This window comes from Pseudomonas viridiflava (genome assembly GCF_001642795.1).
Taxonomy (GTDB): Bacteria; Pseudomonadota; Gammaproteobacteria; order Pseudomonadales; family Pseudomonadaceae; genus Aquipseudomonas; species Aquipseudomonas viridiflava.
Genome location: NZ_LKEH01000045.1, coordinates 1 through 57,671 on the forward strand (window position 1 = coordinate 1; position 57,671 = coordinate 57,671).

Genomic DNA, 57,671 nt, shown 5'->3' on the forward strand with positions numbered 1-57,671 from the left:
AAACGATGCATCGCCGATGGTAGTGTGGGGTTTCCCCATGTGAGAGTAGGTCATCGTCAAGATTAAATTCCGAAACCCCTCATCGCTCACGCGGTGAGGGGTTTTGTCTTTGTGGCGTCTGCAAAAGACGCATTACCATCGTCAGTTATCTATAGCGCTCAGCCTGCTTCCAGCGATTCAATTGCAGGCGTCAGCAGCAGCTCACAACCCCCATACGGCCGCTCACACCACGCGCCGTGCAGACCATCAAGGTCATGCCCCCGAACGCCGCCCATAAAAAAGGCCGCATTCACATGCGGCCTTTCCGTTACAGCTTGTCCCAGACTTACGAAGCCAGCTCGGGAGCCTCTTTCTTCACTTCGTCACGACGTTGAATGTACTTCCAGTCAGCCTCATCAATGTAGATGCCGTTAGGCCCGCTGCCGCCTTCCAGGTCGATAGCGACATGGGCAGATACCTGAGGCTTCACACTCGCAAGGATCGGCACAAAGCCTAGCTGCAGGCTCGTCTCCAACAATGCCGCCTGGTTCTTCTCGTCGATGTCTGCAGCTTCGTCCAGGTAGTAAGGCAGGCGCACACGGCCGGCCTGATCACGATCCATCAAGTGCAGCAACAGGTACATGTTGGTCAGCGCCTTGATGGTCATGGTCGTGCCGTTGGACGCGGCACCGTCGATGTCGGTATGGATAACCGGCTGGCCATTGACCTTGGTGATTTCGAAAGCCAGTTCGAACAGATCCCTTAGGCCCAGCTGGTTATGGTTAGCCGCCACCAGACGTGCCAGGTATTCCTTCGCTTCTTCGTTCTTGTTGTCCTGCTCAGCACTCTGGCTCAGATCGAAGACCGACAGCGTCTCGCCCTCTTCGTACTGACCGGCGCTGTGGATAATCTGATCGATATGCTTGAGCGCTTCCTTGTTGGGGGCAAGCACAATACGGAAGCTGGCCAGGTTGGACACCTGACGCTTGTTGATCTCGCGGTTGAACAGGGCAAGCTGGTGCTCAAGGCTGTCATAGTCGCTACGGATGTTGCGCAGCGTGCGGGCAATGTCAGTCACGGCAGCACGACGCGCCTTGCCCAGCGTCAGCGCTTCATCGGTGCGGTGCGCATAGGCATTGATCAGCAACTGAAGACGGCGCTCCATGTCATCTTCGCTGTCGAACTTGGCAACGCCCTTGAGGCGGACCTGCGCATACAGCGCCTCGATCTGACCATCACTGCGCAGCAGACCCTGCCAGCTGTCCTGATAGTCATTGAGCAGCGGCAGCAGGTTGTCCATCGAATCGTCGATCGGGTCCATGAATGGCGTGCCGAACGGCAAGTCAGTCGGCAGCAACTGGCGACGGCGCAGTGCGTCGTCCAGCGTACGTTGCTTGGATTCCAGATCGCCAATCTGCCGTGCAACCAGTTGCAGCTTGGCCGACAGTTGCTGGACCCGCTCGGTAAACGCATCGCTTGAGCGTTTCAGTTCGTCCTGCGCCGCTTCCATCTGCGCCAGGTCTTCAAGCTTGGAAGGCTCTTCTGCGCTCAGCGTCTGGCAGCGACGGAAGTCTTCAAGCGCTTTCTGTGCGTCCAGCACCTGCTGATACAGCGCCTCGGTCTGCGTCTTGCTCGCCGAACGATCTGCTGCCACAGCCTGTTGGGTTTTCAGCTGCTTCAGTTCTTTTTCCAGACGCTCTTTCTGATCGCGCAACGCGGCGCGATCGGCCAGCGCCTGAAGCGCAGGAGGCTCAATGCTCGACAGGTTGATCGTCAAACCCGGTACGGTGAACTGATCACCCTTGAAGCCATCCAGAATCGTTTCCAGCGATTTGACCCACGCGTCGCCATCGTCCAGCGCAATACCCTGTTCGCCAAGCGGCAGACTGAACAGCGAGCTGTTGAACAGGCGCATCAGACGCTCGACATCGGGTTGCGAGAACTCTTCGCGCAAGCGGGCATAGCTGTTGTTGTCTGCGTGATCGAGTTGCTGCTTGAGTGACTTGAGGCGTTTTTCCAGATCGCGTAGTCGCTCGTCCAGATCCTCGGCGCTGAACTGCCGGGACTGGGCCAGTGCACCAGCCAGTTCGTCATGCGCGTCCTTGGCCGCCAGCAATTGCTGTTCCAGCAACTTCACATCGTCGACCAGAGCAAAGCGGTTCTTCAGGACCGACAGCTCGCCGACCCAGCGCTGGATGCCGCTGATCTCACGTTCCAGGCGCATAAGTTCCTGAGTGCTGGAGCGTTGTTCGTTCTGCATTTCATCCTGCTGGGCACGGTAGTGCTCGGCCTGGATGACCAGCTCTTCCTTGCGTGCACCCGAGTAGTCCGACCAGGTGCCCAGCAGGGAATCGAGGATCGGCGAAAGACGATGCAGCTTGCCGCGCAACAGGTCGCGCTGCTTGACGCCCGCGGCCAGTGCTTCGACCAGCGGACCGGCCAGCACCAGCGAGTTGTAATCCTGTTCCATGCGACGCACGTCACGGAAGGCCTCTTCACACGCCGCAATGTAGTCGACGCTGCCGGAGCGCAGGCTGTGCTCGAAGGCATCGAGGAACAGTTGCTTGAGCTTGGCGGCAGTGATCTCGCGCATGTGCAGCAGGTTGATGAACAGTGCCCGGAAGGTCTTCAGGCTCTGCTCACTGGTCGAGCGCAGCGGAATCAGAGTCAGGTCCAGCGGGATCGATGTGTGGCCGCCCACCAGCAGGCGGCGCAGTTCGTCCGGCTTGAGCTCATAGGCCTTCAGGCCCTTGCTTTCCAGATTGCTGAAAAGCTCTTTCTGACGCAGGCAGGTGTCGTTCTTCTGGTAATGGCCCAGATCCAGCTCGCCGGCATAGGCGAAGAACTGGTGCCCGAAGCCGCCGCCCGGGCCGCGACCGACCACACCGATGACGTGCGGGCCATGCGGCAGGGAGACTTCCACCAGAATGTAACTGGTGTCCGAAGCGAAGTAAAAGCGTCTGGATTGTTCCAGGCTGTACTTGCCGAAGCTCATGTCCGACATGCGCGCCAGAATCGGGAACTGCAGCGCGTTGATCGACGCACTCTTGCCAAGGTTGTTCGCGCCGTACACCGACAGAGGATTCTCCAGCGGGAACAGACCCAGGCTGTAACCTGCGGTATTCAACAGGGCAAAACGGCGAATGCCAAAGCGTTCCTGGCTCATGCGTCCAACTCCTGTTCATCGGCAATGGCACGGGCCAACGCCTCTTCTTCGGTTTCTTCGCTGAATTCGGCGAGGTCCAGTGGATCATCGGTTTCCAGCAGCTTTTCATCACTGTCGTCATCGATGAGCACCGGAGTCGGCAAGGGCAGGGCGCTGTGCAGGCTGGCTGCCAGGTCACGGTCCTGCTGCACGGAGAGGCATACGTCGAGAAAGCGGTGCATGGGCGGCAGGAATCGATAGATGCCGACCTCTTCACTGGCGAAGCCGAGCTGAGTCATGCGGCGCATGATTTTCTCTTCCAGTTCTTCCTGGGTCTGCACCTCGGCCTGCAAAAACAGATCGCGATACTTTTCCAGCATTGACGGCAATTCGTCGCGGCCCAGACTGCCGCCGTCCAGCACGGCCATCGGGTCGCGGCCCTGATCGGCCAGATGCTCGACGAGGATGAAAGTGAACAGCGCCAGACGCTGCGCGGTCTTGTTCACCTGCGCTGCGGCAAGGTCCGGCACGAAGTAGTAGAAACCACGGGTATCGCACACCAGTTCGAACCCTAGCGCCTTGAACAGCGCACGGTACTGATCCTGGAAATTGGATAGTTGGGCGTACAGCTCCGGATCACGGCGGCTGACGTGGTAGCCCTTGAACAGCTCGCGAAAGATCGGGGCGAGCTGGGACATTTCGGATAGATCAAGATGCATGAACAGTGCTCTCGGAGTTCTCTGGCTGCGTGTCCGCGGGGGCAAGCAGGGCAAAGGAGCGCAGGCTGACGCGGTGCTCCCGTGTGTAATATTCGCGGCGCTCCAGGCGTTCGCGCTCAAAGCGCTTGTCGCGCGACAGGCGTGAAAACCAATACAGCAATTCTTCTGTTTCGCCGTTCGGCTCCTGTTCCAGCAACCAGTTCATCAGGTCCGGCATCGGCAAAGCGTCTTCGCAGCGCTCGAGCATTTCCTTGACCGTACGCGGCGCGCGGGCAGGTTCGCCCTTGCGGGTGCCACTGGCCTTGGGGAATCGCGCGGGTTTGGGCTCGAAGCGCGCCAGGGCGTAAACGTAGGCTTCAACCTGGCTCGCGCTGCCCAGAAAGGTGCTCTGCGGACGGGTGAACATTGGCATTGCAGCCTGTGGCACGGCGTCCAGCCCTTTGCGGCGAATGGCTGACAGCGCCAACGCTGCGCCACGGGTGACGGCGTTGTGGCGACGTGCTTCTTCGCGCAACGGCAGCAGCAGCTCACGCGCATGGCGCAGGGTGAGCTGGGCGCTGGTCTGCATTTCCAGAATGCGCGCATGGGTGCGCAGCAGCATGTCGTCGTCGACCAGATGGCCCAGCCGTTGCTGTTCGGTCAGCAGACGCAGCAGGACATTCTCGACCTTGCGCACGCCTTGCTCGAAAGCCCCGTCGGCATTCACCAGTTGAATCATCGGCTCGACGTATTCATCCCAGGTCGCCAGCACTTCCGCATAGCGTTGACGCAACGGAATCTGCCGGTCGCTGGTCTTGGCCCGATCAGCGACCGCTACCAGTGCCTGCTCGTCATTGGCGAGCTTTTTCAGCACGTCACGCACGCGCATGTCCAGCAATCGAAGCTGTCTGGCCAGATCATTGGCGTCGCGAATCTCGAAGGCGTCCTGAATGTAACCGGCCAGACGTTCGAGGTGACGCAGATAGGCTTCGATCTCCAGGCACAGCCCCAGGCGGTGCTCACGGCGCAGATAGGACAGAAAGTCATGGATCTGCGCATTGAGCTCGAAACGGTTCGGGCTTTTGGCGACAGGCACCAGAATGTCCAGACGAATCCACACGTCCAGCAGATTGGTGATGTCTTGCGGGGTGCTGTCCTGTTGCTGAGCGGCAAGCTGCAGGCGCAGCTCGCTCAGGCTCAGGGTGCCCTGGTCGAAGTGTTCACATAAGGGCTCGAGTAGCGCCCAATGCTCGGCAAGGGCGCGCAGGACGCGCTTGGGTTCGATCATGGATAGGCCGACTGTTGGCGAATGAAAGGCGGCGATTGTACTGCATCATTCACTCAAGATTTCACCCGGGCGCGATATGCTTCAGCACGAAAAGACGAACAACGCTAGAATTGCGCGCCTAACTATCCACAGGTGGCTGACCCTTGCTCAATGAGTCCCGTCGCCGCGCTTATTTGACCGCCATGCAGGTGGTCAACTGGCTGCCGCGCACTGAACTGCCGTTTGCGGCACCTTCCCGTCCGGAACTGCTCGCGCCGTTGCCGCCGGTCGAGGTGCAGAACGAGTTGCCAGCGGTTTCCTCACCTGCCCCTTTGGTTGCAGACAATGTGGTGCCCATCGATCGGCCATCCGAGCGAGCCTACGAACGCCCGAAAATCGAAGTGCCGCGACCTTCGCTGGCCAGCACGCGCACCGTCGCTGCGGTCGTTGAAGACGCCGAACCCGCACCGCCCAAGGCTGTGGTCGTGCCGCCGCCGCGTTTCTCCCTGCAATTGTTGCGCGCCGGGCGTTGCATGCTGCTCGTGGAGCTGTCCACCGGCCAGCCGTTCCAGAGTCGCGACCCTTCCTATCTGTTGCTCAAGGACATGCTGCGCGCCGCCGGTCTGCCGGACAGTCCGCAGATCATTGGTGAGCCTGTGCGCTGGCCGCTGCTGGTTCGTGGCCAGATGGATCAAGGGCCGGAGGCCGCGCGTGACTTCGTGCAGGGTTTCGTCGGTGCAAGACTCGAAGATGAACCGTGCACCTGCCTGTGGCTGGTGGGCTTGCCCGCCATGAAATTCGCAGGCGAAGCCGACGCCGAATCCTACTATCAGGATTTGCAGGTAGACGGCCTGGGCACTGTGTGGGCGCTGCCGGGGCTGGAATTATTGATGGACGAGCCTGAACGCAAGGCTGATGTCTGGAAAGCCATGCGTCGGCTGATGACGCGCTGGAAACCAACTGATGAGTGATGCAATAAGCTTTCGGCCCATGACCGAGGCCGATCTGGATGCGGTGCTGAAGATCGAGTATGCAGCCTTCAGCCATCCCTGGACCCGTGGCATCTTTCTGGACGGGCTCAAGTCATACGAGATATGGCTGATGTTCGAAGGCGCCCAGCAGGTCGGGCACGGCGTGGTCCAGGTCATCATTGACGAAGCCCATCTGCTCAACATCACCGTGAAGCCGGAAAGTCAGGGGCGTGGCCTTGGGCTGCTGTTGCTGGATCACCTGATGAAGCGCGCTTACCAGCTCAATGCGCGCGAGTGCTTCCTTGAGCTGCGTGACAGCAACCGACCAGCCTATCGTCTGTATGAAAACTACGGTTTCAACGAGATAGGCCGGCGGCGTGATTACTACCCCGCAGTCGGCGGTCGTGAAGATGCCGTGGTCATGGCCTGCACGCTTCTGGAATAACCCGGCTTCAGCGTCCGGCCTTGCCATCCAGCGGGTCGACGATGGCCATCTCTTCTTCATCCAGACCGTCGCCACCGCCGATGTCATCTTCATCGACCACAGTCAGGTCAAGATCGGCAGGATTGTCCTCACCGCGCTCACTGGCCGAGCGGGCGCCATCTTCATGAATCAGCGTTTCAGGCGAGAGATCATCGTCGGTTGGCTGGTGGTCATCGGTGGACGCACCGGTCATGCCGGCTTCGCGCACGCGCTCATCCGGTATTTCATGTTGCAGTTCGTCTTCAGGCATAAGATCACCGATACGGGCGGTCTCATCATCCCTGAAGTTCAGTTCTTCCATGGAGCCCATGCGGTCTTCGTTATCGTCGATGGGTTCCGGTTGGGTGGCATCGAATGGACGGCGTGAATCGTTCATGACGAATCCTCATTGCAGGTGGTCTTGTTAGGTGGACCGGTCGCAACTTTGAAGATTCCTTTTTTTATCAGTACGGTTTATCAGCGCGGTTTGTCATCAAGGGTGATATCAGGTAGTGGCACAAGGACGTGACTTCCGGTGTCAAAGGCCAGTCCAAGGCTGAGCATCATAAACGAGGCATCAAAGCATGAACGAGCTACAAGACCTGATTGATAACAATGCACGTTGGGCCGAGGCGATCAAACAGGAGGACCCTGACTTCTTCGCCAAGCTGGCTCGCCAGCAGACCCCGGAATTTCTTTGGATCGGTTGCTCGGATGCGCGCGTTCCCGCCAACGAGATTGTCGGCATGTTGCCCGGCGATCTGTTCGTACACCGCAACGTGGCCAACGTTGTGCTGCACACGGACCTGAACTGCCTGTCGGTGATTCAGTACGCCGTGGATGTCTTGAAGGTCAAACACATTCTGGTGACCGGTCACTATGGTTGCGGCGGCGTTCGCGCTTCCATGCAGGACCGTCAGTTCGGCCTGATCGACGGCTGGCTGCGCACGATTCGTGATCTGTATTACGAGAATCGCAACGTGCTCGCTCAGTTGCCGACCGAAGAAGAACGCGTCGACCGTATGTGCGAGCTGAACGTGATTCAGCAGGTTGCCAACGTCGCTCACACCAGCATCGTGCAGAACGCCTGGCATCGCGGCCAGAGCCTGTCGGTGCACGGCTGCATCTATGGCATCAAGGATGGTCGCTGGAAGAGTCTGGACACCACCATCAGCGGCTTCGAGCAGTTGCCGCCTCAGTACCGCCTGCGTCCGCAGGACTGATCGGGCCTGAAGATCGATCGGACGCTGTGTTGCCGCGAAGGCACGCAGCGCCCGATGCTCAGAGCACGAATCGTTGCACCATCAGATTCAGATCCGTCGCCAGCATCGACAACGCGTTGCTGGCGACTGTGGTCTGCTGCGCGCCGGACGCGGTCTGCGATGACAGGTCGCGAATGCTGCTCAGGTTGCGATCCACTTCACCGGCGACCTGCGCCTGCTGTTCTGCCGCACTGGAAATCAGCAGATTGCGGTCGTTGATGGTGCCCGTCGAGCTGATGATCACGTTCAGTGCTTCACCCGTCGCAGCGGCCTGCTCCAGGGTCAGGCTGGCCTGTGATGCCGTATGACGCAGCGAGCTGGCTGTCTGTTGAGTGCTTTGCTGGACTCCGTTGATCAGGCCTTCGATTTCTGCCGTCGAGGCACTGGTGCGCTGCGCCAATGAGCGAACTTCATCGGCGACCACGGCAAACCCGCGTCCGGCTTCACCGGCACGTGCGGCTTCGATGGCCGCGTTGAGTGCCAGCAGATTGGTCTGGTTGGCGATGGCGCGAATCACATCCAGAATGCTGCTGATGCTCTGCGTACGTTCGGCGAGCCCTTCGGCCTGATGGGATGAATCCAATACGTTCTCGGTCAGCTCCTTGATCGAGCTGATGGTCGCCGACAGTTTGACCTGACCTTGCGCTGCCGCCTGAGTAGAGGCTTCGGACTCACTCACCGTGTTGCTGGCATTGCCCGCCACTTCGACGGCAGCCTGACTCATCTGGTTGACCGCCACTGCCGCCTGTTCGATTTCATTGTTCTGCAATTGCAGGTTGAGGGCGCTGGCTTCGGCAATGGTGCCCATTTCCTGAACCGATTGGGACAGCTGAGTGGCGGCGGCATAAATCTGGTCGATGGTGCTGTGCAGGTTGTTACGCATGCGGCCCAGTGTGGTCAGCAGTTGTGCGGTTTCATCCTTGCCGTCTGGAATCTCGTGACGGGTCAGGTTGCCATCGGCGATGGTGCTTGCGATGTGCAGCGCGTGGCGAACCGGACGGATGATGCTGACGCTCAGACGCCAGGCCAGCAGCAGGGTGAGCGCAAGGGCGATGGCGATGGCACTCAGCGCAATGATGCGCGTCTGCTCGTAACGGGCGCTCGCTTCGTCCACGGCAGCAGCGGCACTTTGCTTGTTCAGTTCGCGCAGTAACTGCACCTGCATGTCCATAAGGTCGCCCTGCATCGCCAGCATGGTATTGGCCAGCGTGCGTGCTTCGTCCAGCTTGTTCTGCTCGATCAGCACCATCTGGTCCTGCAGCCCTGGCATGAACGCCTTGTAGGCGTCCTGCAGGGCCATTATCGAATCATGCTCGGTGCCTGCCGGAACACGTGCCAGATAATCCGCGAAGCCTTTCTCGACTTCATTCTTGAGCTGTTCAACGTTGATCTTGCTGTTGATCACCGCGCCCGGATCGTCGGCGTTGGCAATCAGCCGAGTGGTTTCGCTGCGCAGTTTCACCAGACCGATGGCGATGGCGTCGGCCATGGCGATGCTCGGCAAGGCGCCGCTTTCGACGGCCTCGCCCTGACGGCGAATGTCCTGCATTTGCAACAGGCAGAAGGCGCCAAGAGAAACCATGAGCAGGGCCGTGATGCCGAAGCAGATGACCAGACGTGGCGCAATCCTGAAACGGCGCAGCACCGTTACCCCGGACTTTTGACGCAAGAAACGAGGCAGGAGATTTTTCACAGCAGATGACCTCTTTGAACGGACCCTTTCGGAGAGCCGTTTATAAGGCACATGTGTGATGTCTTTATGACATGTCTGCGGCGTTTCGCGTTAATGTCGCATTGATGTCATCTACGGCCGATATGCGCAGGCTTCAGTCGTGTGGCGCGCCGACTTCTTCCATCAGTTCATCCAGACAGCGCTTCAATCGCTCGTGCCTGACCTTCGCCAGCGAAGCCCCCGTACGGGTTTGAAAACCATCGGCCAGGTGCAGCAGCTTGGTGTGAAAGTGATCGACAGCAAAGTTCTTGTCGTCATAGGGCCGCTGCGTGGCGTGCGGATCGAGAGGGTCGTAGAGATAACGTCCCATGCGTCCTGACACATAAAACACGCGCGCCACTCCGACCATGCCCAGCGCGTCGAGACGGTCGGCGTCCTGCAGGATTCTGGCTTCCAGGGTCCTGGGCGTTATTTGTGCCGAGAAGCTGTGCGCTTCGATGGCGTGGGCGACCGAAGCGATGCTTTCTTCATCCCAGCCCATCTCGGTCAGCAGCTCGCTGGCTCGGGCTGCTGCGAGTCGTGATGCTCGGGAGCGAAAGGGCGAGTTCTTTTCGACCGCCACGCAGTCATGCAGCAGTGTGGCAGCCACCAGCACGCGGGCGTCACCACCTTCATCGTCACGAATGGCGCAGACGTTTCTCCAGACTCTCAGCAAATGCGAGACGTCATGCGAACCGTCGATCTTCTCGGCGTGGGTATGCGGAATCAGCATCCGAGCGAGATCCTCGAACGGGGCGAAACGGTTTTCGAGCATTGGACTCTCCTGATGCGACTGCTATTTGAGCATTGTAGAAAATCACGTCCCTGCAAGGCAGTGACAAAAGGACATGGACGTGCGATTTCGTGTGATCCACCTGAAAACCGAAAAGCCCTTTATAATCCATGGTTTTTACCCCGATGCGAGATCCCCTGTGAGCTTACCGTCCTGCCCGAAATGCAATTCCGAATACACCTACGAAGACGGCTCCTTGCTGATCTGCCCGGAATGCGCCCACGAATGGTCCGCTGACGGCGGCGGCAGCGAAGCGTCCGACGACGTCAAAATCATCAAGGATTCCACCGGAAACGTGTTGCAGGACGGCGATACCATCACTGTGATCAAGGACCTGAAAGTCAAAGGTTCCTCGCTGGTGGTCAAGGTCGGCACCAAGGTCAAGAACATCCGTCTGGTGGATGGCGACCATGACATCGACTGCAAGATCGATGGCATCGGCGCGATGAAGCTGAAATCCGAGTTCGTCAGGAAGGTTTGATTCCTCGCGCTTCGCGTTTTAGCCTGAACGCCTCGCCGGTCTCGTGACCGGCGGGGCGTTTTCTTTTCTACAGCAGGGTCTGATCATGCCGAAAACTCCCGCTCCCTACCTCAAGCCCGATGAATGCGTCGTGCTGTTCGACGGCGTCTGCAAGTTGTGCAACGGCGTGGTGAAGTTTCTGATTCGTCATGACCCTGAACGGCGTTTGCGCCTGGCTGCGGTGCAGTCCGATGAAGGTCAGGCATTGCTGAAGTGGGCAGGGCTGCCGCTGGACGAGTTTCACACCATCGCCGTGATCCAGAATGGCCACGTGTATGTGCGTTCGGATGGCTTTCTGCACATCATGCGTCTGCTGCCAGCACCATGGCCGCTATTGAGTGTCCTGCGGGTGTTCCCACGTTTCCTGCGGGACTGGGCCTACAACCGAATCGCGCTTAATCGCTATCGATTGTTTGGTCGTTATGATCAGTGCCTGCTGCCATCGCCGGATCACGAAAAACGCTTTCTCGGTGACGCCTCGTCCAGATAAGCGCTTGTGCTTACCGACCGGCGGTCACTTGTCCGGGATGTGTTTCATGGATGTGTTGTGATCAGGCGTCCCGGTCCGTAGAATTCTACGTATTCGGCTGCATCCCCCCATATCGACAATAATCCACTTCGCACACTGCGCTCGGTCCTGATCATTGAGCGGGGCGTTTTCGCGTTGTTTTTTCATTGGGGATGTCTCTGAGGCAGCGCTGTATTGCGGTGAACTCAGATTGTGGGAGGCGGCTTGCCGGCGATGGCGTCATTTCAGTCACTGAAGGATTGTCTGATCCATCGCATCGCTGGCAAGTCGCCTCCCACACCCCTTGTGTTTTTTCAGCCGGTCGCGTTGGTCCGGCAGGCGGCAGTCTTCGGTTTTTACAGGTGTCATACATAAAGCCTATGTGTGGCGACAGACCCCCGGGTCGCAACCCACTTCGAGCGTTGTATATTTTTGATGACTACACCACCGAATGCACATGCCGGTAGCTGGCTTGGCGTACTCGCTCTGGCCCTGGCGGCCTTCATTTTCAATACCACAGAGTTCGTGCCGATCGGCTTGCTGAGCAACATTGGCAAGAGCTTCGACATGACCACGGCGCAGGTCGGCCTGATGCTGACCATTTACGCCTGGGTCGTGTCGCTGATGTCGCTGCCGATGATGCTGATGACGCGCAATATCGAGCGGCGCAAGCTGCTGATTTTTGTGTTTGCGGTGTTCGTGGGCAGCCACATCGTCTCGGCCATGGCCACCAGCTTTACGGTGCTGTTGATCAGCCGGGTCGGCATTGCGTTTGCGCATGCGGTGTTCTGGTCGGTCACTGCGTCTCTGGCGGTACGTATCGCGCCGCCCGGCAAGCAGGTGCAGGCCCTCGGCTTGCTGGCGACTGGCACGTCGCTGGCCATGGTATTGGGTATTCCATTGGGACGGGTCCTGGGCGAGGCATTGGGCTGGCGCACTACGTTCATGGGCATCGCAGGCGTAGCAGCGTTGGTCGTGGTGCTGCTGACCCGCTCGCTGCCGTTGCTGCCAAGCCAGAACTCCGGCTCGCTGAGAAGCCTGCCGATGCTGTTCAAGCGCCCGAAACTGATGGCGGTGTATTTGCTGACCGTGCTGGTGGTCACCGCCCACTTCACGGCCTACAGCTACATCGAACCCTTCACCGAGACCGTGGCGCATCTCAGTGGTGAGGTCACGACGATTCTGTTGCTGGTCTTCGGTGGCGCTGGCGTCATGGGCTCGATCGTGTTCAGCCTGTTCAGTGATCGCTTTCCAAACGGCCTGCTGATCACCGCGATTGGCACCATTGCGGTGTGTCTGCTGATGCTGCTGCCGCTGTCCGGCGATGCTGTGACGTTGGGAACACTGACGGTGGTGTGGGGCATGGCGATCATGAGCTTTGGCCTGTTGCTGCAGGCCCGCGTGCTGTCGCTCGCGCCGGATGCAACGGACGTGGCCATGGCGCTGTTTTCGGGCATCTTCAATATTGGGATCGGCGGCGGGGCGCTGCTCGGCAGTGTCGTGAGCAGTCAGTTGGGCGTATCGAGCGTCGGGATTGTCGGCGGCCTGCTGGCCTTGGGCGGGTTGGGACTGTGCAGCTTTACCACGTATCACTTCGGCAAGTCGGCCAATGCAGCCGAGGCTCAAACCGAAAGCAGAGTCTGATCAGGTCACTCGCTCGCTGACCGGCGTGTCCGGGCAGCGAGCGAATCAGCTCAGGCCTTGAGACGGCCCAGCCATTCCAGCGACGTTCTCCAGATACAAATCCCCAGAAAATACGCCGACATCGCCAGCCACAGTCCCATGACCACGGGGCCATTGTGCGGATGGTTGATGATCAGCAGTGCGCTGGACAGCAACCAGACCGCTGTAACCGCAATGTTGATCGGCATGAAGCGACGTACCCGGAACGGGTGCAGGAACTTCATGCGGGTCAGGGTCAGCAGCGCCAGCGCAATGATGGTGATGAAAGTCATCCAGGGGCTTGGCGAGAGGATGTAAAGGCACAGCACGACAACGTTCCAGGCAGCGGGGAAGCCCTGAAAGTAATTGTCCTTGCTCTTCATGTCGACGTTGCAGAAGCAGAACAGCGACGAAACCAGAATCACCGACACACTCAACAGCAGCGTGTAATCCGGGACCGGGATGTAGCGGTAGAGGAACAGCGCGGGAATGAATACGTAGGTCAGGTAGTCAATAACCAGGTCCAGCACCGAGCCATCGAAGTGCGGCAGGACCGAAGTAGTATTGACCTTGCGTGCCAGCGAACCGTCCACCCCATCCACGATCAGGGCGGCACCGAGCCAGAGCAGACAGGCTTTCGGTTCATTGTTGAACAAGGCAATGGTCGCCAGGAACGCAAGGACCACGCCGGTGGCGGTGAAGCCATGCGCGCCCCAGGCGTTGAGTCTGGCTATGCGTTGATTGGTTATCACGGGGGCGCTCTCCAGGAAATAATGCTTGTCAGGGTTTGCCGTAAACCTGACCGGTAGCAACTATCGACCCGGCAATCGGCGATAAGGTTCAGCGGTGACTATCGCTCGTTTCCCTGTCGTTTTCCAGAAAACGGCGATCCGTACCTGACCGCTCGTCTCTGTATTCTGCCGGTTCGACGAAGCAGGTAGGCGGTGCGCCGTTGGCGTTGAGCTGGTTGATCAGCGTTGGCTGGCCCTGGTCGTTGAACAATACCTGGCCCACACCCGCCGAATTCCACAGCCGTTCACCCGCCTTGCTCTGTTCTGGCGTACGCGGGATGACTTTCATCAGGCGACGTTTGGTGAACCAGTTCAGCGGTGAACGCGGTGAGTATAACCACCGATTCAACCGATCAAAAGTATCCAGTAAGCCTCGGGGGAATTCATTTTTGATACCGCTGCTGGTGACTTGCCAGATGCGCGGGCCGCCACTGCGGTGCCGGATCAGGATTTCGTAGACGAACGAGTAATGAACATCCCCCGACAGGATCACGTAATTGCCCGGCGTTCGTGAGTGACGAAAGATGTTCAGGATCACTTGGGCCGCGCCACGATGGGCCATCCAGTTTTCCGCATCCACCAGCAGCGGGTAGCCGCACCAGCTGAAAACCCGCTGGATTGCCTCAATCAGCTTGACCCCGAAAATCGGGGCCGGTGAAACGATGATGGCTGATTTGTGATCGATCAGCTCCTGCTGCAATTCGCAAAGCGCTTCCCAGTCCATCAGGCCGGAAGGGTGGTTGAAGTTCGACTGACTGCGCCAGCGACGCGTGCGGGTATCCAGCACCACCAGCGCTGGCGTCGTGGGCAGCACGTAATGCCATTGCTGGAATTTCAACAGTTGATCGATCAGCGCGTCCTGGGTCTTGCTCTCCAGCTGGTTGTCACGGCTGACGGTTTCATCGCTCAAGGCTCGTGCCTGCCCGACAAGCTCGTTCAGCGCATCAGGGTTGTTACCCCAGCCCTGGCACAGCAGGTAAGCAATCAAAGCGTTGCCAATGATGCGTTTCGAAAACGGATGACCGTAGGCGGTTTCTTCCCAGTTCGCCGACAGGTTCCAGTCGTCCGTGATGTCGTGGTCATCGAACATCATCATGCAGGGCAGGTGCGCCATGGCTCTGGCGACGTTGCCCAGGCCGGCTCTGAAATCATCGATCACCACTTGTTCCCGGGCATAGCGCTCGGACTCTTGCGCGTCGAGCTGCGGCATGTCCGGTGTGACGAGGGACCAGGGCACCGGCGACCAGGCGAGCAAGTACATCGCCATGACTTCCGCCAAGGTCACCAGATGGTTGTCTGCAGTGGCGCTGGTGAAGACGGGCTTGCTGGTGCCGCCGAAGAAGCGATCACGCAAGGTGTCGTTACTTTTCAGGGCGGGCAACAGGTCGGCGCGCTGGTAATAGCTGGCCGGGTGGTCGTACAGACTCTGGCTGTCGTCGACCACGGCGCCTTCCAGCCTCTCGTCGAACAGGCCCAGACGGTCGATCAGCGAATGGACCCCACGCAGCATGGGGCCTGCAACGTCGTCGGCGTAGACCTGATCACCGCTCATCATCAGCAAGGCGGGACGCTGCAGTGGATCAAGTGTGTCCGCCAGCAACTGATCGACACATAACAGTCCATCGGCAGAACCATGATGCGGCTTGCGGCATGAGCCGTGGAGGATGTGGTCGATCTTGCTGCGCACCACGAAGTTGGGATGGCTGGCGCCGCTGTAGAGCAAATGGGGCGCCCAGTCGGCAATTACGGTTTGTTCGTCTTCTATATAAAGGTCGTAATCAATCAGTCGGTCCTTCGGCAAATCGCCGTCCAGGCGCACGTCGATCAGATGGATGAACGCCCGTTGGCCCATCGCGATGATCTGGCATTGCTGCTCATCGAGCGGATAGTCCGTGAATGTCGCGTCCGCCTGTTCATCAGTCCGCAGACGCAACGTCAGCGGCAACGGCCGCGAGCCCACCAGCCACAACACGAGGCGATTGGCTTCCTGTCGGCGCAGCAGCGGACCGGCAAGAACGGCGGGGAAAGAANGGCGGGTAACGAATCATGCGGTGACACGGGCGAGGGGAACATCCTGGGGTCGGGCTCTGACTGAACAATGGCTGGAAATAGTAACGCAGCGCAGGTGGAAAGTTCCTGTTACACAAATCCGCATTGCTGTCAGCATGTTTCAGGGAGCTGTATGCACGGGGTATTAGTTCAGAAAAATCCGACGTCTTTACGAAAACTATCGTTCGTACACTCCAGTGGTTTCGCACATTGCCGATAGAACTTTCTACAAGGAGATTCAGATCGACGCATGCACGCGTCTGTAATGGAGCCTCCCCCAGCTTTCTCGACCAAGGATCTTGTCATGAACTGGTTCTACAACGCCAAACTGTCCACCAAGCTGTTCATCTCGTTTGCACTCTGTGCGCTCATCACGCTCGTGGTAGGCATCATCGGCAGTCAGGGCATCGGCGACCTTTCGAACAGCCTCAAACTCACGTTTTCCAATAACCTGGTGTCGGTTGGCAAGACCAGTGAAACCAAGGCCAATGCCATCGCGCAGAACCGTGACCTCTATCGCCTGCTGTCGACAGTGGCCGCCAACGCGCCTCAAAGCGTCAAGGATCAGGTCGTCACGAACTTGCGTGAAAACCGTGCTCAGGCGGAAAAAGCGTATGCAGCCTATCGAACCACGCCACTGGAAGATGATGAGCGCGCCGCTGGTGATCTGATGGACAAGGACTGGCCTGCCTATCAGGCGGCGATTGATCGAGCCGTCAGCGTGGCACTGGCTGGCGATGTTGGTGCGGCAAGAACGCTGGTGGACGGAGAGGTTCGCGACATCTACCTCAAGATCATGAACGAACTGAACATCATGGTGGACTCCAATTCCCGGCAAACGGGCGAGGGCGCAGTCGCTGCCGGCAAGACCGAGTCTGCTGCCAAGCTCAATCTGTACATCGGCATTGGCATGGCGTTCCTGGCCGCCTTCCTGCTCGGCCTGTTCATCAGCCGCGTGATCAGCCGGCCGATTGCGTCCGCTCTGGTCAATGCCCAGCGTATTGCCGGTGGCGACCTGACCCAGCCGATTGTCAGTCTGCATCGTGATGAAGCCGGACTGATGCTGTCCGCGCTCGGCGACATGCAAAACAGCCTCAAGAACACCATCGGGCAAATTTCCAGTGCTGCCGATCAGCTTGCCTCGGCCGCCGAGGAACTGAACGCAGTCACAGAAGAAAGCAGCCGAGGCCTGACACGTCAGAATGACGAGATTCAACTGGCGGCTACCGCTGTCACGGAAATGACCGCAGCGGTCGAGGAAGTGGCGCGCAATGCCATCTCCACCTCCGATGCGTCGAAGTTGACCAGCACCGAGGCGGCGACCGGTCGCGATCAGGCACGCGAAGCGGTGAACGCGATCAACACGGTGAGCACCGAGATCAGCAGTTCAACTGCAATGGTCGAAGAGCTGGCTGGGCGTGTGCGCGAAATCGGTCAGGTGCTGGACGTGATTCGCGGCATCGCCGAGCAGACCAACCTGCTGGCCCTCAACGCGGCCATCGAAGCCGCCCGTGCCGGCGAACAGGGTCGTGGTTTTGCCGTGGTGGCTGATGAAGTGCGTGCCCTTGCGGCCCGTACTCAGGCATCCACCGGCGAGATCGAAGCGATGATTGGCAGCGTACAGAGCAGCGCCGATCAGGCCGTTCGTGCGATGGGCAACAGTCGTACGCTGGCCAGCAACACTCAGTCACTGGCCCAGGCCACAGGCCAATCGCTGGAGCGCATCGCTCAGAGCATCGCTGAAATCAACGACCGCAACATGTTGATCGCTACCGCGTCGGAAGAACAATCCCACGTTGCGCGCGAAGTGGATCGCAACCTTATCAACATTCAGGACCTGTCCACCCAGACCGCTGCGGGCGCCAACCAGACCAGTGCATCGAGCCAGGAACTGTCGCGACTGGCGATTTCGTTCAACAACCTGGTGGGCAAGTTCAAGGTCTGATCCTCGAACGCGGGGGCAGCGTTTCACGACGCTGCCCCGTCCTTCAAACGGCTTGAACGTCCAGGCGCTTCTGAAAGAAGAAGCGCTTGTGGCCGGGCGGGTAGTCTTCTATCTGCCCGAACTCGCTGAAGCCGTGACTGCGATAAAAGTCCGGTGCCTGGAAGTCGAAGGTGTCCAGCCACATCCCGACGCAGCCTTTCTCCATGGCCAGCTCTTCGGCCATCTGCATCAGGCGCGAGCCTGTTCCCTGACCTCGGGTCTGTTCGGGAACGACCAGCAGTTCAATGAATAGCCAGCGATAAAAGAGGCGGGCATGCAAACCGCCGATGATGTCGCCTTTTTCATCTCGCACGAGTAACGCGATCTTTTCCGATTGCCCGTCACCGGCCTGTTCAGCGTTGTAGCGCCTCAAAGGCTCGAGAATGGCCAGGCGATCTTCTTCCGTAGGATCGTTTTTGACTTCGATATGCACGCCCATGCGCTGACTCCCGTCCGTTGATCTCAAACCGGCAGAGTAGAGCGGCGGTCAGCCGGGGTAAAGCACAGAAGGCGCGTACGCCTGCGCTTGAGGGTCAGGCTGAGCGGATACAGTTACGACCGGCATGTTTGGCTGCGTACAGCGCAACGTCGGCGGCATTGATCAGTTGGTCGGCCGTGGCCAGAGGCGCTACGGCCGCGGCGACACCGAGGCTGATGGTGACCAGTGCGCCTTCGCCCTGAGCCGGGTGCGGCAACTTGAGCGTCGCCAGTGCAGCTTTCATGATTTCGGCGAGTGCCTTGGCCTGGCTGACGTCGGTGTTGACCATCAGGATCAGAATCTCTTCGCCGCCATACCGAAACGCCACGGCGCCATGTTGCTGGGCATTCTGCTGGATGACCTGGCTCATCAACTTCAGACAACTGTCGCCTTGAGGGTGGCCATAGTTGTCGTTGTAGGATTTGAAGTGATCGATATCCATCAGGATGAAGGCGACGTTTGTGGGCGTCTCTCGGGAGCGTTCCCAGATGGAGCTCACCAGCTCGTCCAGATACCGACGATTGAACAGCCGTGTCAGCGCATCGGTACGCGCAACTTCCATCAACTGGATATGCAGCAGCCGTCCGCGCAGCGCGAACAGGTAGCTCAGCCGTGCGCCTCGCTCCAGAAAGTACGAAGACATCAGCAGCAGTGCAACGGTGGACACGAATAGCAGGGCATTGGCCTGCCAGGTCAGGAAATCCGCAAAATCAGCCAGATAGGTCGTCACCAATTGAATGCCCAGCATGCTTAGCGTTGCCAAGGTGGCGTAGCGAAACGGCAATTGCTGAATCATGGTGCAGTAGACCATCACCAGCAGCATCCCCAACTGGTAATGGAGCTGGTGCGGACTCTCGCTGTAGGTCATGACTACCATCGGCAGCAGTGAGGACAGCACAGTGCCGACCGCTGCGGTTGTTTCCAGCGCACGACGAGACGTCATGCGCTGGATCAGCAACAGCAGGCCGATGAACATTGGAGTGATCACGCACAATCGGCCGATCGCGACGTAGAAAAACATGTCGCGCAACATCAGCCAGTCGCTGAGCAGGTACAGGTTGTAGATCAGACCGCCGCCGATGCCGACCGCCGTGATGAACCGACGCCGTTGGTGCAGGGTGTCTGCTTCGTAGCGTCGTTCGAGTTCACGGCTGAACCGCAGCGCGCCCACTCCGCAGGCAATGGTTCGCTCAACTTCGGCAAGGGTCTGCGAGTCTTCCTGGGTCGGGCGATCAAGGGCGGGAGTGAGCATGTGGCACCGGGTTCATCACATCGAATCCATTAGGACAGCGCTCGAGATGTCTTAGTGCCACCATTCGTGGCGTGGGGTGCAGATATATAAATAAATGCTCGTACCAGTGAGTCCTTGGGCTGGCGACGTTCTGACGTCAGCCCAGGCTCATGTGTTACGTCACAGCATAAACCATCAGGCTCCGCCCACTTTGAAAATGGCAACCTTTTGTGCAAGTCGATCTGCGAGCTGTTCCAGCTCCCTGCTGGCCGACGCGACCTGCAGGGATCCGCTGGCGGACTTGACGGTCGAGTCGTGAATACGGGTGATGTTGACCGCGACGTCTTCGGCTACGGCGCTCTGCTGGACCGCCGCGCTGGCGATCTGAGCGTTCATGCTATTGATGGCACCCACTTCCTGACTGATCCTCGTCAGGGCGCTCTGGGCATCGCGAGTCTGCGAAACCGTCTGGGTCACCCGCTCACAGCAGTCACGCATGGTGAGTGCGGCGGCTTGGGTTCCGCTCTGTAAGCGACCGATCATCTCGCGAATTTCCTGAGTCGATTCCTGAGTGCGAGTCGCCAGCGAGCGCACCTCATCGGCCACGACCGCAAAGCCTCGTCCATGCTCTCCGGCGCGGGCGGCTTCAATGGCGGCGTTCAAGGCCAGCAGGTTGGTCTGCGAAGCGATGGAGTTGATCACCTCGATGACCGTCTCGATCTGCTCGCTGTCCTTGGAGACCTGCTCGACCGTTGTGGTGGTCTGCCCCAGCGTCACGGCCAGCTCTTCGATTGCCTGAGTGGTGCCCGCAACCAGACGATTGCCGCTCTCGACCTCGTTGTCGGCTTCACGAGTGGCGTTTGCGGCTCTGGAGGCATAGCTGGACACCTCACTCACCGACGTCGCCATTTGCTTGATCGCCGTCGCAACCTGTTCGGCCTCACGGGTCTGCAGGCTGATGTGATCGTTATTGCGTGTGGAGGTTGCCGAGAGCTGGCTGGAGGAATGATTCACCTCCTGTGCCGCCTTGCGTACCTGGGTAATGGTGTCAGCCAGTCGATCGAGCGCGGTTTTCAAGACACCCATGACGCTGTCGGGGTAATCAGTGACAATGGTCTGCTGCAGGTCGCCCGCAGCCAGCCGCCGGATCGCCTCGGCGACCTCGACAGGTTCTGCGCCCAGCGTGGATTTCACGAAACGAATAATCACGGTCGCCATAATGATGCTCAGCAGCAAGGCCGCACCGGTCGCCAGCAGCATCAGACCGGAAAACCGGCTGGCGGTGGTCTGCACCTCATTGAGCTGAGCCTTGATGGTGGCTTCTTCGTAATCGATCAACGCATTGATGCGTTTCAACCATTCGCTGTAGTCGCCGGAAGCGCGACTCAGCAACAACGCCTGAGCGCCCGCAATGTCGCCAGTCCGGCGCAAGTCGACCACCGCTTTGCTGGACGCGAGGGTCTTCACTTCGATTTCCTTGATGGCGCGCAGCAGCTCCTTCTCTTCACGCGTCACCCCGGCATGACCGATCAACTGGTCCATGGGCTGCGCAGAGTCGGTATAGGCCTGCTCCAGACTCGCCACCTCGGCCAGATGAAACCCCAGATCCCGGTCGTTATTTACCAGCACCGCATCGCGCACGGCAATCGCCCGGTTATGGACACTGCCCCGGAAATTGATGGCGTAACGCTGAACCTTTGCCGCGTTGTCACTGACATCCTGCAGCGTGGAATCGATGACGCCCACACGCTGCATGCCGACGGCTGTGATCAGGACGAGCAGCGACACGATAGCGGCAAAGCCGAGACCGATACGGGTAGCAAGGCGGACGGGTGTTTTCATGATCAGGGCTCGGATTTTCGGGAGGTTCAAGTGGTGATGGCGATGGGGCATCACTTGAGAGTTGCGACCATACGTGAGGGGAGGGGGTGGGACTATTAAGAATATGTAACCTGATCGTTAGCTTTTAGCTATTGAACGTTTTCTGTCGATAGTCGAGCGAGCGATGTTTATCAGAATTCAGATCGTGATCGGGCAGGCATAAGGAGAGAATAAGCGGGGGACGAGCAGCGGGCTTCAAGGACACCCAGAAACAAGAAAGCCCGCACGAGGCGGGCTTCTTGTTGAACTTGGTGGTACACAGTCATTTGAACTCGAATATTATGTTGTTGTTTTTAATGCATATTTTTCTATGCTTTGAGATTTGGCATACACACTGGCATACACGAAGCTGGTCCCTGAGCGGGCCAACGTAAGGCAGCGAGCGTCACAAAGACATGACTTTTTCCCAGGTCCTCTGTTTACCGATGGCTTGGAGTCATCCGCAATCATCGTTAAGACCATGTGGTCGCGTAAGGCGTAGTTCTGCCACAGCACGGCGAAGCCCGTCGACCCGTCACGCAGTCGTACGTTCCTATGAAAAATCAGGCGCCGCTGGTCCTGTCTCCTGAATCCATTTCTGCCATCGTCCACGCTATTGAACATCGGGCCATTCCTCGACAGCCCAACTTGCAAACGCTTTGGCCCTTTTTAAGATCTGCGATTTATCCCAGGACTTCACGGCTGCTGCAGTCTGAGTGATTTTCCAGTTAGATCCTTTAATAAAACTCTTTTTGCTGATCCAATCCTGATCTTTCACGCGGCCATTTTGCCCTTTCGTGAGCGGTACGAGGTTGCCAATGGTATGCAGAAGAGCCTTGTGTTCCTCCTTCGTAAATGTGAGTGCCCATTCTTTAGTGAGGTTTTGTGGAAGAACGTGCTCGACAGTGAAATCATCAGTCGCGTTGTCATAGCCGTTTTCGAGGTTGAAATGAATTTCTCTTTGAGTAAGCAAGTATTTAGTTATTTTTCTTGAGTACATATCTCCAGTGCTAAGCGTTTCTGTGATGGTTTGGTTGTTAGGGCACCGGATGGTGCCTGTAACAATCTTCTCCTTCAGTTTGACAGGGTCAGCCCCTGCTTTGACCCATAAGCCTTTAAAGACGGCGTGTAGCCCAGTTGGTTCCAAGCCGACAATAGCTCGACGCACAAGGAAGGACTCTACTATTTGTAGGCACTTTAACGTATCAGCTTTACCGGCAAGTCCGTTTCTAAATGCATTCAAGAGCTCGATTATGTAGGGCCAAGTGACCGTCGTCTTCGGCATCAGACTGAATCTGCGCACTCGCTCCCCGACATCAATATGTATATTTTTTAACGGATTATATTTGACTAATGCGCAATATAGATCTGCATATATATCCATATCGGAAACGATTATATTTGGTTTGGTTCCAATCCATGCCTTTTGTAATTCTGGAAATGCACGAGATTTAGACACGTGTCCTTTGAATTTTATAAATGAGTAGATGGTTATGAACTGGTCGAAAGAGTTGGTCGGAAATGCTTTCTCGAATGGCTTCCATGTTGTCTCGTAAAATCTGTCGAGCGCATCTTTGCAATTATCAGGCACCCTGGATATCACTTCGTTTCGCACTAGGTCAGAAAGAGAGAGCTTTACGCCCTCGTAGTTTAGCTTTGAGAAAACAGTATTGGCGTCGTCAGTAGCCTCTAGCGTGACCTGGATAAAAACTATCTTGTTCAGCAAGCTCTCTTGAAATGGTTCAATTTTTTTTGTTAACAGTCTTCCCTTGTCGCTGAAAAAGACTTCGGCAAAATGGTTCTTTATATTTTCCCACTGCTGGCTTATTCCATTGCGGCTTGAGTGCTCATCAATGCTTTCTCCTTTAAGGCTCCATTCAATGCAGGGTATATCTTCCTGAAGTATGTCGAACAGCTGTCTACGGTCTTGCACTGTTGGAAGTAGTTTAGGCATTCCTGCATACTTCCCTGCAGAAAATGAAAGATATGTCTGGGCAAGGGTTAGGGCTTCTTCATCTTTTCCACCTTGCAAATAAGACCATGCCAAACCGCAAATCAGCATGTAGATAGTCGTCAGGCGCTGCTGTCCGTCAATCATTAGGTATTCGTTAGGGGACTGATTACCACCCTTCTTGCCAAAGTCTTGTACCACAGTTGCACCGATAAACTGTTCGAGATTGCCATCCCCGGCTGTCTCTATGTCTTCTAGTAATGCCTGCAGTGGTTCATTTCCCCAAACGTAATATCTTTGATACACCGGCGCTGAGTATCGTACTGATCCATCAAATGTATCGTGAACATTAATCTTTTCTGGTGTTTTCATTTTATTTTACTCTAGGACTTTAGCGCAGCTAAAGCACTTAGGCTCATTAGGAAGACTACATTAGGGGAGTGCACAGCGCAGCGGCAATCCGGGGAGGTTGGGCTTTTCCTAGCCATTGCAACAGTCCTTTATGCACGAGGGGGATCGAGAGTACCGCGGCTAGCAAATGAAAGCCAACCGCATTGGTATCCGCTTAAAGCTTCTGGATCATGAGCCCGAACGCCATCAGACTTTCAGTGGCAGCTGTGTATCTGCAATTAGGCGAGTATCGGACGGGAACGCCCTTAGGATAGTTCGTGGGTGTTCCGAGAGCCCGTCGCGGAAGCTTTCTAAATGGATCGCCGCATTGGCACAGATGTCATCGTGGCAAAAATCGTTACCGTTTCTGCAATGGTGGTCTGAAACAGTCAGTATTTTGAGGTAGTACACTCATGAGTCGACGGTTAACCTGGTTCACCGGTTCACTAAGCCTCACGCTTTCCGGCTAACAAAGACACGCGGGTTTCCTACCCCGTATGCAGCGGAAGTCCTCAGGGTCCCCCGGCTTATGCCGGATTCCATTCGCTGATGGGGCTCACTTCATAGGGGGGCGGGGGCAAGGCCACTCAAATGCGGTGTAACTGGTGTTTCAGGTGTGGCGGAAAAGCTTAACTACATGAAAAATAAGAATAAAATAGCCGTAACACTTCGCCGTGAGTTTCTATGTATGTGATGTAACAATACGGAACTGTGTAACGCTGTCGCTGCCTCTGTGCCCTACGGGCAATGGGCCGCTATCGATCAGAAGCAGGCGTCAAAGAGGCAGTCTGCGCAGATCCCGTGGCGTAGCCAGCTTCAGTAAATCTCGACTTGGAACGTGCGGATCACGGCTGTCTTGGCAAACCGCCCGACCGGCGTGAGGCTTGCCTTGGTACGCAATGCCTCACGGCGCGAGCGTACCGGGAGCCAGCGACTACCAACGCCTGCGATGCGGATGGCCAACGTCCACGCCTCGCTATGACGGCTGACCAGCGCGTCGCTTACAGAGCCGCCCTAGGGCGTGACGCGCAGAGCTTTTTCAGAATACCACGCGGCATGATCAAGCCAGCGCCCGCAAGCGGGTGGTGAACTCACTCACCTGGTCAGACGACAGACACCAGCTCACCGAAGGTTTCCAGGTGCTGAATCATGGCTTCGTGACTGCCGGGCTGACGAACCAGGATGCGGCGGCAGGTGGTCTCAATGATCAGCCGGGCCATGTGCGGATTCTCGACGGCCGAGGCGTCAAAGGCCAGCGCGATCAAGGACGCCAGTTCGGGCAGTTCGGGGGGCCGTGTCCTGCAGTGCCCTCAAGGCGTTCACTTGCCGGGCAGTGATGGGTAACGACACGAGTACCTCCTGGAGTTCGTTGGGTTAAAACCACATGCGAGGGCAATGGTAGACCACACACGCCGACGCCATCGGTTGCAAAAAAGCCCACCGAGGTGGGCTTTGCTGTGGGGGCCGATTGAACGTAGGGCGCGATATGAGTAATTAAGAATGCTGCCGGGCTCAAGGCGGATTCCTCCGACTAAGGAAAGGCAACATTTGAAATGAAACGGCCGGCGGTGAACACGAAATCGGTACACAATGACCATTCATTTGTATGTCACTAACGACGATTTCTTGATACCTTGCGGCGATTGATGGGGATTTTACACCCTGAAATAAAAAGGACGAAAAGTGATGGAAGAAAAAAAACAAATTAGAAGCTTACTTAAGACTCACAGGGATCTTGACGAAGAAGAGTTCGACAACATGTGGGAGCGTGCTGTTTTCATTTTCGATGCAAACGTTTTACTTGACTTATACAGACTGCCTCAATCTGCAAAAAACGAGTTACTGAGTGTGCTTCAAAACCCAGAAATAAAAAACAGAATATGGATTAGCTTTCAGGGTTTGCTCGAGTTTCTAAATAATCGACATGACATAATCGGCGACCAAAAAAACAAATTTGAAATGGTGCGAAGCAAACTTCAGGAAGCAATAAATGGTTATAATGGAGTATTCAATACGCTGACAACCGAGCTAGCAAAGCTAAAACTTCGCCAGAGACACTCCCTCATAGATCCAGAACAATTCATATCGGCAGAAAACATAAAGTCCGGTATTAATTTTGTAAATGAATTTTTGGAAAATCTAAATGAACTAGAGGAAAAGCAAAGCGACGTCCATCATAAAGATGATACAAAGGAGCATGTTTTAGACCTATTCGACGGGAAGGTAGGACATGGTTTCAGCAGAGAAGAAATTAGAAAAATTTATGATGAAGGTGAGGAGCGATACAAGAACGATATCCCACCTGGTTACAAGGATAAGAAAAAGACTGATTTTTATACTGTTCTTGACATCGAGTACAAATGCAAATTCGGAGACTTATTATTCTGGTATGAAGTGATCCGAAAAGCTCAAGCAGAAAAGCTTGAGTGCATTATTTTAGTCACCGGCGACCTGAAAGAAGATTGGTGGCTAGAGAAGAGAGGTAAAAAGCTGGGGCCGCGTAAAGAGCTACTTAATGAAATTTATACAAAGGCACCAGATTTAAGATCCTTCCACATGTATGACACCTCAAACTTTCTAAGACGGGTAGGTGAACGTTTCACATTTAACGTCAGTGAATCCACAATTTCCGAGACGGAAAACCTTCTAGCGACAGAACGTAACGAGTTTGATAGCACCGAGTGGACAAATATCGCCGATGTCTTCGACATAATAACCTCTGATCAAAAAGAACTCGCAATCACCCGAGACACTAGCTTCCCAAATCTCCCTACTGTGAACGTTTCATTTTTTACTATATTTAATGTGATATTTGAAATAATAGACAATGTGAAAAAGCACGCTAGCACAAAGATACTATCTGTAAGCTCCCGCTTTTACAAAGGCTATCTAACGATTCGTTTCTCCAACCCTTACTCAGGAAAAAGCGTCTCCTCAATGGAGTATTACCGAGCTGCCGCAGTCAATGCTCGACATGAAGGAGGTACAGGATTGGTCATGATCACCTCACAGCTTTCTGATGAAGGCATAGATGTCCAGACCTCATGTGAAGATGATGTATTTTCGGTGGAGTTTTTTATACCGCTATCAAAACTTTCATAACTCACAAATTGATTTCGCAGTAGTGACTTTGATATGTGCTCTTATTAATACTGCCGAGTTGACAGTCGCTGATTTCTATTTCGCGCACTGACTGCAACTGGACGTAGGCGGCACCGATCGGGATCGACCCAGGTCGGCTGCCGTCCCAGACCACGTAATAACTGCCACACACCTCACGCAGGGTGGCGCCTTAAGACATATTGTACGTAATAAGAAAAATCTGTAACTGACTGATCTATAGGTTAAAAGCATCTTCCTTGTAATCAGATGCTCTCGAGTTAGATTTTTGATGCAGAACGGATCTATATCACGTAGTAATCCCGAAAAGGTGAGCCTCTCCTCGGACCGATTGGGTTGATGCACTGGACAGCAAACGGCCAATCTTCCTGCCGCGAGCGGCCGCTTTCGGTCGGGTCCGGTTTATCAACCTGCTTCGATTCACCAAAGCGGCCCTTTGCGAAAGGCGTCAATAGGCCGTCAGCAGACGTCGGCGCAAGGCTGCTAACGGCAAGGGAGTATCTAGTCAACGCTATGCTCGGTAGTATCAGAGTGACATGAAGACCTTCAGTGCTTAGCCTCACCTAAAAAAGGGATTTTTCGATGCAGATTCGCCAACTTAGTATTCGTCATTTTCGGGGCGTGGCTGCACTCGATTGGTCGCCGAAAAAATCCTTTTGTTGCCTGATTGGCTCCGGCGACTCTGGTAAATCAACCATCCTCGATGCCATTGAGGCTACCTTGTCTTCACGATGGTTCACTTTCAGCGAGCCAGATTTCCATCGCTGTGATACGGCTACGACCATTGTTATTGAGGTAACCGTCGGAGAGCTTTCACGCCAATTGAAGTCAGACGAGCGGTTTGGGCTTTATGCGAGGGGGTGGAGTACAGATGGTCAACTACATGACGAACCTGAAGATGATGACGAGGCTGTGCTAACGGTTCGGTTGACCGTCGATTCAACATTAGAACCGGTCTGGGAGCTGGTATGCGAGCGATTAGAGCAGCCCAGGACGCTATCCAATAGAGATCGAATGCTATTCGGTTTGGTCCGCCTGTCTGGTGAGGACTCACGTCATCTGGCTTGGGGCCAAGGGTCGGTCCTGTCTCGGCTTACAGGTGACACGTCGGGAGCGGCATCTCGCTTAGCTCAGGCATATAAAGCAGCGAGAGACAGCGCCAATCTTGATCAGATTGAATCTCTGACGCACGCTGCCAGCCAGGCGGAAGCATTTGCTAGAAGTCTAGGCGCTTACATCAACGACACCTATGAGCCAGGTCTAGAACTTGGACGATCTGGCATGTCGGCTGGCTCAATTGCGCTCCACGATAACGGAATTCCTTTGCGGCTCGCTGGCTTAGGAACGCGTAGGCTTGCAACGCTGGCCATCCAAAAATCAGCCGTTCCAGAAGGGGCCATTATCCTTATTGATGAAATCGAGCACGGCCTTGAACCTCACCGCATTATTGGTGCGATTGCACAGCTGAAAGCTGACCAGCGAACTGCCGCAGAGGCGGGTCGCTCCCTTGGCCAGATACTGATGACAACTCACTCGGATGTTGCGCTAGGAGAGGCATCCGCTACTAGCCTACATGTATGCCAGCTCAGCGCTCGGGACCGCGTACTAATGGTAGTCCCTCCTGTTTCCCCTGATGCTATTCAGGCCCTCATGAGGCACACACCTCGCGCACTATTTGCTAGGAAGATTCTTGTTACTGAAGGGATGACAGAAGTTGGGCTGCTGCTCGGAATTCGAGAGTTCTGGCCTGATAGACATGATCTAAAGCCAATTGAGCAGCTTGGCTCTGCCATTGCAAATGGCAATGGCGCAGAAGCCGTTTCGTTAACTGTTGCTCTGGTAGGGCTAGGCTACAGAGTCGCGTTGTTCCGTGACTCAGATGTGCCTCTCACAGCTGAAGAAATGGCTCGCCTCAATGCTGTAGAGGTGCAGGTATTTGAGTACGGAAACTTGCTAAATACAGAACAAGCCATTTTCTATGATGCCTCTGCGCTGCAGGTTCAGCGGCTGCTTGATCATGCCCGAGGAGAACGGGGCGTCGACCCGATCAATGACAGCATTTTTCCTGCAATTGGCGATATGGATCGATTAACAGTCGCGGAGGATTTTGCAACTTGGGAATTGGTGCATACAGCTCTCAATGACCAGCAGCTTCGGGCGCGCCTAGCAGAAGTGGCTAGTCGTAAGAAGTGGTTTAAAGACGCTCGTATCAGCAGAGATATCGCTCCAATTGTTTGGTCTATTGCTGACGGTAATCGAGCCTCACCGCTTGCGATTGCACTTGCGCAGGTAGAGGGGTGGTTGTATGCCTGATCCTTACGAACTTTTAGCGCTTGGTAACGCAGCAGTTGTTGCGCCTGCTGGCCATGGCAAAACCGAGATCATCACCAGCATTGCAGCGCTTGGGCGGCGCGCTCTTATTTTGACTCATACTCATGCAGGGGTTCACGCCATACGCGCTCGGCTGAAGCGTCACGGAGTGTCTCTTCGCTCGGTAGCTGTCGATACCATAGCGGGGTGGTGTATGCGCTATGCTCACTCATTTCCTAGCGTCGCCCGTCCGCCTGATGGAACACCAAGAAATGGTGCAGAGTGGGATCAACTGTATCGAGGATTGATCCAGGCACTAGATGTGACGGCAATCCACGACGTTATAGCCGCATCCTATGACCGCATTCTCATTGATGAATACCAAGATTGCGGGCAACTCCAACATCAACTGTCCGTGGCTTTGTCTAGATGCGTTCCCACGACGATTTTTGGGGACCCGATGCAAGGGATTTTCGAGTTCGCAGGCGCAAATCTGCAGTGGGCAGGTGAGGTCCATCAGGACTTCCCCCTTGCAGGGACGCTGGAAATTCCTTACCGCTGGGCGGGAAGGAATCCGGCTCTAGGCGAGTGGATTGCTGAAGTGCGTGAGCAACTAATACGCGGCCATCAGATTGATCTTGCGGACCCCCGTATAAGGTATCGCGAGTCAGGTGATGCTTTTGATATGGGAACTCTCTTCGATGGAATTGATGGTCGAGAAGGTAGCTTTGCAGCAATTCACTGTAATAAAACGATTTGCTATCGTTTAGCCAGCGCAGCCAATGGGGGCTATCAGGCAATCGAAGAGGTTGCAGCAAACCGACTTGGACAACTCGCCGGAGAGTGGGACCGCGCAGCCGATGGGGAGCAGCGAAAGCAGTCCCTTCAAAGCTTGTTGAATGACTGCTTTCATAAGCGTCGGCTTGCGGATGGCGAGATAGATGGCCCTGAGGCTCTTGCAACAATGACCGCAATTCGAGAGCTGGTCCCTTCCCTTGGAGAAGGGAGCGGCGCTGAGCAAGCGTTACAAATACTTAATCTTTGCAGGCGGCACCTCCGATGGAAACTTTATCGTTCAGAGCTCTGGAGGGATGCGGAGCGAGCGTTTGGAGAACTGGCGTCATTACGTGTCGAATCGATGGCTGAGGCTGTTGACAATACTAGACAGCGCGCTAGTCTTGTTGGGCGACGTATGCCAACGAGAACGGTTTCGACCCCTCTGCTGCTAAAGGGCTTAGAATTTGATCATGTGGTAGTTCCTGATGCCTCTCACTTTCTTCGTGAAAGGAATGCTCAGGCGAAGCTATTTTACGTTGCTATTTCCCGTGCAACCCATTCTCTAACTATATCCTCCCCAGATCGGTTCATCAGATTCCCAGTGCCCGTCATATGAGTTGTATGTGGTGTTGCGGGGGCAACTGAGGGCACCTACTAATGCTCGGTTCATAGTTCTGTCGATTTTCGAATATCTGGCACCTTTTGCTCGGTGTTTAGACGAGCCACAACCGGGTACTGACTAAAGCAGTGATACCGATGACGGACAGCTATTGACCGAAAGCGGCCTTCCAGTTTTGCTGTAAAAATTCACGACTGTGCAGGTCGTTTGTAACTGCGGCTTGGAGTTTTCTAGTGAGTTGGTGGGCTTTAGGCCCGCAGTAAAAAGGGCCCTACTGGGCCCTATTTCAGGTGACGCTAGTTTTACTTCTTCAGCCATCCTTCAACAACGTCTGTACCGTATTCTGCTTTCCAAGCTTTCAGTGCCTTGTGATTCCCGCCTTTGGTCTCGATCACTTCACCTGTGTGCGGGTTCTTGTACACCTTAAGGTCGCGTGGTTTGCGTGTGCCTGTCGGTTTTTCGGAGCCCGAGCGGCGTACCGGACTCGGTGGGTCCAGCAGTTTGATGATGTGCTTCAGGCTGAAACCGTACTGTTCAAGAAGCTTGCGCAGCTTCGTTTCGAACTCGATTTCTTTCTTGAGCCTCTCATCGCCCTTCATGGTTTCCAGCGCCTGGAGCTGCTCAGCGAGGTGCTTTTCCAGTTGGCGGTACTCAGCAAGTTTGGACATTATCTTTCCCTGTTTTTTATTGCGTGTGGTTGTTCAGATTGAATGCATCGTTCGCAAGTTCAGCCTATTTCCGACGTGTCAGCTGGCTCTCAAGGTGAGCCAGTTCCGCTTTGATTGCCTTGATGGTCAGTGCTTGGATCTGAATGGTTCTGGCCGGGGCCGCGTTGATGGTTTTCAACAGGGTCTCCAAATGAGCTTTCCGGGCTTTGATCGTGTCAGACCAACTCGCGGCGTTCTGAGGTCGCTTGGTCATTGTCATTACTCTGTCGTTAGGCCAGGTGGCTCGTCTGTTCAGCCTGTTGACGTGCTGGGGTGTCGTCGAGCTGAAGCAGATCCTGCGCGCCGTAGTTGCGCGCTCGGTCGGATAATTCATGCCACGTCCAGTTCCCGACGGTTTCGCCTTCCTGCGGAACCGCCAGTTTCAACAGGCTCACCTGATCAAGTCCGAGCAGGTTGTAATTCGCCCAGAGCCTTCCCCCCACTTCAAACAATGCCCTAGCGGCCTCGTTCCATTTCTCTTCAAGCACCGTCTGAGAGAGCCACAGGGCGTCGCGTTCGATGCCCTTGTGCTTTTCCTGTGCTTCGACGATGTATTGATCTACGGTCGCCAGCTCCTGCTTGAGGGCAGATATGATCAGGCCCTGCCGACGATCATGCTCGGCGGCGGTTGCCAGGTTTTTTGCGGCTTTTTGTGCATCGGCATTTGCGGTCTTTTCGGCTTCGGTGTCGCCCCATGCCACAGCCTGTGCATACGCAGTAGCTGCGTCCGTTTCAGCCTGCCGGGCTTTGGCCATGTCCTCAACCGCCTGCTGTTGAATCTGTTCCAAGCGACTGCTGAGGCTCTGACGTTTGGCATTCAGCTCCTGCTCATCCGTCTTCCAGTTATTCATTGCCTCGATGTAACCCGCCATCAGGGAATCGCTATTGGCGAGGGTCTCGCGGCGATTGATCTTCCGATCCAACAGGTCAGCTTCATGCCTGCGCGCATCGAAACGCGTTTTCAGCTCGTTGTACTTATCGCGCAGTTCGCGCTCCTGGGCAGGCTCGATGGACTGCTCATTTTCCAGCGCGGCTTCAAAAGGCAGCATCTGGGTATGCAACTGTTCAGCCTCTTTCAGCAGTTGATCGCGGCGGTCTTTCAGTTCTTGGATCTCGTTCATGTGTCTGGTCTCTGTTCAATTCGATTGGGAGTTGGTTGAGTGGCTGGCGAGGCCGGGAATCAGCCGGCGCTACCTCGATCAGCAGGGATGCACTCAGGCAGCCCGAGCCTCGCTTTCAGCCAATCCCGGAATCGTCTTCACGATGTAGCAGCGTTGCGTGCCAAGTCCGGGCAAGCGCACCAGACTCGATGCCTTTCCATCGTTCCCCGGCTCAATGACGCCGCGCTGCAGCAGCTCCTTGTTCACCGCATTGATGTTCATGCCCCGGAATATCTCCGAGCGCCATGATTCGGGGAGCACGTAATACGTGTTGGTGGTGTGCAGGGAATCGCCCAGACCGTGTTCCATCGTCTTGCGAAAGCCCAGCCGGTCGATGGTGCGCGGACCGTGTTCGTCGATCTTTGCCGCTGCCGATTCCCAGCGGGTAAATCGGCTCTCGCCGAAGCGCTCAATGACCTGGCGCAGTCGCGCCACGATTGCGTCACCCTCGAAGTTACCGACGCCGCCACGCTCGTTCATCCATGCGTTGAGGCACACCCGAGCTGCGGTGGTAGCGGTGCCATCGGGCCAGCCTGTTATCCCCATCGCGGTGGCCAACTCACCCGCTGCAGCGGCGAGGCCAAAGCGAGCCGCGGCGCGGTGAGCTTGTCCGCTTGCCGATGCGGGTAACGATTGAGCGATAAAGCCTTCCAGCGTGCGGCGCAGGATGGCGGACCAAGCGTGGCGTTTGTCGGGCTCACACAGCGCTGTGAGAAAGGCGGTGAGCGGTGTGCCGTAATATTTCGCAACTCGTGCTTTGAGTGCGTCGGACAGTGCTGCCGCATCATCGAAACCGTTCAATGAGTCGAACATGCCCAAGCCTTTGCTGGCATCGGCTGGAACGGCGAGCATGCGTACTTCCATGCCCGCTTTCAGTTCCTTGTTCGCTTCGGCCATGTGCTGGGCCAACGTCTTCTCGCCGGTGGAGAGGAACAGCAAACGCCACTCCTGCACCTGTCGGCCTGCCTGGCCTCGATCATTGGCCCGTGCCTTGCCGGTGCCGTTGCCCAGCATGTACACCGTCTCGCCGATGATGCGTGGATCGCACATGCCAATCTCGTCCAGCACCAGCAGGCCGTCGGAATGCGCGGCGGCGATGGATTCCAGTGCGTTGTCGGTCGAGCGCCACGAACGCACCAGGCGCGGTCCACCGTAGATCGAGGCGGCGACCTGCAGGTGCGTGGTCTTGCCGCCTGAGCTATCGCCATACAGGTGAAAGCCGCCCGACTCATGACCCAGCATGTGCAGCAATGGACCCGCGAAAGCCACGCCGACCACAAACGCCAGGCGATGGTTTCCCACGCACAACGCGCCGATCTGCTCTTGCCATTGCTCAAGCGTGCCCGCTTCGCTGATCGGCGGCAGTTGAGATCCTGCTTCGTAGAAATGCAGGTGCTCGCTGTGGATGCCGACCTGTTGTTCCGGTAGGAGAAAGGCGCTGTCGTGCCAGCCCAGGCGAGTGACCAGTCGTGCCCGCTGTGCGCTGTCGAAACCGCCGAGGTAGCTCTGCAGGTCGTTGCGTGCATTGCGCCCTGATCGACTGCCAGCCAGACGCAGGCCCATGTCCACCAATGGGCCGAGTACGTCCTTGCCAAAGTCGCCGGTCATGGTGCGCGCCGGAATGTTCCAGCGCTTCTTGGCCCCGTCGGGGTCGTCGAACTCCACGAGCAGGCCCCAGTTGTGGCCTTTGTCATCGCGGGTGCGGGCGAGGATCTCCAGAGGCGAACACACCGGGCGCGCTTCGCCGTCGTCGCCCGCGTAAAACACACCTTCGGGTGTCAGACGAAAGCCACCAGGCATCAGGTCGTTTTTCGGTTTCGCAGGGCGCTTGGCCGTTGGCTTCGTCTTCGCTTTCGGAGCGGGTTCAGGCTCTTCCGATTTGGAAGGTTCTTCTACCGAACCGAACAGCTCGCCACTGCGCTCCAGCTCGGCGAAATGGGCAGCTGTCCAGCCTTTGGCAGGAGCGTCGGCGGCATCATCGCCGTTGTCCCATTGGCCACCTTTGGCGAACTCGGCGCGGTCGTTTTTCATTGTGGGTTTGCGCTTAAACACCTCCAGCGCGATGAACCTCACTGAGCCTGCGCCGATCTCGCGCAGCTTGTGGGCGACGGCGTCCATGCAGGCTGCGCCGCTGTCGTCGTTGTCTGGCCACAACAGCACGTCGCGGCCTTTGAGCGGTGTCAGGTCTGCTTTATGCCAAGAGTTCGAACCGTTCGGCCAGCAGGTGGCCACGTGGCTCGGCATCAAATCAGCCGCTGCGTCAGCTGCCTTTTCGCCCTCGCACAAGACCACCGGCGCATCGGCACGAAGCGCCAATTCATCCAGGCGCAGAAGCGGTCGGGGCTCGGGCAGTCCTTGCCAGCGCCATTGGGTCGTTTCGCCGTCGCTGCGTTTGCACCAGGTCAGCGGCGCAAAGACCTTCTTCGGTTTGCCGTCCTCATCGGGGCCGAGGTCGAAACGGTACAACGCCATGAGCGGCTGGCCCTTGTCATCGCGATAAATCCAGACCTTGGACGGTGCGCCGTGCTGCCGGTGTTTAACCGGGCACTTGTTCATCGCCTCGGCCGGGATCGGCGCAATGGCGATCCACTCGGGCGCTTTGCTTTTGGCCGGTGCGGGCTTGGCGGGCGCTGAGTCCGCAGTTACGCCGAGCAGGTCCGCCAGTTTGTTACAGGCCTCGACGTCGGTGCCGCCGTCGATGTAGCGCACCAGGTCGATCAAATCGCCGCCCTTGTCGCCGGTCGCGAAGTCAGACCAGGTGCCTTTGCTGATACTGATTTTCAGAGAGCCCGCACGCTTGTCCGTTCGGGTGGGGTTAGGTGCGGTGTACTCTTTGCCGCCGTCCACTCGCTTCCCGTTCGGGAGCCAGTGAGCAAGGACTTTGTCGATGTTGCGAAGCGCAGCAGATTTCACCTGTGCGAACGAAGGGCGCTTTTTCGTGCTGGAGGCGCTCATGGGCGATCCTCCGTTGGAAACTGCAGGCTGGTGGTCACGTCATCAATGATGGCCTTGACCATATCGCCCAGGTAATGGGCAGCCCATGCCGCGCTGCTGTCGTCGTTCATGCCCGCTTGGAGCGTCAGTTTGTTGATGCAATCAGTCAGCACGGAGGCGTGTTCTAACGCCTCTTCACAGGAAACGCCTGCATTGACGCTAAACAGCGGTTGGTTTCGGGCGTTGTATTTGGCAAAGGCGGTGTGCCCGGTGGTGTTGCCTTGGAAAGACGTACTCACAGGCCACCCCCTTGCGCAGGACCGCGGACCAGGTCGTCTGCGTGAAGCGCCAGGGTTCGTATCAAACCTAGCGTACCGCGCACGTCCCAGAGGGCGGCGGCGATGATGTGATTTGCCAGGCTGGGCCCATCGTTTTCGAACTGGTCTTCAAGCAGCAACAGCACCGAGCTGGCGCGGTCGACGGCGCAGGTGATGGCGTCGATGGGAATACCGGCATCGGCTGTCGGATTAACACAGAGCAGGTCTTCGGGCAGGCAAAAACTCAGGGCGTTGTTCATTGGGCACCCCCTGCGGTTTCGAGGGCGCGTGCTTTGGTCATGTGAGCGTTGTAGCGGGCAAGGCGTGTAGCGAGGCTGGAATGGGCGTGTAAAGCGGCGAGAGCCATTGCGCGATGGGCAGCGGCGCGATTTTTGAACGGATTGAGACTGGGCATCTGGCAAAACTCCTATTGTTGAGGAGCTGCCACGGTTCGCCGTCAAACGAATTAGGGTGGCAGCTGTGTGTAGGTTGACGGACCGGGACAATAGGAACCCGGCAGACCCGAAGGTCTCCCACACACAGCCGCCATAAAACAGGAAAGCTGGCACAAAAAAAGCGCCTGCAATCGTAATGGGGGCGCCTGTGCGCCTATTGTTCATCGGGCCGTCAAACCCGGTCGCTGATTTTGCAGCGACGGCCAGAGAATAACGTCCGGTTTTGGGATGTGCAACTGTTTGAGCGACTTGCACTCGCGCTCGATGCGAAATACATTTGACGTGCATGTAGATTTACCTCAACGCCTCCGGTTGCCCCCGGAGGCGTTTTCGTTTGTGCGTGCGCCGAATCTGTGACGTGATAGCCCGGCGTTCTGGTTCCAGATCGGGGCCAGCAGATCGGGACGGGGAGGGCTCAAGCCGCCTTCGTTTCGGTGTCAAATAGCGGGGCGGGGACTTCGCCTTTCAGCCAGGCGAGAATTTTTCGATCTTCGTTACATCGGCGGCGGTGCATGACCGTCAGGTAGTCACGACGCTCGGCAATGCTCTGCTCGATGTAAGTCGCCCGGTCGTCTTGCAGACGCATTTCACTGTGTAGCTTTTCGCTGTTGCCCTGTTCGGTGGCGAGATCGGTGGCCACGTAGTCCTGCCAAAACTTCGACTCATTGGCGAAGCCGCCAGACTGGTCGACCAGCCAGTAAGTCACCCAGTCATTGAGGCCGACCGTTCGCAATGCCTTACGGCGACCTTCCTTCATCGCGAAATGGCCAGTCCCATGCACGCTGGCGAACTCGCGGCGGATCGCATGCTTGCGAATCCACTCAGGCACGTTCCAAGGGTTGGGTCTGAGAGGAAGAGCCAGGCCGTCTGCATTGAAAAAGATCGCTTCCTGTTCCAGGCCATTCCAACTGACGCCCGCAATGGTGCGACTCTTCCAGTTGAGCTCGTCCGGTCTGTAGAGCTGAAACCCAATGCTGTAGGAATCGATGAAAGGTCCGTCACCTTTTGAGATGCGATTGTTCATGCGGCCACCTGATCGCGAGCAGCGATGCGGCTGCGTGCCCAGGCTTGAACTTCGGAAAGCACCCAGGCGACAGGCGCGCCCCTTGCTGTGCTGTTGCTGAGCTTGACGGGCTGTGGAAAGCAGGAGGCGGGCTGCTGCATGAGCTTGTAAATGGTTGAACGCTTCATGCCCACGATTCCCTCAACTTCGCGCATGCGAATCAAAGTTGAGGCAGCGTCGAACAACAGGGGAGCGTTGGCAGGTGTTTCGCGAGGGAACTCGGTTACAGAGGTACGCATAGAGACAGCTCTCGATAGATTTGGACTGACGAGAGCAATGATCTAGGCGAGGGGGTTTAGCGGGCAGTTCACTTCCATTTGAAATTCTGGCTACAGCAGGTTGTGTTGCTTGAGAATCTCTTCAATCCTCTTACGTGTCAGCGGTTTCGACATTTCGAGAGTGGCCCATTCAGGACGCTCACTTTCCGGCTTGGTAACTTCTCTCTCAAACCAGCGATGCACAGTTGTCGTGACATAGCGACGCGACATGCCATTTTTCAGCAATCCCAGCGCATAGTTGACGATAGCTCTGTCACGCTCACGCATTTCGATTTTCCGATCTTTCCCGCTGAGTATTCCGCCTTTTCGTCGAACCGCCGCCTTGATGGCCGCAGCTACCAAAGGAGTCAATTCGTCGTTGCGTAAGCTCGCCAGGTTCGTGATCGGCTCAAGGAATAGCGTATACAGATCAAGGGCGTTGATCCGGTCATCTGTGCTCGCTTGCGATGACACGTACTCGCAGTAGAAATCCCAAGGCCAGTCCGGCACCTTGAATGCCGGAGGGAAGGCATCTTGCTCGGCTGAGCGCATCCATTCACTTAGAGCCTCAAGTGCCTTCGCAGCGCAGGCCATTACATAGGCTGCGTGAGCTTGGTTATCTGTGGCGGAATCGCACCCAGTGAAATGACGAACCCAGTGGGCTACACGGGAGGACGCATCAGTCGAAGCGTACTGGAAAATTTGTTCTTCATGCTTGGTTGTGCGGATACACAAGGTGTCCAGGTCGCTATCGAAATCACCTGTTTGGATTCGTAAGCAGCATTTATCGATCAAGTTGCAGGCATCGATAATTTGCTCATCGCAGAGACTGTACAGTGGCTGAGCGGATAGATAGCTGATCAGACTCGCCGTTGGTTTTGGCAGGGCATCGAGTTTTTGAACATGGTCTAACACCATGAGACCTGAAACTACGTCCATATCCCACGCCCTTTATTTGCGCAGATTAGCCAGCGAGCAACGCGCTCTGTACGGCTCAGGAGGCGGCAGGCCACCAGCGGCAACGGGTCCCCGGTCGTGTTACACGATTCAGCCACGTTACACACCGGGCGTAACTCTGATGCGATAAGTGTAACTCGAAATAAATACAATGAATTCAAATGGTTATGATCTATCGTTACACCTGAAACACGAGTTACACCGGTTTTGAGGGGGGTGTGGGATTGGTGAGTCATACGGCTTTTCCAAAATGTCCTTGCACCACGTTGCCTGTTGCGAGTCCATCAAGATGGTCGGCGTACCACTGCATCATTACAGCCCGTTGCTCTAGGTATTGAGCTTTGTTGTAAACGCCTCGTACGCCAGGCGCTTTGTGGCTCAGTTGAGACTCCACATGATCTGCGGGAAATCCGTGCTCATTGAGGATCGTGCTTGCGATATGTCGGAAGCCGTGTCCTGTCTGTCGGCCTTCGTATCCGAGACGTCTTAAGGCCATCAGGAAGACAGTATCGCTTCGGGGTTTGGTACGGTCGCTTCGGCCTGGAAATAGAAGAGTGTATAACCCGGTGATTACGTAAAGTTGCTTGAGCACGTCGATTGCCTGACGACTCAGCGGGACCAGATGCTCACGTCCCTTTTTGCGACCTTTTCGCTCAATGGGAACTGTCCATATTTTTTTGGCTAAGTCGAACTCGGACCACGTAGCCTCTCGAAGCTCGCTAGGCCGCACGGCAAGCAATGTCAGAAGCTGTAGGCCAAGCTGAACGTCCTTTGCATGAGGATATGAGCTTATTGCCCTGAGCAAGGCGGGAAGCTCATCAGGTGGAACGTGTGCATAATTTTCAGCTTTGCCAGAAGAGAGGAATTTGTGAACCCCTTCCAGTGGATTGTTCACGGCCCTGCCTGTTACGCGAGCCAGGTCATAGACGTCTTTGCAATAAGCCCTTACCCGGCTCATCTGCTCAAGAATTCCCTGCTTCTCAAGCCCTCTCAGCAGGTCCATCCATTCCATCGACATGATCGAGATAAAAGGTCGCTTACCGAAAGATGGAAAAACGTGGCGCTCCAATGCGCCCATGACTCTTTTCGCTGTTCCTGCATCCCAGCTACTCATTCTGGATGCGTGCCACTCTCGTGCCATAGCCTCGAAGGTGTCGTTCGCAGCTTCAACATCAGCAGCCTTGCGGGCTTTTTTTGAGACGATGGGGTTCTTCCCTTCGGATGCATCTGCTCGGAGCTCGCTCGCCTTCTGGCGTGCGAGGGCACCGCTGACTTCGGGGTATCCCCCTAGTCCAAGCCACGACCATTTGCCGTCAGGTTTTTTGTAGCGCAGCTCCCATGATTTTTGGCCATTTGGCTTGACCCTAAAGTAGAGACCAGAGCTATCGAGCTCTCTATACGCTCCAGCCTCGGGCTCTAGGCCTGCAAGGGTGGTGTCTGCGAGAGGGCGGCGTTTAATGTCTGCGCGTTTCATCCATGTATGCCTCAGTTCAATTAATATTGAAGCATACACGTGGGCATACACGGCAGGGAAGGATAGGCGTAGACAGGGGTGGACAGCCAGACACAAGAAAGCCCGCACTGGGCGGGCTTCTTGGGGTGATTCATAGACTGCTGTGGACATCTATGGATCGGTACTTGGTGGCTACACAGGGACTTGAACCCCGGACCCCAGCATTATGAATGCTATGCTCTAACCAACTGAGCTATGTAGCCAAGTGGCGCGCATTATTCGCGCAGAACGGATATGTGTCAAGCGTCTGTGTGAAAAATAATTGCGTACGATCAACCGGTTAGGTGGCGGCTTTCTACTGGAGCCCTTTTTTCGGGGGTCTCAGCGGTACAGATCCCGGAATGGATCGGGCTCGTTCAAGTCCATGAATTCGTCAAAGTCGTCGTAGTCCAACGCCAGGTCCCGTTGGAGCTTCAGCCAGGCCTTCAGGCTTTTCGGCTCGGTGAGCAGGGTCAGCTCATCACGCAGATGCCCGACGTGATCACGGACGACGTCAACACGCTTTGTGCACTTGGCAATCACGGTCTTGGGTCGGATGTCCGTATCGGGTTCCATCAGGAATCGTTCTCTGATCATCATCTTGCGGTCGTGAATCTCATCCTCGAGTTCGGTCAACTGGTCGCGCAGTATCAGGTTGAATTGCTTGAGGCGCTTCTCGGAGATGTTGTCGATGTGTTCCTGATCGATCTGCTCGATTTCCATTTGCATCTGAAGCAGCGCGAGCAGATCGTTACGGGCGTAGGCGTCGTTGACTCTTTGCATGAGTGCCGTCTTGCGGTCTCGCTCGGTGGCATCCTGTTCGCGATCCGGATGCAGCGCGCTGGCCAGCTTGCGATAGATTTCGCGCACCGACTGGCTGCTCTCCGCCTGTTCCTGTTCGCGACGGATGTCGCTGGCGGACGGCTTTCTGGGTTCCTGATTGACTTGTGCGGCTTCGTCCTGAGCTTTGAAGTGTTCACCGAAAAGGTGGATGACGTCTTCTGGCGAATTCAGATCAACATCGTCCCCCAGATCCACTCCCAGTTTTTCCTCCAGTGACGCGCGCAACATCTCGGCGGCCTCGCGTTCATCATCGTCGTAATCGTTACCGGTGTACTTGAAGTACAGCTGTTTCAATTCCTCCTCACGCCCTTGAGCCATGAGTCCTGTGATGAGTTCGAAGATGATCTCTTGCAGTGTGGCGCGGTCTTTCTTGCTCAAACGGAACTGATCATGCGCCTGGTCAAGCAGGCGCAGTCGATCCAAGTCATTTTCTTCCTGCTGGATGAACAGCGGAAGCAGCTCGGCGTTCCAGATCTGCTCGGAAGTGGTCCAGACTTCAAGCCACTGCTGAAGCAACGTACGCTTGGTTTCGAGCTTCTCCATCAGCGCATTGAATTTCTTCTGCTCTTTGCTCAACTGGGGCCTGGACGGCTGCGCGACGACGCGTGGCGAAGAGAAAGGAGCGGTCATGGTGAGGCCTCCCTGGATAGGCGATTGGGTGGGCCGAGCCTTCGGCTGTTTGGGGCGAAGTTTACTTTTTCAGGCGCTTTTTCAGAATGAATAATTTGTGGATATAGGCACCCTTGGGCGCCGTGGACTCGGTCCGGTTCTTGCTTGAAGGAGGGATGAAACGCCAATTACGCGGCTTTTCGCCACAAAAAAGAATAGGCATCCGCGCTTTTCGTACCAATGTGAAGCGATGTGTATCGCCATTGAATCAATAGCATGGCATTTTGCTGCTATCGTTTTTTCGAAAAAGACACCGCTCTGCTTTTTTTGAAAGCGTGAGGTGTTCACGGGGAGTCGCTGGACATGAACAGTATTCTGTCGCCGGGTATGCGCCTGATGGGGCATTTCGGGTTTGCTCGCAAGTTTCAGCTCTTGTTTTTGCTGTTCATGTTGCCGCTGGTAGGCAGTGGGTGGGTGATCGCGACCGATTACCGGAACAAGCTCGCAGTCATTTCGGGGGAGCAGTCGGGCGTTCGGCAGTTGCTGGCCCTCGATGACCTGAACGTCGAGCTGGCAGCCCAGCGTGACCACGCTGCGCGCTGGAAAGCGGCGGATATCCTCAAGGAACCGACCCCGGAAGCCAAGGCTGCCATGGCCAACGTCGATGCCGGCAATCCGCGCATCGCCAAGGCGCTCGAAAATCTCGGCGCGGCCCTGAACGCTGAAAGTGCGCCCGCCGACACGATGAACCGCTACAAGACGCTTCAGGCCTCCGTGGCAGGCATGGACACCGCTTCGTTGCGGACCGTCGGCTGGTGGCCGGATGGCTATGATCGCTTTACCACTGCCCTCAGCAACGTCCAGGCGCTACGCGAGCAGATCGCCATGGACAGCGGGCTGATTCTCGACCCATGGCTCGAGACCTATATGCTGATGCAGCTGTCCACGCAGCAGGTGCCCGACCTCATCGAGCGCATCGGGCGCATGTCCAGCATAGGCCAGACCTCGGTCGCCTCGGGCCAGTTCAGCCTGCAGAGCCGTTTGCAGATGCGCGACTTGCGCAGCCGCATCGACGACGCGAAGGACCAGATGCACAAGGCGGGCGCCTTGCTGATGTCCAAGCTGCCCGCGCAGATGCAGCCTTGGGCTGATCAGTATTCGCAGGTCACGCAGGTATTGAACACCGAGCTGAAAATACTGGATGAAGGCGTGTTTGGCGGGACCATCAAACTCAAGCCGCAGGAGTTCGAGCGCAGCATCGATACGCTGACGAAAAGCGTGGGTGACTTCCGTAATCATTCGCTCAAGGCGCTCTATGATCGACTCGACTACTACCACGACGTGTCCAACATGGAGTTCATCCCGCTGGTGGTGGTGTTCGGCGTTCTGATGTTGCTGGCGATGTACCTGTTCGCCTGCCTGCAGGCTTCGATTCGAAGCAGTGCCAGCGGTATCACCACCCTGGCCGAGTCGCTGCGGGACGGCAATCTCTGCGTGGAGGTTCCGGTTCAGGGACGCGACGAGCTTGCAGCCATCAGCCGCGCGCTGAACGTCGCAGTCGTTCAGTTGCGCACCAGCCTGCTGGGCGTCAATCAGGAAACCGTGCGCGTCGGTGATGCGGTGCTGACGCTCAATGCCCAGTCCAGCGGAACGCTCACCGAGGTTGAAGACCAGCAACAGCAGATCAGTCAGATCGCTGCCGCTGCAACCGAACTGGCAGCCACTTCCCAAGGCGTGGCCAGAAGCTGCGAACAGGCCTCTGCCAGCGCGCGACACACTCGCCAGATAGCCGAACAAAGCAGCCAGGACAGCCAGCGTACAACCGACAGCATTCAACAGCTCAACCAGCGCCTGACCGACACAGCCGCCGCGCTTGGTCGCGTCAGCGAGCAGGGCCAGCAGATTCAGTCCGTGGTAGACGCCATCCGAGGCATCGCCGAGCAAACCAACCTGCTGGCGCTCAACGCAGCGATCGAGGCAGCACGTGCGGGCGAGCAGGGCCGTGGCTTCGCAGTCGTCGCTGACGAAGTGCGCAGCCTGTCGCAACGCACTCAGGCCTCAACCGCACAGATTGCCGGGACGGTAGACAGCCTGCGTGCGACCGTGACCCAAGCGGTCAACCTGATGGAGGCCGCTTGCGGGCAGGCAGTCAATGACGCGCGTTCGGTCACAGGCCTCGGCGAGCGACTGGGCGAGATCGCCACGGCAGTGCAGGGCGTGACTGACACGCTGGTGCAGATATCCACAGCGGTCGAGGAGCAGGCGTCCACGGCAGACGAAGTCAGCAGCAATATCCAACAGGTCGATCAGGCCGCGGGCCGCTTGCTTGAAGGCGCTCGAGCGGTAAACAGGGCGGCGGATACGCTGAGCCAGGGGAGCCAGGCGTTGAGTGGGAATACGGCGCGGTTTCGGTTGGGGTGAGGGCGACTTTAGTGCTTCACTCAAAAGATGGCCTTTTTTGGGCCGTTTTCCTTGGTTTTATTGCCTGGAATCATAAAAGTTGGGTGGGTGGGCGCTCATCCATTCATTTGGTGACTGACGGAAGTCGATACAGCGCGTAAAATACGTAGCTTTTGCAGGTGACGGTTTCTTGAGAACGCAGCTCATCCAAAAGCACGGGGCGCACGCCACTGGCCTTCTGCGAGATCAAGGCTCATCCGGAACTGATGATGCCTCAGATTGCCTTCCGCGCGTCGCTATCCTTATGTGCACCTACAACGGTGCCGCCTACCTGAGTGAGCAGCTCGACTCCTTCAGCGCGCAAACCTTCCCCAATTGGGTGTTGTACGTCTCTGACGATGCGTCAACGGATGAAACCCACGGCATCCTGGCTGAGTATCAGGCGCGTTGGGGCAAGGATCGCATGGTCATTTTCAATGGTCCTTGCAAAGGCTTTGCCGAAAACTTCATCTCTCTTGTTCAGCGGCCCGAATTAGACGCTGATTACTTCGCCTTCAGTGATCAGGACGACGTCTGGTTCAGTGACAAACTGGAAAGAAGTGTAGTTCGCCTTGAACCTGTCAGCGAAGATATCCCGGCACTTTATTGCTCCAGAACCAGGCTAGTCGATGCTGAACTCAACGTGATCGGTGTTTCCCCGCTGTTCCGCAAGCCCCCTTCGTTCAGGAATGCGCTGGTTCAAAGTCTAGCGGGTGCGAATACGATGCTGATCAATCAGTCAGCACGTGATTTGCTCATGCGCCTGCCACATAAGCCAACTCTAATTGCTCATGACTGGTTGACTTATCTGCTGGTAACAGGTTGTGGTGGTAATGTTTTTTTTGATGCGGTTCCGACACTTTACTATCGTCAGCACAGCGGCAACCTGATAGGCGCCAATGCAAGTGCCCGCGATAGATTGGTTCGTCTGCGCAGAATGCTTTCCGGGCGATTTGCAGAATGGAACGACGCTAATATTTCGATTCTGAAAGATATGGCGCAACTGCTGACTGATGAGAGTCGAACATTATTGGAACAATTCGATAATGGCCGCAGGGAAGGCTTTTTTCGACGCATTTCCACGTTTAGAAAAGCAGGTTTTTATAGGCAGACTCCCCATGGTAATTTGAGTTTGATCCTGGCGGTCTGCTCTAAACGGGTGTGAATAAAATGTCGCTGCTGGCACTCAATGCCTGTGCGCTGCCTGATGGTTAAGCGGGTTCTTTTTTGCTCGCTGCTGCTGCAAGGCACGCAATAATGAATAGCAACTTGTCCCTCCTGCGCCTGCGACAATGGCCTGCCATGAAGATAAGTCTGAGGAAGTCGGACTTTTCATTTAGCGCCAGTGGAGGAGTGTCACCGATCAGACGGTTAATCAATAAGACCTGTTCTGGCCACCACCCGCCAGTGATCTTCTTGAGTCGGCCTGTGAAGGCACTGATTCCGGTGTTGGCACCCACCTGGTTGGCTGCGTGCTGCCGATAATGCATGCTTGATGTCGAATCAATAAACCACCTGAAACCATGGTGTCTGGCATAGGCATAGCAGTACCAATCGTGCAGACTCACGCGTTGACACAGCTCCCAATTCTCTATCAGTGACGCTTTGAACGCATCCGCCAGTGGGCGACTGATGACATAAGTGCATCCCGGCCCTGCCGCTTCGAACAGGTAGTCCCAGCGAACCTGAGGCTGAGCCTTGTCCAGAAGCATCTTTCTTCCATCTGGCCAGAAAGCAATCACGTTGCTGGAATAACCTTCGAAAATACCGAGCGCTAGAACGGACGTCGCCCTGTGCAGTTTGTCCGAGTGCCAAAGGTCGTCCTGGTCGGAAAAAGCAACGTAATCAAACGATGAGAAATCTACATCTCTGATCAATCGAAAGAAATTGCGTGACGCACCACCGAATCGGCCAATGCCGGGGAGCAGTGTGATGTTTGAATGTTGTCCTGCATAAGCCGAACAGAAAGATTCAGTGCCGTCCGTGGACGGGTCGACACTGATGAAGACGGCAACGCTGACATTGATCTGATTCAGAATGGAATCAAGTTGCTCCTCGATCCACTCCATACCGTTGTAGGCGGCCAGCAGCACGGCAACTCTGGGAAAAACAGAAGACATGCTGTCCATCGCCTTGCGGTATGAAGTGTAAAGAGGCCCCGGAAATCAGAAGGATCCCAGATCCAGCAGTTTTTGCAGGTACTGACCGTAACCGGTTTTCTTCAGCTTCTGCGCTTGCGCGCCGAGTTGTTCTGGGGTGATCCAGCCATTGGTGTACGCGATTTCTTCGAGGCAGGCCACTTTCCAGCCTTGGCGCTGTTCGATGGTGTGTACGAAATGGCTCGCTTCCAGCAGCGACTCGTGAGTGCCGGTATCCAGCCAGGCAAAGCCGCGACCCAGGATTTCCACGGTCAGGCTTTTCTGTTCGAGGTAGGCGCGGTTCACGTCAGTGATTTCCAGCTCGCCGCGCTCGGAAGGCTTGATGTTCTTGGCAATCTCGACAACCTGGTTGTCGTAGAAATACAGGCCGGTTACTGCGTAGCTCGATTTGGGTGCCGACGGTTTTTCTTCGATGCTCAGGGCACGGCCGGTTTCGTCGAACTCGACAACACCAAAGCGCTCAGGATCGGACACGTGATAACCGAAGACGGTTGCGCCGCTGGTTTGCTGACTGGCCGAGCGCAGGTTTTCCGAGAAGTGCTGACCGTAGAAAATGTTGTCGCCCAGAATCAGGCAGCAAGGGTCTTTGCCGATGAACTCTTCACCGATGATGAAAGCCTGAGCCAGGCCATCCGGAGTCGGTTGCTCTGCATAAGTGAGCTGAATGCCGTACTGGCTGCCGTCGCCCAGAAGTTTGCGGAAGGAGGGCAGGTCTTCAGGTGTCGAGATGATCAGGATTTCACGCATGCCGGCCAGCATCAGCACCGACAGCGGGTAGAAAATCATCGGCTTGTCGTAGATCGGCAGCATTTGCTTGGACACGCCGAGTGTCAGGGGATGCAGACGAGTCCCTGAGCCGCCGGCCAGGATGATGCCTTTACGATTAGTCGTTGTCATTTATTCAGAGATTCCATGAGCATGCGGGTTACGCCGCTTTGCCAGTCCGGCAAATGCAGAGAAAAGTTGTGACGCAACTTTTCTGTATTCAGACGCGAATTCAGTGGGCGTTGCGCAGGTGTCGGATATTCGGTTGTGGCGATTGGATTGATCGTTTCCACAGCCAGCGGTTCCCCGTTCGCTCGAGCAAAGTCGATGACGAATTGGGCGTAGGCGTGCCAGGAAACTTCGCCAGCGGGCGCAAGATGGTAAATTCCGCACAGTTCCGGGCGTGTCAGCGCCTGCTGCAGTGCAGCTGTGGCTATATCGGCCAGAAGCTCCGCGCCTGTAGGGGCGCCGATCTGGTCGGCGATCACGTTCAGGCTCGGGCGGTCTTTGGCGAGGCGCAACATCGTTTTGGCGAAGTTGTTGCCTCGTGCGGCATAGACCCAGCTGGTGCGGAAGATCAGGTGCTTGCAGCCCGATGCAACGATCAGTTGTTCGCCTTCGAGCTTGGTCGCGCCGTAGTAATTGACCGGCGAGACTGCATCGGTCTCTTTCCACGCCTGGCTGCCGGTTCCGTTGAAGACATAGTCGGTCGAATAGTGGACCAGCAATGCATCCAGCTGGAGCGCTTCTTCTGCCAGGACCTGACTGGCCAGCGCATTGACCGTGCGGGCCAGTGCCTGCTCGGTTTCAGCCTTGTCCACGGCCGTGTAGGCGGCAGCATTGACGATCACTTGCGGCTGAACCTGACGAATCGTCTTGCGCAGCTCGTCGAGGTTTGACAGGTCACCGGAAATCTCGCCATAGGCCGTCGAGGCCACCTGACGGTCCAGAGCAATGACTTCGCCCAGCACGGCGAGGGAGCGTTGCAGCTCCCAGCCCACTTGACCGTTTTTACCCAGCAGAAGAATTTTCATTTATTTATCGGCACGAGCTGTGTAGTTCTTGTCGATCCATTGCTGGTAGCTGCCGCTTTTCACGTGAGCAACCCACTCCGGATTGTTGAGGTACCACTCCACCGTCTTGCGGATGCCGGATTCGAAGCTCTCTTCCGGAACCCAGCCCAGCTCACGCTGGATCTTGCTGGCGTCGATAGCGTAGCGCAGATCGTGGCCAGGACGGTCCTGAACGTAAGTGATCAGGCTTGCGTGTGGCAGATGAGCCGAATCCGGACGCAGTTGGTCGAGGAGGGCACAGACCGTGTGGACGACTTCGATGTTTTGCTTTTCGTTGTGGCCGCCAATGTTGTAGGTCTCGCCGATCTCGCCTTCGGTCACGACCTTGTACAGTGCGCGAGCGTGATCTTCGACGTACAGCCAGTCACGAACCTGATCGCCTTTGCCGTAGATCGGCAGCGGCTTGCCTTCCAGCGCGTTGAGAATGATCAGCGGGATCAGCTTCTCCGGGAAGTGGCACGGGCCGTAGTTGTTCGAGCAGTTGGTGACCAGGGTAGGCAAACCATAGGTTCTGCTCCAGGCACGAACCAGGTGGTCGGAGCTGGCCTTGCTGGCCGAGTAGGGCGAGCTTGGCTGATACGGTGTCGTTTCGGTGAACAGATCTTCCGGGCCTTCTAGGTCGCCATACACTTCGTCAGTCGAAATGTGGTGGAAACGGAAGTTGCTCTTGCGTGCTTCGTCCAGCTGGTTCCAGTAGGCACGTGCCGCTTCAAGCAGCGTGTAAGTGCCGATGATGTTGGTCTGGATGAACTCGGACGGGCCGGTGATGGAGCGGTCTACATGAGATTCGGCGGCCAGGTGCATGATTGCGTCTGGCTGATGTTCCTGGAACACCTTGTCGATCGCTTCACGGTCACAGATGTCCACGTGCGCAAACGCATAGCGCTCGCTGTCTTCAACCGATTGAAGCGACTCGAGGTTGCCCGCATAGGTCAGCTTGTCGACGTTGATGACCGAATCATTTGTATTGGAAATGATATGGCGGATAACTGCCGAGCCAATGAAACCAGCGCCACCTGTTACTAAGATCTTCAAGAGAATATTCACCTTGGTTCGAGACAAGGCTTTGCCCGGTCCGTGGAGTTGATCTGGATTATGTCGCAACCATTGAGTGCCAGTCTGAAAAAATGTTCACCCAGACGCAGTGATGGCAACATGAAAGTGCGCATTTTACATAGAAAGATATGTGATCCCCATCAAATAATTCAGGGGCAGCAGAAATGCAAAAGCCCCGGTTAAGGGGCTTTGCAGTAATCACTCGAATGAGGGAGCAGAGTCTTCGAATGACCCTGTTTGGTTACACGTTGAAACGGAAGTGCAGCACGTCACCGTCCTTGACGATGTAGTCCTTGCCTTCCAGGCGCCATTTGCCCGCTTCCTTTGCGCCGCCTTCACCCTTGTACTGGATGAAGTCGTCGTAGGCGACGCATTCGGCGCGAATGAAGCCTTTTTCGAAATCGGTGTGGATGACGCCTGCGGCCTGAGGTGCGGTTGCACCGACGCGGACGGTCCAGGCGCGGACTTCTTCTACACCGGCGGTGAAGTAGGTCTGCAGGTGGAGCATTTCGTAGCCTGCGCGAATCACGCGGTTCAGGCCGGGTTCTTCAAGGCCCAGGGCTTCGAGGAACATGTCTTTCTCTTCGCCGTCATCCAGCTCGGCGATTTCCGCTTCGATCTTGTTGCAGACCGGCACCAGCATTGCGCCTTCTTCTTCGGCGATGGCGCGAACAACGTCCAGCAGCGGGTTGTTCTCGAAACCGTCTTCCGCGACGTTGGCGATGTACATGACCGGCTTGGTGGTCAGCAGGTGGAAGCCACGAATGACGGCTTTCTCGTCATTGCTCATGGACTTCATCAGGCTGCGTGCCGGCTTGCCTTCGGTGAAGTGGCTGATCAATTGCTCGAGCAGGCCCTTCTGGACCACTGCGTCCTTGTCGCCGCCCTTGGCGTTGCGGGTGACTTTCTGCAGTTGCTTTTCACAGCTGTCGAGGTCGGCGAAGATCAGTTCGAGGTCGATGATCTCGATATCACGCTTGGGGTCGACACTGTTGGAGACGTGAATCACGTTCTCGTCTTCGAAGCAGCGCACCACGTGAGCGATGGCGTCGGTTTCGCGAATGTTGGCCAGAAACTTGTTGCCCAGGCCTTCACCTTTCGAGGCGCCGGCAACGAGGCCCGCGATGTCGACGAATTCCATGGTGGTCGGCAGGATGCGCTTCGGGTTCACGATCGCGGCCAGCGCGGCAAGGCGTGGATCCGGCATCGGCACGATGCCGCTGTTCGGCTCGATGGTGCAGAAGGGGAAGTTCTCGGCCGCAATACCGGATTTGGTCAGGGCGTTGAACAGGGTGGACTTGCCGACGTTAGGCAGGCCGACGATGCCGCAATTGAATCCCATGGTGTTTCCCCTCGAGTGATGTCAGGCCTTCTGGCTGTGCAGGTTTTTCATCGCCCGGTTCCATTCACCGGCGAAGATATCCGGCAGCACGCCGAGGGCAAAGTCGATACTGGCGTCCAGCTTTTCCTGTTCGGCGCGCGGCGCTCGACCCAGAACAAAGCCCGACACCTTGCTGGCATCGCCCGGGTGGCCGATGCCAAGCCGCAAGCGATGAAAAGTGTTCTGATTGCCGAGCTGCGCGATGATGTCGCGCAGTCCGTTATGACCGCCATGGCCGCCGCCCACTTTGAGTTTGGCAACGCCCGGAGGCAGATCGAGTTCGTCGTGCGCCACCAGAATCGAGTCGACCGGAATGCGATAGAAACCGGCGAGTGCCGCCACGGCCTGGCCGCTGCGGTTCATGTACGTGGTGGGGATCAACAGACGAACATCCTGACCCTGATGCGAGAAGCGTCCGGTCAGGCCAAAGAATTTGCGCTCGGGAACGAGATTGACTCGTTGCGCCGCAGCTATACGCTCAACGAAAAGAGCCCCTGCGTTATGCCGGGTCTGTTCGTATTCAGCGCCTGGATTTCCCAGGCCAACGATCAGTTGTATGGCGGTCACGACAGGGGCCCTTCCTTTGGAGTTGTGGTCAAGCCGCTGACGACAGCGGCAACGTGGACGAAAAGTGCTCATTTACCATGATGTAAACTCCGCGATTCCGCCCGCTTTGCCTGCTATCGCTCGCGATGTTTCCTGAGCAACTCCGACTCTGCACAGTAATGAAATTACTCTGCAGCGCCTTCTTCTGCTTCGCCTTCGTCTTCGTCTTTGACGATACGCGGTGCGTGGACGTTGGCGATTGCCAGGTCGGTACCGTGTGCCAAAGCGACGAACTCAACGCCTTTAGGGGCTTTCAGTTCGGACAGGTGAACGTTGTCACCCACTTCCAGCGCGCCCAGGTCAACTTCGATGAACTCAGGCAGGTCTTTCGGCAGGCAGGTCACTTCCAGTTCAGTGGTAGTGTGCGAGATCTCGCCGCCTTTCTTGACCGGAGCTTCTTCGTTGATGAAGTGGATCGGCACGATAGCGGTCAGTTTCTGACCAGCGATAACGCGCACGAAGTCAGCGTGCATCACGTGGCCTTTGGCCGGGTGACGCTGCAGGGCCTTGATCAGAACGTTTTGCTTCTTACCAGCAACGTTCAGTTCGATAACGTGGCTGAAAGCAGCTTCGTTTTCGAGCAGTTTTGCAACTTCCTTGGCCAGCATGCTGATGGACTCAGGGGCTTTGTCACCACCGTAGACAACAGCTGGAACCAGGCTAGCGAGACGACGCAGGCGGCGGCTCGCACCTTTCCCCAGGTCGGAACGCTGTTCAGCATTCAGAGTAAAATCGTTCATGTTGTTTCTCCAAAATAACCACATTCACAATGGCGTTTGCGACCAGCGCCAGAGCGATATGGGCAAAAAAGCCCCGCCCTGACCGAATGCCAGGGCGGGGCGCTTTTCGTCGACGAAATGCAGGCTTAGGGAGAACCCTTAGCGGAACATCGCGCTGATCGATTCTTCGTTGCTGATGCGGCGAACCGCTTCGGCGACTACCGGTGCAATATCCAGTTGGCGGATACGGCTACAGGCTTGTGCTGCAGCGGACAACGGGATGGTGTTCGTCACCACCAGTTCGTCCAGCACGGAATTTTCAATGTTTTCGATCGCCCGACCCGACAGCACAGGATGTGTGCAGTAGGCAAAGACCTTGGCAGCGCCATGCTCTTTCAGGGCCTTGGCCGCGTGGCACAGGGTGCCGGCGGTGTCGACCATGTCATCGACCAGAATACAGGTACGCCCTTCGACATCACCGATGATATGCATCACTTCGGAGTGATTGGCTTTCTCACGGCGTTTGTCAATGATCCCGAGATCCACGCCCAGGGATTTGGCCACTGCTCGTGCACGCACGACGCCGCCGATATCCGGGGAAACGATCATCAGGTTTTCAAAGCGCTGGTCTTCGATGTCATCCACCAGAACGGGGGAGCCGTAGATATTATCTACCGGAATATCGAAGAAGCCCTGGATCTGGTCAGCATGAAGATCAACCGTGAGAACACGATCGATACCCACCACGGTCAGCATATCGGCGACGACTTTCGCGCTGATAGCCACACGTGCGGAACGCGGACGGCGGTCCTGACGGGCATAACCAAAGTAGGGAATCACAGCAGTGATTCGGGACGCTGAGGAGCGGCGGAAGGCATCAGCCATCACGACGAGTTCCATCAGGTTGTCATTTGTCGGAGCGCAGGTCGGCTGAATGATGAAGACGTCTTTACCGCGGACGTTTTCATTAATCTCAGTGCTGATTTCGCCGTCGGAGAACTTACCAACAGAAACATCACCCAGTGGGATATGCAGCTGACGTACTACACGCCGAGCGAGATCGGGGTTAGCATTCCCCGTAAAGACCATCATCTTGGACACGCGCAGTACCTAGAGGCTGAGGGTAACCTGGATGAGTATGGAAAATGGCAGGGGCGGCTGGATTCGAACCAACGCATGGCAGGATCAAAACCTGCTGCCTTACCGCTTGGCGACGCCCCTGTATTGAATCAATCGAGTGCCTTGCACTCAATTCCTGCTACAGATTTTGAAGCTTGCGATGCAACATCGAAATGTTACTTCCTTTCGCGACAAACCCTGTAAGGGTCTCTGTAAGAAGGGCCGAGACTTTATCAGCTTCAGCTTTGTTTGGGAAGGCCCCAAACACACAACTTCCAGTTCCGGTTAATTTTGCTTCGGTAAAATTACCTAACAAATTCAAAGCGTTACGTACTTCTGGGTAACGCCTCTCTACAACCGCTTTACAGTCATTTCGACTGTTTCCCTTGGGAACGGGGCGCACTTTAATGGGCGGCGAGTCGCGTGTCAACAACGGATCTGAAAAAATTTCTGCTGTACTTACAGCGACTTGCGGAACAAGCACCAAATACCAAGGTTCTTCGGGGTTTACGGGGGTCAGAATTTCTCCGACGCCTTCTGCAAACGCCGCGTGGCCACGGACGAAAACCGGTACATCGGCACCGAGCGTAAGGCCCAGCGCGGCGAGACGATCTTCATCCCAGCCAAGATTCCACAAATGGTTAAGACCCAGCAGGGTGGTCGCGGCGTCAGAGCTGCCGCCACCAATGCCGCCGCCCATGGGCAGGCGTTTTTCCAGCCAGATATCCATGCCGAGCTTGCAGCCCGACTGTTTCTGAAGCGCCCGGGCCGCCTTTACGATCAGATTGCTGTCGTGTGGAACGCCCGGCACATCGATCTGCAGGCAAATCTCACCGTCTTCGCGAATGGCGAAGCCCAGTTCGTCGCCGTGATCGAGAAACTGAAAGATCGTCTGCAACTCATGATAGCCGTCAGGGCGGCGTCCCAGAATGTGCAGCATCAGGTTCAGTTTTGCCGGGGCGGGCAGAACCAGTTGTGGCGTGTTCATGTTCACTGCCCCAGTTTGCGAGGCTGCCAGTCCTTGATGACCAGCGTGACGTCGAGGTCCTGGCCGTGCAGTTTCACGCGCTCGGGCAGCCAGTAGCCGTTCTGTTCGACGTAACTCAGGTACTCGACCTGCCAGCCGTCCTGATCAAGGGTCGCCAGACGACTGTCGCCGTCAAGGGTGACCTGGCTTTTGCTGTCCGGTGCGGGAAGGCCGCGTACCCACCACACAAGGTGAGAAACCGGAAGTCTCCAGCCGAGCTGGTCCTGTAGAAGCTCTTCAGGGGTCTTGGCTTCGTAGCGACCCTGGTTGGCCACTTCGAGTGCGACTGCGCCGGGTCTGCCGGTCAGGCGCGCAGCACCACGACCCAATGGGCCGGAGAGACGGATGTCGTAATAGTCCTGACGCTGCAGCCAGAACAGCGTGCCGCTGCCGGAGTCTTTCGGCGCGCGAATACCGACCTTGCCGTTGATCTGCCAGCCGTCGAGGCTGCTCAGTTGCTGTTTGTGTTCGCGCCATTGCGCGGGATCGCCCTTGCCCTGAACCGATTCGCGGGAAGTGAGGCCGGCACAGCCGGCGAGCAGGGCGATGAGGCTGAATACAACTACGTGGCGCAAAAACATAACGTCAAAGGGTCTCTGATCCGGTCAAGCGCCGCAGGGTGCTGCGCAGAATAGGGCTGTCGGGTTGCTGTTCCAGGGCCTTGGCCCAGACTTTTCGGGCTTCGCTCTGTTGGCCTTTGGCCCAGAGCACTTCACCCAGGTGAGCGGCAACTTCGTGGTCGGGGAAGCGTTCGAGGGCCTTGCGCAGCAGGCGTTCGGCCTCGTCCAGATTGCCCATTCTATAATTGACCCAGCCAAGGCTGTCGAGAACGGCCGGGTCATCGGGGTTTATCGAGTGAGCCTTTTCGATCAGTGCTCGGGCCTCGGCATAGCGCGTGGTGCGGTCGGAAAGCGTATAGCCCAATGCGTTCAGGGCCATGGCGTTTTCAGGCTCGCGCTTGATGATCGAGCGCAGATCCTTTTCCATCTGCGCCAGATCATTGCGCTTTTCGGCGAGCATCGCCCGGGTGTAGAGCAGGTTTATGTCGTCCGGGTATTGCTTGAGCGCCTGAGTAAGAACCTGCCAGCCGCGGTCCGCGTGATCGTTGCTGGTCAGGGTTTCGGCTTCAATCAGATAAAGCTGTATGGCGTATTCCGGCTGGGTGTCGCGAGCCTCGGCCAGACGCTTGGAGGCTTCTGCGGCGTTGCCATTGCTGATCAGGATGTCGCTCTGACGCAGTTGTGCCGTCAGGAAATCAGTGCCGGGACCGACCTGGGCGTATTCATCCAGCGCGCTTTGCGGGTCATCGCGTTCTTCGTGAATGCGGCCCAGATTCAGGTGAGCCGAATCAACGTGGGCACCGCGAGCGATGAGTTCTTCCAGATAACCAGCCGCTTCATCCCAGGCCTTGGCTTCCAGGCAGACCAGTGCCAGCGAAAAGCGCAGGTCGTCGTCTTCCGGATACTGCTGCAAAAGGCTGGAGAACTGCACCTTTGCATCATTCATGCGGTTCTGTTCCACCAGCATGCGGGCATAGGTCAGGCGCAGACGTTTGTCTTCGGGGTATTTCTTGATGCTTTTTTCAAGGATCGGCAGTGCTTCCTTGCCGCGGCCCATGCTTTGCAGCAGGCGGGTGCGCAGCAGGATCGGCGCTACTTCGCCTTCCTTGGGTGGATTGTCTTCCAGCAGCTTGAGCGATTGTTCGGAGTCGCCGTTCTGCTGGAGCAACAAGGCCTTGCCGAAGATCAGTTGACCGTTATTCGGGTATTTGCCCAGCAATCGGTCAAAGCTCTTGAGCAGACCATTGCGCGTATCGGAATCGGTTTCGGCAGCGGACAGTGCCAGGAAGTCGAAATGCGTGTCGCCCTGACCCTGCAGCACCTTTTCCATATAAGCCATGGAATCGTCGTAGCGGCCGGAGCGCGCCAGTTGAATCGCGGCGGCCCGTTGCGCCTCAAGGTTCTTCGGGTCGTTTCTGGCCCAGATCAGCGCGGTTTCCAGGGCCGACTGGTCGGCACCCATGTATTCGGCGATGCGATAGGCACGTTCGGAAACGCCCGGATCCTGAGTCTTGATCGCCTGGGTCACGTAGTTGTCCAGCGCGATGTCGAAGCGGTTGCGTTGGCCAGCCAGCTCCGCGCTCAGCAGGCTGACAAGGGTCTCCTGAGTGAACGAACCATAAACCTGCGGCTTGGTTTCAGGCGCGGGCGGGGTGTCTTTCTGCGCAGTATCGGGCTGCGACGCAACGGGGGTCATGGACTGACAGCCGCCTAGAAAGGCCAGGGCAAGGAACAACGCGGAGAATCTATTCATATATAAGAAGGGCGGCTTACCTGCGGTTTGGATCATCATGACACAAGGCTGTTGGCAAACCCACAGCCGTCGGAAAAAGTACTGCAATGCTTATTTTAGCGGTGCTGCAGGCCTGCACGGGCGGCCTGCGACGAGCGATTCTAGTGGGACAATAATATGCGGTGGTTGTTCTGAGCTTATTGAAGTAGGACAATTGCCGGCTTCACGTCACAACCAGCGACCCTGAATGGCCTTCCTTGCACTTGGTATCAACCATAAGACCGCCTCGGTCGACGTTCGCGAGCGCGTGGCATTTACGCCCGAACAGTTGGTTGAGGCCCTGCAGCAGCTGTGTCGCCTGACGCATAGCCGTGAAGCGGCGATCCTTTCGACCTGCAATCGCAGTGAGCTGTACATCGAGCACGACGAGCTGGTGGCTGATCAGATCCTGGCCTGGCTCGCCGATTATCATCATCTGAGCCTGGATGAGCTGCGCGCCAGCGCCTATGTCCACGAAGACGACGAGGCCGTGCGGCACATGATGCGCGTGGCGTCGGGTCTCGATTCTCTGGTATTGGGCGAGCCGCAGATTCTCGGCCAGATGAAATCGGCGTACGCTGTCGCCCGCGAGGCGGGTACCGTCGGTCCGTTGCTCGGCCGACTGTTCCAGGCCACGTTCAGCGCTGCCAAACAGGTGCGCACGGACACCGCCATTGGCGAGAACCCGGTATCGGTAGCGTTTGCCGCCGTCAGTCTGGCCAAACAGATTTTCAGCGATCTGCAGCGCAGTCAGGCGTTGCTGATCGGCGCGGGCGAGACCATCACACTGGTCGCCCGGCATTTGCACGACCTTGGCGTCAAACGCATCGTGGTCGCCAACCGCACGCTGGAGCGCGCGAGTATTCTGGCCGCCGAGTTCGGTGCCCATGCGGTGTTGCTGTCGGATATTCCGGCCGAGCTGGTCAACAGCGACATTGTCATCAGCTCGACGGCCAGTCAGCTGCCGATCCTGGGCAAGGGCGCTGTTGAAAGTGCGCTGAAACTGCGCAAGCACAAGCCGATCTTCATGGTCGATATTGCCGTACCCCGCGATATCGAGCCGGAAGTCGGCGAACTGGATGACGTTTATCTGTACAGCGTCGATGACCTGCATGAAGTCGTCGCCGAGAATCTCAAGAGTCGTCAGGGCGCAGCGCTGGCCGCTGAACAGCTGGTCAGTGCCGGTGCCGAGGACTTCATGTCCCGCCTGCGTGAGTTGGCGGCAGTCGATGTGCTGCGCGCCTATCGCCAGCAGAGCGAGCGGCTGCGGGACGAAGAGCTGAGCAAGGCCCAGCGCATGCTCGCCAATGGCAGTAACGCGGAAGACGTACTGGTGCAGCTGGCGCGCGGTCTGACCAACAAATTGCTGCACGCTCCGAGCGTTCAGCTCAAGAAGCTGTCTGCCGAAGGCCGCGTCGATGCGCTGGCCATGGCTCAGGAACTTTTTGCCCTCGGTGAGGGCTCGACGGATAAAACCCCGCAATGAAAGCTTCACTGCTCAACAAGCTGGATGTGCTCAGCGACCGCTTCGAGGAACTGACTGCGTTGCTGGGCGATGCAGAAGTCATCAGCGATCAGACCAAATTTCGCGCCTATTCCCGTGAATACGCCGAGGTAGAGCCTGTTATCGCGCTCTACAATCAGCGCATCAAGCTGGTGGCCG

At 56.6% G+C, this 57,671-nt stretch carries 46 protein-coding genes, 2 tRNA genes and 4 pseudogenes (1 of these 52 running past the window's edge); 15 read left to right on the forward strand and 37 right to left on the reverse strand.

Annotated features, from left to right (window positions below; genetic code table 11):
* Window positions 1-325: 325 nt before the first annotated feature.
* Genes mksF through mksB form a run of 3 tightly spaced genes read right to left on the reverse strand, consistent with a single transcriptional unit; the run spans window position 326 to window position 5,110 of the window.
* Window positions 326-3,145, reverse strand: coding sequence for an Mks condensin complex protein MksF (gene mksF, locus AO065_RS22070; RefSeq protein WP_004879895.1), 2,820 nt, complete (start codon window positions 3,143-3,145; stop codon window positions 326-328).
* Complete coding sequence (mksE, locus tag AO065_RS22075; RefSeq protein ID WP_004879893.1) at window positions 3,142-3,843, reverse strand: Mks condensin complex protein MksE; 702 nt, start codon at window positions 3,841-3,843, stop codon at window positions 3,142-3,144. The genes mksF and mksE overlap by 4 nt, the downstream gene beginning before the upstream one ends.
* Window positions 3,833-5,110 carry an Mks condensin complex protein MksB gene (gene mksB, locus AO065_RS22080; protein WP_004879892.1) on the reverse strand — a complete coding sequence of 426 codons (1,278 nt, stop codon included), beginning with the start codon at window positions 5,108-5,110 and terminating at the stop codon, window positions 3,833-3,835. Before mksB ends, mksE begins: the two co-directional genes overlap by 11 nt.
* A 143-nt stretch (window positions 5,111-5,253) precedes the next feature.
* Between mksB and AO065_RS22085 the strand changes: the two genes are divergently transcribed.
* Both AO065_RS22085 and rimI read left to right on the forward strand, forming a co-directional pair.
* Window positions 5,254-6,060, forward strand: a complete 807-nt coding sequence (locus AO065_RS22085) for a hypothetical protein (protein WP_004879889.1) — start codon at window positions 5,254-5,256, stop codon at window positions 6,058-6,060.
* The gene (rimI, locus tag AO065_RS22090) at window positions 6,053-6,505 is read left to right on the forward strand and encodes a ribosomal protein S18-alanine N-acetyltransferase (RefSeq protein ID WP_004879887.1); all 453 of its coding nucleotides are present in this window, start codon (window positions 6,053-6,055) and stop codon (window positions 6,503-6,505) included. The genes AO065_RS22085 and rimI overlap by 8 nt, the downstream gene beginning before the upstream one ends.
* A 7-nt stretch (window positions 6,506-6,512) precedes the next feature.
* Here rimI and AO065_RS22095 read toward each other — a convergent pair whose 3' ends face one another.
* Window positions 6,513-6,920, reverse strand: a complete 408-nt coding sequence (locus tag AO065_RS22095) for a hypothetical protein (protein WP_004879885.1) — start codon at window positions 6,918-6,920, stop codon at window positions 6,513-6,515.
* Window positions 6,921-7,107: 187 nt separating this feature from the next.
* Here AO065_RS22095 and can point away from each other — a divergent pair, with 187 nt between their 5' ends.
* Window positions 7,108-7,746 carry a carbonate dehydratase gene (gene can, locus AO065_RS22100; RefSeq protein WP_004879883.1) on the forward strand — a complete coding sequence of 213 codons (639 nt, stop codon included), beginning with the start codon at window positions 7,108-7,110 and terminating at the stop codon, window positions 7,744-7,746.
* Window positions 7,747-7,804: 58 nt separating this feature from the next.
* Here the strand turns inward: can and AO065_RS27945 are convergent, their stop codons facing one another.
* The 3 genes and pseudogenes from AO065_RS27945 to AO065_RS22110 form a co-directional block, all read right to left on the reverse strand.
* Entirely contained in the window at window positions 7,805-8,668 is an 864-nt protein-coding gene (locus AO065_RS27945; protein WP_412778736.1) for a methyl-accepting chemotaxis protein, read from the reverse strand.
* Window positions 8,663-9,529, reverse strand: a pseudogene (locus AO065_RS27950) (MCP four helix bundle domain-containing protein); the annotation flags it as partial. The gene AO065_RS27945 and the pseudogene AO065_RS27950, both read right to left, overlap by 6 nt.
* An 82-nt stretch (window positions 9,530-9,611) precedes the next feature.
* A complete protein-coding gene (locus AO065_RS22110) occupies window positions 9,612-10,271 on the reverse strand; it encodes an HD domain-containing protein (protein ID WP_004879879.1) in 660 nt (219 codons plus the stop codon).
* 157 nt (window positions 10,272-10,428) lie between these two features.
* Here AO065_RS22110 and AO065_RS22115 point away from each other — a divergent pair, with 157 nt between their 5' ends.
* The 3 genes from AO065_RS22115 to AO065_RS22125 all read left to right on the forward strand — a co-directional run bounded on the left by AO065_RS22115 (window position 10,429) and on the right by AO065_RS22125 (window position 12,961).
* Window positions 10,429-10,770, forward strand: a complete 342-nt coding sequence (locus AO065_RS22115) for a zinc ribbon domain-containing protein YjdM (protein ID WP_004879877.1) — start codon at window positions 10,429-10,431, stop codon at window positions 10,768-10,770.
* Window positions 10,771-10,855: 85 nt separating this feature from the next.
* Window positions 10,856-11,299 carry a thiol-disulfide oxidoreductase DCC family protein gene (locus tag AO065_RS22120; protein ID WP_004879876.1) on the forward strand — a complete coding sequence of 148 codons (444 nt, stop codon included), beginning with the start codon at window positions 10,856-10,858 and terminating at the stop codon, window positions 11,297-11,299.
* A 450-nt stretch (window positions 11,300-11,749) separates the two neighbouring features.
* A complete protein-coding gene (locus AO065_RS22125; RefSeq protein ID WP_025993144.1) occupies window positions 11,750-12,961 on the forward strand; it encodes a sugar transporter in 1,212 nt (403 codons plus the stop codon).
* Window positions 12,962-13,011: 50 nt separating this feature from the next.
* On the opposite strand, the gene pcsA is transcribed toward AO065_RS22125, so the two are convergent.
* Complete coding sequence (gene pcsA / locus AO065_RS22130; RefSeq protein WP_004879872.1) at window positions 13,012-13,731, reverse strand: phosphatidylcholine synthase; 720 nt, start codon at window positions 13,729-13,731, stop codon at window positions 13,012-13,014.
* Window positions 13,732-13,819: 88 nt separating this feature from the next.
* The gene (locus tag AO065_RS22135) at window positions 13,820-15,742 is read right to left on the reverse strand and encodes a metallophosphoesterase family protein (protein WP_238381515.1); all 1,923 of its coding nucleotides are present in this window, start codon (window positions 15,740-15,742) and stop codon (window positions 13,820-13,822) included.
* Window positions 15,743-16,123: 381 nt separating this feature from the next.
* Here AO065_RS22135 and AO065_RS27955 point away from each other — a divergent pair.
* Window positions 16,124-16,906 (forward strand): annotated as a pseudogene (locus AO065_RS27955) (MCP four helix bundle domain-containing protein); the annotation flags it as partial.
* Between the two features lie 261 nt (window positions 16,907-17,167).
* A pseudogene (locus tag AO065_RS27960) lies at window positions 17,168-17,764 on the forward strand (methyl-accepting chemotaxis protein); the annotation flags it as partial.
* 43 nt (window positions 17,765-17,807) lie between these two features.
* Here the strand turns inward: AO065_RS27960 and AO065_RS22145 are convergent.
* The 5 genes and pseudogenes from AO065_RS22145 to AO065_RS22165 all read right to left on the reverse strand — a co-directional run bounded on the left by AO065_RS22145 (window position 17,808) and on the right by AO065_RS22165 (window position 25,063).
* Window positions 17,808-18,242: a GNAT family N-acetyltransferase gene (locus tag AO065_RS22145; RefSeq protein WP_004879867.1), complete on the reverse strand. Its 435-nt coding sequence runs from the start codon at window positions 18,240-18,242 to the stop codon at window positions 17,808-17,810.
* A 94-nt stretch (window positions 18,243-18,336) separates the two neighbouring features.
* Window positions 18,337-19,533 (reverse strand): GGDEF domain-containing protein, encoded by a 1,197-nt coding sequence (locus tag AO065_RS22150; protein WP_004879863.1) that lies wholly within the window; start codon window positions 19,531-19,533, stop codon window positions 18,337-18,339.
* A gap of 174 nt (window positions 19,534-19,707) precedes the next feature.
* The gene (locus tag AO065_RS22155) at window positions 19,708-21,405 is read right to left on the reverse strand and encodes a methyl-accepting chemotaxis protein (protein WP_412778734.1); all 1,698 of its coding nucleotides are present in this window, start codon (window positions 21,403-21,405) and stop codon (window positions 19,708-19,710) included.
* Between the two features lie 580 nt (window positions 21,406-21,985).
* Window positions 21,986-23,695, reverse strand: coding sequence for a DUF262 domain-containing protein (locus tag AO065_RS22160; RefSeq protein WP_004879858.1), 1,710 nt, complete (start codon window positions 23,693-23,695; stop codon window positions 21,986-21,988).
* A gap of 1,078 nt (window positions 23,696-24,773) precedes the next feature.
* Window positions 24,774-25,063 (reverse strand): annotated as a pseudogene (locus AO065_RS22165) (hypothetical protein).
* Between the two features lie 336 nt (window positions 25,064-25,399).
* Between AO065_RS22165 and AO065_RS22170 the strand changes: the two are divergent.
* From AO065_RS22170 to AO065_RS22180, 3 genes are all read left to right on the forward strand, one after another.
* Window positions 25,400-26,815 (forward strand): PIN-like domain-containing protein, encoded by a 1,416-nt coding sequence (locus AO065_RS22170; protein WP_004879854.1) that lies wholly within the window; start codon window positions 25,400-25,402, stop codon window positions 26,813-26,815.
* 600 nt (window positions 26,816-27,415) lie between these two features.
* Window positions 27,416-29,146: an ATP-dependent nuclease gene (locus AO065_RS22175; RefSeq protein ID WP_004879852.1), complete on the forward strand. Its 1,731-nt coding sequence runs from the start codon at window positions 27,416-27,418 to the stop codon at window positions 29,144-29,146.
* Window positions 29,139-30,536, forward strand: coding sequence for a UvrD-helicase domain-containing protein (locus tag AO065_RS22180; protein WP_032650413.1), 1,398 nt, complete (start codon window positions 29,139-29,141; stop codon window positions 30,534-30,536). The genes AO065_RS22175 and AO065_RS22180 overlap by 8 nt, the downstream gene beginning before the upstream one ends.
* A gap of 305 nt (window positions 30,537-30,841) precedes the next feature.
* Here the strand turns inward: AO065_RS22180 and AO065_RS22185 are convergent, their stop codons facing one another.
* The 11 genes from AO065_RS22185 to AO065_RS22240 all read right to left on the reverse strand — a co-directional run bounded on the left by AO065_RS22185 (window position 30,842) and on the right by AO065_RS22240 (window position 41,354).
* The gene (locus AO065_RS22185; RefSeq protein WP_004879848.1) at window positions 30,842-31,207 is read right to left on the reverse strand and encodes a histone-like nucleoid-structuring protein, MvaT/MvaU family; all 366 of its coding nucleotides are present in this window, start codon (window positions 31,205-31,207) and stop codon (window positions 30,842-30,844) included.
* 269 nt (window positions 31,208-31,476) lie between these two features.
* Window positions 31,477-32,367, reverse strand: coding sequence for a coiled-coil domain-containing protein (locus tag AO065_RS22195; RefSeq protein ID WP_004879844.1), 891 nt, complete (start codon window positions 32,365-32,367; stop codon window positions 31,477-31,479).
* Window positions 32,368-32,460: 93 nt separating this feature from the next.
* Window positions 32,461-35,361, reverse strand: coding sequence for a DUF927 domain-containing protein (locus tag AO065_RS22200; protein ID WP_004879841.1), 2,901 nt, complete (start codon window positions 35,359-35,361; stop codon window positions 32,461-32,463).
* On the reverse strand, window positions 35,358-35,639 hold the full coding sequence (locus AO065_RS22205; protein WP_003344689.1) for a DUF3077 domain-containing protein: 282 nt from the start codon (window positions 35,637-35,639) through the stop codon (window positions 35,358-35,360). The genes AO065_RS22200 and AO065_RS22205 overlap by 4 nt, the downstream gene beginning before the upstream one ends.
* Window positions 35,636-35,917, reverse strand: a complete 282-nt coding sequence (locus AO065_RS22210; protein ID WP_004879838.1) for a hypothetical protein — start codon at window positions 35,915-35,917, stop codon at window positions 35,636-35,638. Before AO065_RS22210 ends, AO065_RS22205 begins: the two co-directional genes overlap by 4 nt.
* A 610-nt stretch (window positions 35,918-36,527) precedes the next feature.
* Window positions 36,528-37,136, reverse strand: a complete 609-nt coding sequence (locus tag AO065_RS22215; RefSeq protein WP_004879835.1) for a hypothetical protein — start codon at window positions 37,134-37,136, stop codon at window positions 36,528-36,530.
* A complete protein-coding gene (locus tag AO065_RS22220) occupies window positions 37,133-37,414 on the reverse strand; it encodes a helix-turn-helix transcriptional regulator (RefSeq protein WP_004879834.1) in 282 nt (93 codons plus the stop codon). Before AO065_RS22220 ends, AO065_RS22215 begins: the two co-directional genes overlap by 4 nt.
* Window positions 37,415-37,504: 90 nt before the next feature.
* Complete coding sequence (locus AO065_RS22225; protein WP_032650435.1) at window positions 37,505-38,350, reverse strand: hypothetical protein; 846 nt, start codon at window positions 38,348-38,350, stop codon at window positions 37,505-37,507.
* Window positions 38,351-38,621: 271 nt separating this feature from the next.
* Entirely contained in the window at window positions 38,622-39,863 is a 1,242-nt protein-coding gene (locus AO065_RS22230; RefSeq protein ID WP_004879830.1) for a tyrosine-type recombinase/integrase, read from the reverse strand.
* A gap of 165 nt (window positions 39,864-40,028) precedes the next feature.
* Window positions 40,029-40,105: transfer RNA gene (locus tag AO065_RS22235), tRNA-Met, on the reverse strand.
* Between the two features lie 118 nt (window positions 40,106-40,223).
* Window positions 40,224-41,354, reverse strand: coding sequence for a J domain-containing protein (locus tag AO065_RS22240; protein WP_004879827.1), 1,131 nt, complete (start codon window positions 41,352-41,354; stop codon window positions 40,224-40,226).
* Window positions 41,355-42,734: 1,380 nt separating this feature from the next.
* Here AO065_RS22240 and AO065_RS27965 point away from each other — a divergent pair.
* A complete protein-coding gene (locus tag AO065_RS27965; protein WP_407072026.1) occupies window positions 42,735-43,754 on the forward strand; it encodes a methyl-accepting chemotaxis protein in 1,020 nt (339 codons plus the stop codon).
* A gap of 169 nt (window positions 43,755-43,923) precedes the next feature.
* Window positions 43,924-44,937, forward strand: coding sequence for a glycosyltransferase family 2 protein (locus tag AO065_RS22250; RefSeq protein WP_004879824.1), 1,014 nt, complete (start codon window positions 43,924-43,926; stop codon window positions 44,935-44,937).
* Window positions 44,938-44,983: 46 nt separating this feature from the next.
* Here AO065_RS22250 and AO065_RS22255 read toward each other — a convergent pair whose 3' ends face one another.
* The 12 genes from AO065_RS22255 to AO065_RS22310 all read right to left on the reverse strand — a co-directional run bounded on the left by AO065_RS22255 (window position 44,984) and on the right by AO065_RS22310 (window position 55,990).
* The gene (locus tag AO065_RS22255) at window positions 44,984-45,892 is read right to left on the reverse strand and encodes a glycosyltransferase (protein WP_004879823.1); all 909 of its coding nucleotides are present in this window, start codon (window positions 45,890-45,892) and stop codon (window positions 44,984-44,986) included.
* A 45-nt stretch (window positions 45,893-45,937) separates the two neighbouring features.
* A complete protein-coding gene (gene rfbA, locus AO065_RS22260) occupies window positions 45,938-46,828 on the reverse strand; it encodes a glucose-1-phosphate thymidylyltransferase RfbA (protein WP_004879820.1) in 891 nt (296 codons plus the stop codon).
* On the reverse strand, window positions 46,825-47,730 hold the full coding sequence (rfbD, locus tag AO065_RS22265) for a dTDP-4-dehydrorhamnose reductase (RefSeq protein ID WP_004879817.1): 906 nt from the start codon (window positions 47,728-47,730) through the stop codon (window positions 46,825-46,827). Before rfbD ends, rfbA begins: the two co-directional genes overlap by 4 nt.
* Entirely contained in the window at window positions 47,731-48,804 is a 1,074-nt protein-coding gene (rfbB, locus tag AO065_RS22270) for a dTDP-glucose 4,6-dehydratase (RefSeq protein WP_004879815.1), read from the reverse strand. It abuts the gene before it with no gap.
* A gap of 262 nt (window positions 48,805-49,066) precedes the next feature.
* Window positions 49,067-50,167 (reverse strand): redox-regulated ATPase YchF, encoded by a 1,101-nt coding sequence (gene ychF, locus AO065_RS22275; protein WP_004879814.1) that lies wholly within the window; start codon window positions 50,165-50,167, stop codon window positions 49,067-49,069.
* Between the two features lie 21 nt (window positions 50,168-50,188).
* Window positions 50,189-50,773 carry an aminoacyl-tRNA hydrolase gene (gene pth, locus AO065_RS22280; protein ID WP_004879811.1) on the reverse strand — a complete coding sequence of 195 codons (585 nt, stop codon included), beginning with the start codon at window positions 50,771-50,773 and terminating at the stop codon, window positions 50,189-50,191.
* 164 nt (window positions 50,774-50,937) lie between these two features.
* Window positions 50,938-51,552, reverse strand: a complete 615-nt coding sequence (locus AO065_RS22285; RefSeq protein WP_004879810.1) for a 50S ribosomal protein L25/general stress protein Ctc — start codon at window positions 51,550-51,552, stop codon at window positions 50,938-50,940.
* A gap of 138 nt (window positions 51,553-51,690) precedes the next feature.
* Entirely contained in the window at window positions 51,691-52,632 is a 942-nt protein-coding gene (locus tag AO065_RS22290; protein WP_002552145.1) for a ribose-phosphate pyrophosphokinase, read from the reverse strand.
* 45 nt (window positions 52,633-52,677) lie between these two features.
* Window positions 52,678-52,752 (reverse strand) — tRNA-Gln (locus AO065_RS22295).
* Between the two features lie 37 nt (window positions 52,753-52,789).
* A complete protein-coding gene (gene ispE, locus AO065_RS22300) occupies window positions 52,790-53,638 on the reverse strand; it encodes a 4-(cytidine 5'-diphospho)-2-C-methyl-D-erythritol kinase (protein ID WP_004879807.1) in 849 nt (282 codons plus the stop codon).
* Window positions 53,639-53,640: 2 nt separating this feature from the next.
* Window positions 53,641-54,258: a lipoprotein insertase outer membrane protein LolB gene (gene lolB / locus AO065_RS22305; protein ID WP_004879806.1), complete on the reverse strand. Its 618-nt coding sequence runs from the start codon at window positions 54,256-54,258 to the stop codon at window positions 53,641-53,643.
* Window positions 54,259-54,262: 4 nt separating this feature from the next.
* The gene (locus tag AO065_RS22310) at window positions 54,263-55,990 is read right to left on the reverse strand and encodes a tetratricopeptide repeat protein (protein ID WP_004879803.1); all 1,728 of its coding nucleotides are present in this window, start codon (window positions 55,988-55,990) and stop codon (window positions 54,263-54,265) included.
* A gap of 226 nt (window positions 55,991-56,216) precedes the next feature.
* Here AO065_RS22310 and hemA point away from each other — a divergent pair, with 226 nt between their 5' ends.
* Both hemA and prfA read left to right on the forward strand, forming a co-directional pair.
* Window positions 56,217-57,494 (forward strand): glutamyl-tRNA reductase, encoded by a 1,278-nt coding sequence (hemA, locus tag AO065_RS22315; RefSeq protein ID WP_004879802.1) that lies wholly within the window; start codon window positions 56,217-56,219, stop codon window positions 57,492-57,494.
* Window positions 57,491-57,671 carry the start of a peptide chain release factor 1 gene (gene prfA, locus AO065_RS22320; RefSeq protein WP_004879800.1) on the forward strand. Its footprint extends 902 nt past the window's final position, so the window shows 181 of its 1,083 coding nt (coding positions 1-181); it begins with the start codon at window positions 57,491-57,493; its stop codon lies beyond the right edge, outside the window. Before hemA ends, prfA begins: the two co-directional genes overlap by 4 nt.

Excerpts from the sequence above, each read along its gene's own strand:
- AO065_RS22175 (WP_004879852.1), top strand. The coding sequence starts at position 27,416 with ATGCAGATTCGCCAACTTAGTATTCGTCATTTTCGGGGCGTGGCTGCA.
- AO065_RS22200 (WP_004879841.1), bottom strand. The coding sequence starts at position 35,361 with ATGAGCGCCTCCAGCACGAAAAAGCGCCCTTCGTTCGCACAGGTGAAA.
- AO065_RS27965 (WP_407072026.1), top strand. The coding sequence starts at position 42,735 with ATGTACCTGTTCGCCTGCCTGCAGGCTTCGATTCGAAGCAGTGCCAGC.
- mksB (WP_004879892.1), bottom strand. The coding sequence starts at position 5,110 with ATGATCGAACCCAAGCGCGTCCTGCGCGCCCTTGCCGAGCATTGGGCG.
- hemA (WP_004879802.1), top strand. The coding sequence starts at position 56,217 with ATGGCCTTCCTTGCACTTGGTATCAACCATAAGACCGCCTCGGTCGAC.
- AO065_RS22150 (WP_004879863.1), bottom strand. The coding sequence starts at position 19,533 with ATGCTCACTCCCGCCCTTGATCGCCCGACCCAGGAAGACTCGCAGACC.
- AO065_RS22155 (WP_412778734.1), bottom strand. The coding sequence starts at position 21,405 with ATGCCCCATCGCCATCACCACTTGAACCTCCCGAAAATCCGAGCCCTG.
- AO065_RS22230 (WP_004879830.1), bottom strand. The coding sequence starts at position 39,863 with ATGAAACGCGCAGACATTAAACGCCGCCCTCTCGCAGACACCACCCTT.
- ychF (WP_004879814.1), bottom strand. The coding sequence starts at position 50,167 with ATGGGATTCAATTGCGGCATCGTCGGCCTGCCTAACGTCGGCAAGTCC.
- AO065_RS27945 (WP_412778736.1), bottom strand. The coding sequence starts at position 8,668 with ATGCGTAACAACCTGCACAGCACCATCGACCAGATTTATGCCGCCGCC.
- AO065_RS22195 (WP_004879844.1), bottom strand. The coding sequence starts at position 32,367 with ATGAACGAGATCCAAGAACTGAAAGACCGCCGCGATCAACTGCTGAAA.
- AO065_RS22240 (WP_004879827.1), bottom strand. The coding sequence starts at position 41,354 with ATGACCGCTCCTTTCTCTTCGCCACGCGTCGTCGCGCAGCCGTCCAGG.
- AO065_RS22160 (WP_004879858.1), bottom strand. The coding sequence starts at position 23,695 with ATGAAAACACCAGAAAAGATTAATGTTCACGATACATTTGATGGATCA.
- AO065_RS22210 (WP_004879838.1), bottom strand. The coding sequence starts at position 35,917 with ATGAACAACGCCCTGAGTTTTTGCCTGCCCGAAGACCTGCTCTGTGTT.
- AO065_RS22120 (WP_004879876.1), top strand. The coding sequence starts at position 10,856 with ATGCCGAAAACTCCCGCTCCCTACCTCAAGCCCGATGAATGCGTCGTG.
- ispE (WP_004879807.1), bottom strand. The coding sequence starts at position 53,638 with ATGAACACGCCACAACTGGTTCTGCCCGCCCCGGCAAAACTGAACCTG.
- AO065_RS22220 (WP_004879834.1), bottom strand. The coding sequence starts at position 37,414 with ATGCGTACCTCTGTAACCGAGTTCCCTCGCGAAACACCTGCCAACGCT.
- mksF (WP_004879895.1), bottom strand. The coding sequence starts at position 3,145 with ATGAGCCAGGAACGCTTTGGCATTCGCCGTTTTGCCCTGTTGAATACC.
- AO065_RS22095 (WP_004879885.1), bottom strand. The coding sequence starts at position 6,920 with ATGAACGATTCACGCCGTCCATTCGATGCCACCCAACCGGAACCCATC.
- AO065_RS22170 (WP_004879854.1), top strand. The coding sequence starts at position 25,400 with ATGGAAGAAAAAAAACAAATTAGAAGCTTACTTAAGACTCACAGGGAT.
- AO065_RS22310 (WP_004879803.1), bottom strand. The coding sequence starts at position 55,990 with ATGAATAGATTCTCCGCGTTGTTCCTTGCCCTGGCCTTTCTAGGCGGC.
- mksE (WP_004879893.1), bottom strand. The coding sequence starts at position 3,843 with ATGCATCTTGATCTATCCGAAATGTCCCAGCTCGCCCCGATCTTTCGC.
- rfbD (WP_004879817.1), bottom strand. The coding sequence starts at position 47,730 with ATGAAAATTCTTCTGCTGGGTAAAAACGGTCAAGTGGGCTGGGAGCTG.
- AO065_RS22180 (WP_032650413.1), top strand. The coding sequence starts at position 29,139 with ATGCCTGATCCTTACGAACTTTTAGCGCTTGGTAACGCAGCAGTTGTT.
- AO065_RS22215 (WP_004879835.1), bottom strand. The coding sequence starts at position 37,136 with ATGAACAATCGCATCTCAAAAGGTGACGGACCTTTCATCGATTCCTAC.
- AO065_RS22185 (WP_004879848.1), bottom strand. The coding sequence starts at position 31,207 with ATGTCCAAACTTGCTGAGTACCGCCAACTGGAAAAGCACCTCGCTGAG.
- AO065_RS22110 (WP_004879879.1), bottom strand. The coding sequence starts at position 10,271 with ATGCTCGAAAACCGTTTCGCCCCGTTCGAGGATCTCGCTCGGATGCTG.
- rimI (WP_004879887.1), top strand. The coding sequence starts at position 6,053 with ATGAGTGATGCAATAAGCTTTCGGCCCATGACCGAGGCCGATCTGGAT.
- rfbA (WP_004879820.1), bottom strand. The coding sequence starts at position 46,828 with ATGACAACGACTAATCGTAAAGGCATCATCCTGGCCGGCGGCTCAGGG.
- lolB (WP_004879806.1), bottom strand. The coding sequence starts at position 54,258 with ATGTTTTTGCGCCACGTAGTTGTATTCAGCCTCATCGCCCTGCTCGCC.
- can (WP_004879883.1), top strand. The coding sequence starts at position 7,108 with ATGAACGAGCTACAAGACCTGATTGATAACAATGCACGTTGGGCCGAG.
- AO065_RS22285 (WP_004879810.1), bottom strand. The coding sequence starts at position 51,552 with ATGAACGATTTTACTCTGAATGCTGAACAGCGTTCCGACCTGGGGAAA.
- AO065_RS22225 (WP_032650435.1), bottom strand. The coding sequence starts at position 38,350 with ATGGTGTTAGACCATGTTCAAAAACTCGATGCCCTGCCAAAACCAACG.
- AO065_RS22145 (WP_004879867.1), bottom strand. The coding sequence starts at position 18,242 with ATGGGCGTGCATATCGAAGTCAAAAACGATCCTACGGAAGAAGATCGC.
- AO065_RS22255 (WP_004879823.1), bottom strand. The coding sequence starts at position 45,892 with ATGTCTTCTGTTTTTCCCAGAGTTGCCGTGCTGCTGGCCGCCTACAAC.